This is a genomic window from Veillonella sp. CHU110, from assembly GCF_003992255.1.
Taxonomy (GTDB): domain Bacteria; phylum Bacillota; class Negativicutes; order Veillonellales; family Veillonellaceae; genus F0422.
In genome coordinates this window covers 115,344-169,680 of sequence record NZ_RQVA01000003.1, presented here as the reverse complement: position 1 = coordinate 169,680, position 54,337 = coordinate 115,344, and the positions used below count along the sequence as shown (strand labels likewise).

Annotated in this window: 42 protein-coding genes, 1 tRNA gene and 1 pseudogene (1 of these 44 running past the window's edge); 8 read left to right on the top strand and 36 right to left on the bottom strand. The window is 40.4% G+C overall.

All coding sequences use genetic code 11. From position 1 onward, the window contains the following. Nucleotides 1-162 precede the first annotated feature (162 nt). Together EO122_RS02355 and EO122_RS02350 are read right to left on the bottom strand one after the other, a co-directional pair. The gene (locus EO122_RS02355) at nucleotides 163-582 is read right to left on the bottom strand and encodes a Fur family transcriptional regulator (protein WP_062401787.1); all 420 of its coding nucleotides are present in this window, start codon (nucleotides 580-582) and stop codon (nucleotides 163-165) included. 133 nt (nucleotides 583-715) lie between these two features. Then, nucleotides 716-2,263 carry a DEAD/DEAH box helicase gene (locus tag EO122_RS02350; protein ID WP_127009204.1) on the bottom strand — a complete coding sequence of 516 codons (1,548 nt, stop codon included), beginning with the start codon at nucleotides 2,261-2,263 and terminating at the stop codon, nucleotides 716-718. 221 nt (nucleotides 2,264-2,484) lie between these two features. Here EO122_RS02350 and EO122_RS02345 point away from each other — a divergent pair. Further along, nucleotides 2,485-2,559: transfer RNA gene (locus EO122_RS02345), tRNA-Arg, on the top strand. Between the two features lie 146 nt (nucleotides 2,560-2,705). Here EO122_RS02345 and EO122_RS02340 read toward each other — a convergent pair. Both EO122_RS02340 and EO122_RS02335 read right to left on the bottom strand, forming a co-directional pair. Further along, entirely contained in the window at nucleotides 2,706-3,161 is a 456-nt protein-coding gene (locus tag EO122_RS02340) for a low molecular weight protein-tyrosine-phosphatase (RefSeq protein WP_127009203.1), read from the bottom strand. Between the two features lie 80 nt (nucleotides 3,162-3,241). Then, a pseudogene (locus EO122_RS02335) lies at nucleotides 3,242-3,460 on the bottom strand (hypothetical protein); the annotation flags it as partial. Nucleotides 3,461-3,780: 320 nt separating this feature from the next. On the opposite strand from EO122_RS02335, the gene EO122_RS02330 reads away from it, so the two are divergent. From EO122_RS02330 to EO122_RS02300, 7 genes are all read left to right on the top strand, one after another. Further along, nucleotides 3,781-4,350 (top strand): hypothetical protein, encoded by a 570-nt coding sequence (locus EO122_RS02330; protein ID WP_127009202.1) that lies wholly within the window; start codon nucleotides 3,781-3,783, stop codon nucleotides 4,348-4,350. A gap of 314 nt (nucleotides 4,351-4,664) precedes the next feature. Then, entirely contained in the window at nucleotides 4,665-5,672 is a 1,008-nt protein-coding gene (aroF, locus tag EO122_RS02325) for a 3-deoxy-7-phosphoheptulonate synthase (protein WP_127009201.1), read from the top strand. A gap of 9 nt (nucleotides 5,673-5,681) precedes the next feature. Next, entirely contained in the window at nucleotides 5,682-6,737 is a 1,056-nt protein-coding gene (gene aroB / locus EO122_RS02320) for a 3-dehydroquinate synthase (protein WP_127009200.1), read from the top strand. Between the two features lie 185 nt (nucleotides 6,738-6,922). After that, nucleotides 6,923-8,188, top strand: coding sequence for a 3-phosphoshikimate 1-carboxyvinyltransferase (gene aroA, locus EO122_RS02315; RefSeq protein WP_127009199.1), 1,266 nt, complete (start codon nucleotides 6,923-6,925; stop codon nucleotides 8,186-8,188). A 26-nt stretch (nucleotides 8,189-8,214) separates the two neighbouring features. After that, entirely contained in the window at nucleotides 8,215-9,339 is a 1,125-nt protein-coding gene (gene aroC / locus EO122_RS02310; RefSeq protein WP_127009198.1) for a chorismate synthase, read from the top strand. Next, the gene (locus EO122_RS02305) at nucleotides 9,340-10,575 is read left to right on the top strand and encodes a shikimate kinase (protein ID WP_127009197.1); all 1,236 of its coding nucleotides are present in this window, start codon (nucleotides 9,340-9,342) and stop codon (nucleotides 10,573-10,575) included. 266 nt (nucleotides 10,576-10,841) lie between these two features. After that, nucleotides 10,842-12,215: an amino acid permease gene (locus EO122_RS02300; RefSeq protein ID WP_127009196.1), complete on the top strand. Its 1,374-nt coding sequence runs from the start codon at nucleotides 10,842-10,844 to the stop codon at nucleotides 12,213-12,215. Nucleotides 12,216-13,293: 1,078 nt separating this feature from the next. Here EO122_RS02300 and uvrC read toward each other — a convergent pair. From uvrC to hypD, 32 genes are all read right to left on the bottom strand, one after another. Continuing rightward, complete coding sequence (gene uvrC, locus EO122_RS02295; RefSeq protein WP_127009210.1) at nucleotides 13,294-15,111, bottom strand: excinuclease ABC subunit UvrC; 1,818 nt, start codon at nucleotides 15,109-15,111, stop codon at nucleotides 13,294-13,296. Nucleotides 15,112-15,179: 68 nt separating this feature from the next. Then, nucleotides 15,180-18,044 carry an excinuclease ABC subunit UvrA gene (gene uvrA, locus EO122_RS02290; protein WP_127009195.1) on the bottom strand — a complete coding sequence of 955 codons (2,865 nt, stop codon included), beginning with the start codon at nucleotides 18,042-18,044 and terminating at the stop codon, nucleotides 15,180-15,182. A gap of 8 nt (nucleotides 18,045-18,052) precedes the next feature. Beyond that, nucleotides 18,053-20,161: an excinuclease ABC subunit UvrB gene (gene uvrB, locus EO122_RS02285; RefSeq protein WP_127009194.1), complete on the bottom strand. Its 2,109-nt coding sequence runs from the start codon at nucleotides 20,159-20,161 to the stop codon at nucleotides 18,053-18,055. A gap of 208 nt (nucleotides 20,162-20,369) precedes the next feature. Beyond that, complete coding sequence (locus tag EO122_RS02280) at nucleotides 20,370-20,768, bottom strand: hypothetical protein (protein ID WP_127009193.1); 399 nt, start codon at nucleotides 20,766-20,768, stop codon at nucleotides 20,370-20,372. A 6-nt stretch (nucleotides 20,769-20,774) separates the two neighbouring features. Then, nucleotides 20,775-21,695 carry a signal recognition particle-docking protein FtsY gene (gene ftsY / locus EO122_RS02275; RefSeq protein WP_126938139.1) on the bottom strand — a complete coding sequence of 307 codons (921 nt, stop codon included), beginning with the start codon at nucleotides 21,693-21,695 and terminating at the stop codon, nucleotides 20,775-20,777. After that, nucleotides 21,685-25,248: a chromosome segregation protein SMC gene (gene smc / locus EO122_RS02270; RefSeq protein WP_127009192.1), complete on the bottom strand. Its 3,564-nt coding sequence runs from the start codon at nucleotides 25,246-25,248 to the stop codon at nucleotides 21,685-21,687. The genes ftsY and smc overlap by 11 nt, the downstream gene beginning before the upstream one ends. A gap of 93 nt (nucleotides 25,249-25,341) precedes the next feature. Then, on the bottom strand, nucleotides 25,342-26,409 hold the full coding sequence (locus tag EO122_RS02265) for an elongator complex protein 3 (RefSeq protein ID WP_127009191.1): 1,068 nt from the start codon (nucleotides 26,407-26,409) through the stop codon (nucleotides 25,342-25,344). Between the two features lie 115 nt (nucleotides 26,410-26,524). Next, complete coding sequence (gene rnc / locus EO122_RS02260; protein WP_371413171.1) at nucleotides 26,525-27,259, bottom strand: ribonuclease III; 735 nt, start codon at nucleotides 27,257-27,259, stop codon at nucleotides 26,525-26,527. Further along, nucleotides 27,259-28,503: a beta-ketoacyl-ACP synthase II gene (gene fabF, locus EO122_RS02255; RefSeq protein ID WP_127009208.1), complete on the bottom strand. Its 1,245-nt coding sequence runs from the start codon at nucleotides 28,501-28,503 to the stop codon at nucleotides 27,259-27,261. Before fabF ends, rnc begins: the two co-directional genes overlap by 1 nt. 24 nt (nucleotides 28,504-28,527) lie before the next feature. Continuing rightward, a complete protein-coding gene (locus tag EO122_RS02250) occupies nucleotides 28,528-29,484 on the bottom strand; it encodes a nitronate monooxygenase family protein (RefSeq protein ID WP_126938136.1) in 957 nt (318 codons plus the stop codon). Between the two features lie 70 nt (nucleotides 29,485-29,554). Further along, complete coding sequence (locus EO122_RS02245) at nucleotides 29,555-29,785, bottom strand: acyl carrier protein (protein WP_009353552.1); 231 nt, start codon at nucleotides 29,783-29,785, stop codon at nucleotides 29,555-29,557. 44 nt (nucleotides 29,786-29,829) lie between these two features. After that, nucleotides 29,830-30,573, bottom strand: coding sequence for a 3-oxoacyl-[acyl-carrier-protein] reductase (gene fabG, locus EO122_RS02240; protein WP_127009190.1), 744 nt, complete (start codon nucleotides 30,571-30,573; stop codon nucleotides 29,830-29,832). 1 nt (nucleotide 30,574) lies between these two features. Further along, a complete protein-coding gene (gene fabD / locus EO122_RS02235) occupies nucleotides 30,575-31,513 on the bottom strand; it encodes an ACP S-malonyltransferase (RefSeq protein WP_127009189.1) in 939 nt (312 codons plus the stop codon). 15 nt (nucleotides 31,514-31,528) lie between these two features. Beyond that, entirely contained in the window at nucleotides 31,529-32,473 is a 945-nt protein-coding gene (fabK, locus tag EO122_RS02230; protein WP_127009188.1) for an enoyl-[acyl-carrier-protein] reductase FabK, read from the bottom strand. A 10-nt stretch (nucleotides 32,474-32,483) separates the two neighbouring features. Next, a complete protein-coding gene (locus EO122_RS02225) occupies nucleotides 32,484-33,479 on the bottom strand; it encodes a beta-ketoacyl-ACP synthase III (RefSeq protein ID WP_127009187.1) in 996 nt (331 codons plus the stop codon). Then, on the bottom strand, nucleotides 33,463-34,491 hold the full coding sequence (gene plsX, locus EO122_RS02220) for a phosphate acyltransferase PlsX (RefSeq protein ID WP_127009186.1): 1,029 nt from the start codon (nucleotides 34,489-34,491) through the stop codon (nucleotides 33,463-33,465). Before plsX ends, EO122_RS02225 begins: the two co-directional genes overlap by 17 nt. 9 nt (nucleotides 34,492-34,500) lie before the next feature. Continuing rightward, nucleotides 34,501-35,055: a transcription factor FapR gene (fapR, locus tag EO122_RS02215; protein ID WP_127009185.1), complete on the bottom strand. Its 555-nt coding sequence runs from the start codon at nucleotides 35,053-35,055 to the stop codon at nucleotides 34,501-34,503. Between the two features lie 103 nt (nucleotides 35,056-35,158). Then, nucleotides 35,159-36,307: a hypothetical protein gene (locus EO122_RS02210; protein ID WP_127009184.1), complete on the bottom strand. Its 1,149-nt coding sequence runs from the start codon at nucleotides 36,305-36,307 to the stop codon at nucleotides 35,159-35,161. 183 nt (nucleotides 36,308-36,490) lie between these two features. Beyond that, nucleotides 36,491-38,734: a TonB-dependent receptor gene (locus tag EO122_RS02205; RefSeq protein WP_127009183.1), complete on the bottom strand. Its 2,244-nt coding sequence runs from the start codon at nucleotides 38,732-38,734 to the stop codon at nucleotides 36,491-36,493. Nucleotides 38,735-38,958: 224 nt separating this feature from the next. Continuing rightward, on the bottom strand, nucleotides 38,959-41,250 hold the full coding sequence (locus EO122_RS02200; protein ID WP_240632632.1) for a TonB-dependent receptor: 2,292 nt from the start codon (nucleotides 41,248-41,250) through the stop codon (nucleotides 38,959-38,961). A 312-nt stretch (nucleotides 41,251-41,562) separates the two neighbouring features. Beyond that, nucleotides 41,563-41,829 carry a 30S ribosomal protein S15 gene (gene rpsO / locus EO122_RS02195; protein ID WP_009353572.1) on the bottom strand — a complete coding sequence of 89 codons (267 nt, stop codon included), beginning with the start codon at nucleotides 41,827-41,829 and terminating at the stop codon, nucleotides 41,563-41,565. 126 nt (nucleotides 41,830-41,955) lie between these two features. Continuing rightward, a complete protein-coding gene (locus tag EO122_RS02190) occupies nucleotides 41,956-42,747 on the bottom strand; it encodes an ABC transporter ATP-binding protein (RefSeq protein ID WP_127009182.1) in 792 nt (263 codons plus the stop codon). Between the two features lie 14 nt (nucleotides 42,748-42,761). Next, entirely contained in the window at nucleotides 42,762-43,661 is a 900-nt protein-coding gene (locus EO122_RS02185; protein ID WP_127009181.1) for an ABC transporter permease, read from the bottom strand. Nucleotides 43,662-43,696: 35 nt separating this feature from the next. Further along, nucleotides 43,697-44,662, bottom strand: coding sequence for an ABC transporter substrate-binding protein (locus EO122_RS02180; protein WP_127009180.1), 966 nt, complete (start codon nucleotides 44,660-44,662; stop codon nucleotides 43,697-43,699). Nucleotides 44,663-44,966: 304 nt separating this feature from the next. After that, the gene (brnQ, locus tag EO122_RS02175) at nucleotides 44,967-46,334 is read right to left on the bottom strand and encodes a branched-chain amino acid transport system II carrier protein (RefSeq protein ID WP_127009179.1); all 1,368 of its coding nucleotides are present in this window, start codon (nucleotides 46,332-46,334) and stop codon (nucleotides 44,967-44,969) included. Between the two features lie 13 nt (nucleotides 46,335-46,347). Then, nucleotides 46,348-47,976, bottom strand: coding sequence for a phosphoenolpyruvate carboxykinase (ATP) (locus EO122_RS02170; RefSeq protein WP_127009178.1), 1,629 nt, complete (start codon nucleotides 47,974-47,976; stop codon nucleotides 46,348-46,350). A 230-nt stretch (nucleotides 47,977-48,206) separates the two neighbouring features. Further along, entirely contained in the window at nucleotides 48,207-49,094 is an 888-nt protein-coding gene (galU, locus tag EO122_RS02165) for a UTP--glucose-1-phosphate uridylyltransferase GalU (RefSeq protein WP_126938122.1), read from the bottom strand. Between the two features lie 13 nt (nucleotides 49,095-49,107). Next, the gene (locus EO122_RS02160; RefSeq protein ID WP_127009177.1) at nucleotides 49,108-50,670 is read right to left on the bottom strand and encodes an LPS-assembly protein LptD; all 1,563 of its coding nucleotides are present in this window, start codon (nucleotides 50,668-50,670) and stop codon (nucleotides 49,108-49,110) included. Between the two features lie 8 nt (nucleotides 50,671-50,678). Then, entirely contained in the window at nucleotides 50,679-51,794 is a 1,116-nt protein-coding gene (locus tag EO122_RS02155) for a hypothetical protein (protein WP_127009176.1), read from the bottom strand. A 57-nt stretch (nucleotides 51,795-51,851) separates the two neighbouring features. Next, nucleotides 51,852-52,298, bottom strand: a complete 447-nt coding sequence (locus tag EO122_RS02150) for a hypothetical protein (protein ID WP_127009175.1) — start codon at nucleotides 52,296-52,298, stop codon at nucleotides 51,852-51,854. 117 nt (nucleotides 52,299-52,415) lie between these two features. Beyond that, complete coding sequence (gene hypE / locus EO122_RS02145; protein ID WP_127009174.1) at nucleotides 52,416-53,423, bottom strand: hydrogenase expression/formation protein HypE; 1,008 nt, start codon at nucleotides 53,421-53,423, stop codon at nucleotides 52,416-52,418. Beyond that, nucleotides 53,424-54,337, bottom strand: partial view of a hydrogenase formation protein HypD gene (gene hypD / locus EO122_RS02140; protein ID WP_127009173.1) — the 3' portion only. 205 nt of this gene lie beyond the right edge of the window; the window shows 914 of its 1,119 coding nt (coding positions 206-1,119); its start codon lies off the right edge, out of view; it ends in the stop codon at nucleotides 53,424-53,426. It abuts the gene before it with no gap.

The following is a 54,337-nucleotide window of genomic DNA, read 5'->3' as shown; positions in this document are numbered from 1 at the left end:
TGCCTACTTTTTTGCATAAAAAAATATACCTTGGGGGGATGGCTTTTGCTGTCCCCCCAAGATATATTATAGAGCCAGAAAATAGGGGATAATTGTTTATCATAAGCAATTATCCCCTATTGAGCTGTTTCTAATCTAAGACTAGATGATTTACATTACGGATTAATGTGAGCTTTTACGCAAACATTCCGGACAAATGCCTTCAAAAGACACATGCAGTCCCGTAATTTCATATTCACTGTGGCGAGCCACTTCTTCTCTTAGACAGTTGACTTGTACATCATGCAAATCATTAATACGATTGCACATTGTACAACGTACATGTGGATGATTTCTTGTATCCCAATCATATCGGCTACAATCATCACCCAAGTCTAAGACACGAACTATACCAATGCGTTCAAAAATCTCCATCGTTTTATATACAGTCGCCAAGCTCATACTTGGATGGTCTTCCCGCAAACTTTGGTAGATCATTTCCGCAGTGGGATGGTTGTTTTCTGCATAAAGAACATTATAAATTGCAATACGCTGTGGCGTTACTTTATAACCTTCTTCTCGCAACTTTTGTGCAATATCCATAGAGCACATCCTTTCCACTTGGAAGCTAAACTGTGAGATTAAAACACTATTACTCTAACTATATTATATCAGAAAGTTCATTCCCAAACAATAATCAGAATTGATTAATTATATTTATTGTCACTTGACTAGATTAATCTTTAAAATATGGTTTGAAACCGCTACCTTGGTGTTTTGGTTTTTGTTGTCTTTGTCCGTCACGAGAGCGGCGTTCTCCACCATTAGAACGTTGGTTACGATCACGAGAGGAACGTCTTCTATCTCCGTCACGACGATCATCACGGCGGCGACCTTCTCTACGGCGATCATCACGGCGACGGCCATCACGACGTCCACTGTCACGGCGACGACGTACACGAAGTGGCGCTTCTTCTGTAATGCTAACAGGTGTTGTATCTGGCTCTTTTGTCAACAATTTTAATGCCGCAGCTAACAATGTAACAGAATCGATATCATTCAACAATTCTTCTGCACTAGAACGATAGCTTGCTAATTCTTCACGATTATCTGCTAAGGCAATTAATTTTTCTACTGCAATTTTTTGTTGACCTTCTAATACTTCCCCTAAGGATGGAGCTTTACGACGAGCAATCTTACGTTTTGTCAAACGTTCAATAGCGTGTAAATGTTCAATCTCACGAGGGATAACGAATGTCATCGCCACACCCGCTTTACCAGCACGGCCTGTACGACCTACACGGTGTACATAACTTTCAGGATCTTGTGGCAAGTCATAGTTATATACATGTGTAACGCCGCTAATATCTAAACCACGAGCCGCTACATCTGTAGCCACTAAGATATCGATAGTACCTTCACGGAATTGACGGATCACAGAGTCACGTTTTTGTTGAGACAAGTCACCATGAATACCTTCTGCCATATAACCACGTTTTTTCAACGCTTCCGTTACTTCATCTACACGGCGTTTTGTACGACCGAACACGATTGCCAATTCAGGAGCTTGAATGTCTAACAAACGGCACAATACATCAAATTTTTGACGATCTTGTACTTCAATATAGTATTGCTCGATTAAATCCATCGTTACTTGTGTTGGTTTCATACGAATCAATGTTGGCTCTGTTAAGTATGTTTCCGCTAATTCTTGAATCGCTTTTGGCATAGTTGCAGAGAACAATAATGTTTGACGCTCTTCTGGTACAGCTGTCAAAATTTTATTAATATCATCTACGAAGCCCATGTTTAACATTTCATCCGCTTCATCCAAGATGACAACTTTTACATGGCCAAAAGAAATAGATTTGCGTTCCATGTGGTCCATCAAACGACCAGGTGTTGCTACAATCACTTGTGGATGTTTTTTCAACATACGGAATTGACGTCCAATATCTTGACCACCATAAATTGGCAAGGCTTGAATCTTTGTATGTTGCGCCATTTTATTTAATTCTTCTGCCACTTGAATTGCTAACTCACGAGTTGGTGAAAGAATCAACACTTGTGGATCTTGGATTGTTGGATCCACTTGCTCTAACGCTGGGATGCCGAAGGCAGCTGTTTTACCAGTACCAGTTTGTGCTTGACCAATCATGTCTTGACCAGACTTCGCCGCCGGAATGGCTTCACGTTGAATCGGTGTTGGTTCTTCAAATCCCATGTCGTTTAAAGCTCGTAAAATGGGTTCGCTAATGTGTAAATCTTCAAATTTAATTTGCATATATAAAAGGGTCCTCCTTTAAAATCTTGTATATGTATCATGCGAATTAGTATATTATAACACAAGTAAGCTGTCCTTGTATATGAAAGCATGATAAGACACTATTTGTTTCAATATATTATTACAAAATATACATTTGATATTCGAGATACTCTTCTTTGAGTTATTCTTTCCCCTATTGTCCTACCTATTATTTCATGGTATACTTTAACGGTATACAAGCGCCTATAGCTCAGGGGATAGAGCGCCGGTCTCCGGAACCGGGTGCGCAGGTTCGATTCCTGCTAGGCGCACCATTGATATGACTGGATTCTCACCGTTGTTGAGAATCTATTTTTTGCATTTGAGCCAAACTTTGAGCCCAATTTGAATTTCTATAAAAATCCCCAATGTTATATCTAATTCAGATAACACTGGGGTCTTATTACATTGTATATTTTTCTTATAATTGCTCTTTGATCAACTCTAATAAGGCATCACAGCTACGACTTATATCATCATAAGTTTCGTCAAAATTCCCCGTATACCACGGGTCTTTTACATCTCGGCTTTCTCCAACAAAGGTCATAGCCTTATACACCTTATGGTCAACATCATCAATAATTAGACGTAAGTTTCGTGCATTATTTTCATCCATTATAATGAGGTAATCAAACTTACGGTAATCATCCATCGTTACTTGACGGGCCTTACGACGAGTATAGGGGATATCCATTTCATCTAATTTTTGCTTAGTTCCATAATGGGTATCATTTCCTATCTCCTCACGAGATGTAGCAGCGGATTCAATATAAATAGAATCGGTTAAACCTTGCTTGTTAACGATATGCTTCATATAAAACTCTGCCATCGTAGAACGACAAATATTTCCATGACAGATAAATAAGACTTTTACCATACTATACTCCTTACATACTAATAGCCCTTACAGCATACGCTATAAGGACTATTAATGCAAGATTTAATTAAAAGTTATATCGTATTAACCTTACTTGAGAATTCATGAGCCAATTCGAGTTTTGCAAAGATGTTGGATGTTTCTGTTTCTATGCCAATGCCAAATCCCAATCGACCTACCGCAGAGTTAACCGCATCAGCTTTCACATGCATAGATCCACCATTAACAATATTAGCATCATAGGATACGTCGTTCAAACGACCTACAATGAATTCTACACTAGGATCCATATATGATCCGACCTTTGCCAGCTTCGCTTGCTGGAACACCTGGTTTGTAATCAGCCCTTACAAAACCAGTATAGTTTTAAATCGTAATAGGGCGCGCATCGATAGGATGAATTGTCCCTGCTGCTGTTGGATTTGCACCACCTACAAGATTACGGACTTTACTTCCCTTATTTAGTATAGAATAATCTATTTACCCACCTTTCTATAAAATACATATACGTAGTATAATAAGAGTCAAGAACAGGTTCTTAAAACAACAGAATCTGTAACTCTTTTTCCTATGCTTTAAAAATATAATTATATTGAGTTATTACAATGAGGTATTGTCCATGAGCACTTCAGTATCACCTTTCAAAAGTTTTTCGATAGCCTGTATGGCATTATGCATCACACTACTTTCTTATTCACAAATCAATGCTTTTGATCCTATAAAAGAGGCCAAGGCGATTAGTGATAATCCTGAGTATATCCATACAATGTATATTGGCATGCCCAAAAGTGATCTATATCAGAATTTTACAAATGTTACTGGTTGGGAAATCAGCAATGAATCTAATTTTTTTGCTATTCAAAGAGAACAGCCCGATTATAATTTAACCCAAACTTCTTTTGCAACCTTTGATAATACAAACCATGTTCGTACTATTACTAGCCGTTTCAACTCTAAAAATAAAGAGAATGCAATTCAAATTTATGACTCTATGTATAATACTCTAGGAAATCATTATGGCTCTCCAAAAGATTCAATGAATAATTTAGACATATATAGATCCGCTAAATGGATTAATGGTAGCCATACATATTATTTAAGTATCCTTCCCATTTACAATAGAAACCATACTATAAAATATTATACAATTGACTTAATTGTTGATACATTTAATCATCTCTATATGTAAAATTTACTCTTGCCAAACTCATATAAAAAGAGTATACTAAACGCAATTATTGAAAGAAAGGAGTCACAACAATGATGAACCAAATCAATTTAGCTACAACAAATGCAAATACATTTTATTGGTTCTTTATCCACAATGCGGGTAAAGAACTATTTGAGCTACGCTAATTCAGGTATCATCACTGAGTGGCTTTAAATAGTGGTAAGGGCTACCCGTACTAGGTATAGGCGGGTAGCCCTTTTTGTTATATCTTCCTATACCACCACTCAAGATTACCTATGCAATACATGAAAGATTTATTTTAGGAGGACATTATGATTATTCGATTACACACTACAGCAACTAAAGCACAAATTGCAGAACTACGTCAACTACTAGAAGCCACTGGCGTTACATTACATCCTGTCCATGGAGAACAACAAGATATTATCGGTTTAATCGGTGATACATCCCGTGTCGACTTACGCGTTATTGAATCCCTTCCATACGTAGAAAAAGTAATGCGTATTCAGGAGCCTTTCAAAAAAGCAAATCGTAAGTTCCATCCACAAGACACTGTGGTTACGGTAGGGGATGCTAAAATCGGTGGCGGTCACTTCACTATCATCGCTGGTCCTTGTTCCGTAGAAACACCAGAACAAGTCATCGAAGTAGCCAAAGCTGTGAAAGCAGCTGGCGCTGGTATCCTTCGTGGTGGCGCTTTCAAACCTCGTACTTCTCCATACTCTTTCCAAGGTATGGGACCAAGTGGTTTAGCCTTATTAGAAGCTGCTAAGAAAGAAACTGGTCTACCTATCGTATCTGAAGTCATGGATATCTCCCAATTGGAATACTTCGATAATGTAGATATGCTACAAATCGGCGCTCGTAATATGCAAAACTTCAACTTGTTAAAAGAAGTTGGTAAATTGCGCAAACCAATCTTATTAAAACGTGGTCTATGTGCAACATACGAAGAATGGTTAATGGCTGCGGAGTATATCATGAGCGAAGGGAATGAACAAATCGTTCTTTGCGAGCGCGGTATTCGCACCTTCGAAACACGCACTCGTAATACTTTAGATGTAACTGCTATTCCAATGATGCACGAGTTATCCCACTTACCAATCATCATGGACCCAAGTCATGCAGCTGGTATGAGCCGTATGGTTCCGTCCCTGTCCTTAGCCTCTGTTGGTGGCGGTGCTGATGGTTTAATGATTGAAGTTCACAACAATCCAGAAAAAGCATTATGCGATGGTCCGCAATCCTTACGCCCAGAGCAATTCGCTACTTTGGCAAACCAAGTGTTGACATTACGTGACGCATTAGGTCATAAATAGGTCACTCCTATGGATACGATTCATATTCAAGCCTCCACTGCTTACGATGTCATTATCGAACGGAATAGCTTGTCTCGTATAGCTGAGTACTTGCAACCTATCAAACCCACTTGTTCCGTCATGATTGTCACCGATGACAATGTGGGCCCTCTCTATGCATCTACAGTTTCTAAATCTCTAGAAGCAGCAGGCTACACCATTCATACTTACACCTTCCCTCACGGTGAAAGTGAAAAGAACGGCCATCGTCTCATAGATCTAATAGAAACATTAGGAAACGCAAAATTGACTCGTAAAGACCTCATCATCGCGTTAGGTGGTGGCGTCGTCGGCGACCTTGCTGGGTTCGCTGCTGCTACCTACTTACGAGGTATCGATTATGTACAAGTACCTACCTCTTTATTAGCAGCCGTCGATTCCTCTGTAGGTGGTAAAACAGCAGTTAACCTAGGGTGCGGTAAAAATTTATGGGGTGCTTTCAAACAACCTATCCTTGTTCTCTGCGATCCAGAAACACTCTCCACTTTACCTAAAGAAGAATGGATTAATGGATGTGGGGAAATCATCAAATATGGTTTCTTAGGACATCCCGAATTGTTAGATCAACTTCGTGAACGACCGCTCTTACAGTATCCTGAAGATGTGGACTCCATCATCTCGCAATGTGTGCGTATCAAAGCCCATGTGGTGGAAGTAGATGAAAAAGAAAGTGGCCTTCGTGCCACCTTGAACTTAGGTCATACCTTTGGACATGGCATCGAACACGGTAGTGCTTTCACCATCCCTCACGGTAATGCTGTTGCATTGGGATTGCTTATCATGGCAAAAGGTGCTATAGTACACAAGGAGCTCGAGCCTACCATAATTCCTATGATTGAAAACTTATTACTTTCCCACCAATTACCAACCACAACGACGATTCCAAAAGATGTAATTTTAGAAGAAGCCAGTCATGACAAAAAAGCATCTGGTTCTTCTATTACCATCGTGGTTCCTACAGGGTATGGCACATCGGTACTAAAACAAGTAACCTTCCAAGAACTTGCTACCTACTGCCATATATAAGTATAGTACTCAATATTTTATTGTTAGTATCCATAACAAAACTAATTAGGATAGACACACATTCTAGCGTTGGTATGTATCATATACTAAACAAATTACATTTTACGTTTTACGTTTTACCTTTTATCGTTATCTTGTAATCATCATCCCATGGTGATAGCACAACCATAACAGAAAGGATTCCTATGCAACATGTTTCCAATGTGCTCTTACGTGGCACAATTCCATCAATTCCTGCGAAAGCACACGCCCATCGGGCACTTATCGCAGCCTCTTTAGCAACGAGTCCTAGCACTATTTTAATTTCCCATTCTTCTAAGGACATTGATGCTACTATGGATTCACTACGATCCCTTGGCGCAACGATCACCTATGAAAATGGTGTGGCTCATGTCACTCCGGGCTCTGTTCCTACTATGGGACATGTATTGCCACACGAATCAGGCACGACCTTGCGCTTGCTCTTACCTGTGTCCACTTCTATTTGCGACACTGTGGAGGTCGATGCCAAAGGGCGTCTACCAGAACGACCTTTAGAACCATTGCTCAGTGAAATGAAATCTCATGGAGTATCCTTTTCGCAAGAGGCCCCACCTTTCACTATGACAGGACGATTACAAGGTGGTACCTTCTCCATGACGGGGTCCGTAAGCTCTCAATTCTTCTCCGGTCTTCTTCTGGCGGCTCCACAACTAGAACATACCACCGTAAATTGCACGAGTTCCTTACAATCAAAAGACTATGTAACATTAACCATAGAAACGATGAAAGACTTTGGTGTACACGTAACAGAAGGCTCCACCAAAGAGGGGCATCCACGTTTTACCATCGAAGAGAATCAGTACTTCCACGGCAACGAACAATACCCTATTGAAGGAGATTGGTCCAATGGTGCTATTTGGTTAGTGGCGGCCGCTATGACAGGTCAATCTATCACTGTCACAGGCTTGCGTCCAAATTCTGTACAGGCAGATAAACGGATTCTTTCCATTCTGGAAAGTGCTGGTGTCACTTGTACTTGGGATAGCACTGCTATAACAGTCAGTGGCAAAGCGCATGAGCCAATCCATGTAAATTTAGAACAAATGCCAGATTTATTACCTATTCTTTCTAGCTTAGCTTGCTCCATAGAAGGCGAATCTTCTTTCATCAATGGGGCTCGACTTCGATTAAAGGAATCAGATCGTTTAGAAGCGGTGGCACAATTAGTCCGTGATTCTGGAGGCACCGTTCGTATCGAAGGAGATAATCTATACATCACTGGAACAGGTACTCTTATGGGAGGCACCGTGGACTGTGTCAACGACCATCGCCTCGTCATGGCTGGTGCATTAAACGCCCTCATCGCTACATCCCCTATGATTCTAAAGGACAGCGAAGCCATCAGTAAATCATACCCTCATTTCTTTACAGATTGGAAACGATTGGGTGGCGAAACGCATAGCATATAAACGTATTTAACAAGTAAGGAGTAATTATGGCATCCTATTTCGGTCGTACTGTGAAAGTCTCCACCTTTGGAGCTTCTCACGGTCAAGCTATTGGCGGAGTTGTGGACGGACTTCCTTGTGGGTTTCCAGTCAATCTAGAAACCTTGCAAGATTTCCTAAAACGACGGGCTCCCGGTCAACATCAATTACAAACTCAACGAAAAGAAGCAGATATCCCTGAGTTTCAAGCTGGTATCGTACAAGGCAGACTGAGCGGATCTCCTTTGGCTTTTACCATTCAAAATACATCACAACAAAGTGGTGATTACGATAATTTGCGAGATGTACCACGCCCATCCCATGCGGATTACACAGCACGCATGCGCTATGGCGACTATGTGGATATGCGTGGGGGCGGCCATTTTTCTGCTCGCATTACAGCTCCTGTGTGCGTAGCTGGTGGCATTGCTATACAACTATTAGAATCCATTGGCATTCACGTACGAGCCCGCTTAGCACAAGTGGGCCCTGTCCAAGATGTACCTGTCGATTATACCAATCCACCTATGGATAAACTCGCTAGTATCAGCACAGAAGCCATTCCTATGTTAGATCGTGTACAACGCCATGCAGCAGAGCAACTCGTGCTAGAACTAAAAACATCTGGCGATTCCACTGGTGGTATCGTAGAAGTATTTGCTACCGGTTTACCTGTTGGCATGGGGAATCCCAATTATGATGGCATAGAAAATCGCTTAGGGGCTACACTCTTTGGTATGCCTGCGGTGAAAGGCATCTCCTTCGGGTCTGGTTTCCCTGGTTGTTCCTCTCGTGGCAGTGAGCAAAATGATCCGTTTATCATCACTGACGAAGGGATTCGTACAGAGAAAAATAACAGCGGTGGTATCCAAGGTGGTATTACTAATGGTATGCCTCTCGTCATGCAGGTTGGTATCAAACCTACGCCATCCATTTACCATGAGCAATCTTCCGTCTCACTAAGCAAGCATAGCCCTGAACTGTTGCAGATTAAAGGCCGTCATGATCCTTGTGTAGCACTACGTGCCGTTCCTGTGGTAGAAGCCTTAACGGCTCTTGTGCTCTTAGATTTTGTACTGGAGCATGATCCACATGCATTCCGTCATTTCAGTCATCGTACGTTGGAGGTGTAAATGTTTGGATTATTAGGTCGCACCCTTGGTCATACCTACTCCCCCATGATTCATAAAGCCTTAGGAAATACATCCTATGACATATTTGAAATGGAACCAGACCAACTACAAGATTTTTTTAATCGTTCTGACTTACAAGGCTTGAATATTACTATTCCCTATAAAATCAATGCCATGCAAGCTTGTCAACGCATTAGTGATATAGCAGAGTCCATTGGTTGTGTAAATACTATGGTAAGACAAAAAAATGGTTCCTGGTATGGAACTAACACGGATTATGATGGATTCTTGGCTACGCTATCTTGGTCTAATATTGTCGTCAAAGGAAAACATTGCCTCATCCTAGGTGATGGGGCTTCTTCAAATACAGTTCATGTTGCCTTAGAGCGTCTAGGCGCAGCATCCATTACCCATATCAGCCGTCATCAATTCCCTAAATATGAGCACATCGCACAGTTTTACGAGCGAGCACAAATTATCATCAACTGTACACCTGTGGGCATGTATCCCCACTGTCCTAATCAAAGTATTCAGTTAGCCCCATTCACACGATTGGAAGGGGTGATAGACTTAGTATACAATCCACATCGCACAGGGATTTTATTAGAAGCCGAAACATTGGGTATCCCTCATGTGAATGGCCTCATCTTCTTATTAGCCCAAGCCATTGCCGCTAGCGCTCTATTTTTAGGTCGTACCTATGATGAAAGTATCCTTGTAGATCTATACAAACAGTTTCGACAAGTCCAAGAAAACATCGTCTTAATCGGCATGCCTGGATCTGGTAAGAGTACCATTGGCGAAGCTTTAGCAAAGCTAACAGGGCGAACACTAGTAGACATAGACAATCGTATTACAGAGGAAGTCGGTTCCATAAGCGATTATATTTTGACTCACGGTGAGCCTGCATTCCGCACTATAGAAGCAAAGATTATTGCCGATGTAGGCAAACAAACAGGTCTCCTCATCTCTACAGGTGGCGGTGCTGTTACCATACCAGAAAACTTTGCTCCTCTACGGCAAAATGGACGTATCTACGAAATTTATCGTCCCTTAGAAGAACTGGATACAACAGGCCGCGTTCTCTCTTCTGGTGGCATAGAACGATTACAACAATTGTACAATGAACGAGCAGCACTGTATGCAACATTCCGACAAGTACAAGTTTTAAATAATGGAACTCCAGAAACGGTGGCGCAATGCATCCTAGATGACTTATATAAAAACTTAGTGTAACTTAGCATCTATACTTTATATATACCTTACGTGCATGTAAATATGTATTAGCCGCTAATTTTTATTCCTATATTGACATACATATAGAAAAGTAACATACAAAAGAACGACATCTATCGTATTAACCACTAATCTAGTAAGTGCATACATTTTGTCGTTCTTTTTTATCTAACCATAGTAATTCACTAGTATTAATTGACATTCTATAGAAAATAGTTTACTATTATCAAATATAAAAGTTTATATTGTATTAAGGAGGTTTTACTATGACGGACTCGCAACAAGAGTTAAAGCGTGGTCTTAAAAATCGCCACGTTCAATTATTAGCCATTGGTGGTGCCATCGGTACCGGTTTATTCCTTGGCTCTGGGCGATCTATTAGTTTAGCGGGCCCTTCCATCCTCCTCACGTATATGATTACAGGTATTATTTGCTTCTTCATCATGCGTGCATTGGGCGAGTTATTGCTTTCCAACTTAAATCACCATTCTTTCATCGACTTTGTAGAGGAATATTTAGGTGATCGAGCCGCCTTTATTACTGGTTGGACCTATTGGTTCTGCTGGCTTTCACTAGCCATGGCGGATTTAACAGCCGTCGGCTTGTACATGCAATACTGGCTCCCTTGGATGCCACAGTGGATTCCGGCCCTCGTTGTACTGGCAGTCTTACTCGTTATGAATCTGACAGCGGTAAAACACTTCGGTGAAATGGAGTTCTGGTTTGCTTTAATAAAAGTAATTGCCATTGTATCACTCATCATTATTGGTCTTATCATGATCCTCACAGGATTCACTACCAATGCAGGAGCAGCTGCCTTTGATAACCTTTGGAATTACGGTGGTTGGTTCCCAAATGGGCCGATGGGCTTCATCTTATCTTTCCAAATGGTAGTATTTGCTTTCACAGGCATTGAACTCGTAGGCCTCACAGCTGGGGAAACGGAAAATCCGAAAAAAGTTATCCCTATGGCTATCAATAACATTCCATTGCGAATTATTCTATTCTATATTGGATCTCTTGCAATCATCATGAGTATCTATCCATGGATTGCAGTAGACCCAAATTCTAGCCCATTTGTGGCTGTATTTAATGCGGTGGGAATCCTAGCTGCTGCTAGTATCGTGAACTTTGTAGTCCTCACATCAGCAGCCTCTGCTACCAACTCTGGTATCTTCTCCACAAGCCGTATGATCTACGCATTATCTAAACGTGGACATGCCCCTAGTCGAATGCGCCGATTGACAAATCATTCCGTGCCGTATCAGGCAACACTATTCTCTGCTGCAGCCTTATTGTTTACTGTAGTTTTGAACTATGTTATGCCTGAAAGCGTATTCATTATGATTACGTCCATCTCTACATTCTGTTTTATTTATATTTGGGCCATCATTGTTGTATGTCACCTCAAATATCGTAAAACGAATCCAGAATTGGCAAAACAATCCACCTTTAAAATGCCACTGTACCCGTTCATGAATTACTTGATCCTAGCATTTTTTGTATTCATCTTGGTGGTACTAGCATTACAAAGCGATACACGTATCGCCCTCATGTTTACACCATTCTGGTTCCTCTTACTATGGGCCTTCTACTCCATGTTGGCACCTAACGAAGACGATGAAAGAGATACTAACTAACACCCAAACATAAAAGAAGATCACGATGTATCCCAAACACAACGACTTACCATTTGTGAGGAGAATATCGTGATCTTTTTTATTGTACTATGCTTTGACAAATTCATTTATGTGTACACTATGACAATATCATATGTCGTTCATAGCAACAGAGAGTTATAGGTAACAATTTTTGTAATTTATATAAAAATATGGTATACTATGTGTAATAAAAGAAGAGCCACCAACGTGTCTGAGGCGTTAGGCTCATCTCTAAACACAAAAATAGATGCGCCTAACGTATTAAGGTCTAGGAAACCTTATGTCGTTAGGCGTTGTCATTACTTATATAAAGCAATTATATTAACTACTAATGTTAAAATAGAAATAATTAAGCTAATTTTTTCATATTTTTTCATAGTACCACCTCCTCCTATAGTAGGAAGAGATGAGCCCAACTCACGTCGGTAGTCCTTCTGTATTTTCATTATAGCATAAAATATGCAAAACGTTATCTTTTGAAAGATAATTTTTACAAATGAGACAAGCTATCCACTAAGAAACGCCGCACTAGCGTGGAATATCTTGTGGCATTATCATTGACTAAATCAAACAACACTAAAAACGAGCAATCCATCATAAGGAACGCAGCGCTAGCGTAGAACATCTTGTGGCAATTTCATTGCCAAAATAAAACATAACCAAAAGAGCACAACATATTCCGGAACAAACCTACCGTAGGATCAGTTTGTGAAGGAATGTGTCGTGCTCTTTCCTTTGCACATTCTAGATAAATCGCCACAAGATTTCATAACAAACCAAGTAACGCTCTTTCCCTCGGCGCCCCACCTGTGGAAGAGTTCATTCCGAGAGCATCAAAATTAATCTAAACAAAAAACGAGCAACAATTCCTTAAGATATACTACCAATGATAGCGCCTTTGTGGCGTTTCTGTATTACCTGAATGACACAAATACAAAAAGAGCACGACATATTCCGGAGCAAACCTACCGTAGGATCAGTTTGTGAAGGAATGTGTCGTGCTCTTTCCTTTATACAATTCATACAAAACGCCACAAACCACTGTTGCTCGTTTCCCTTAACGTGAGTTTCGCCGAAAGAACTCATATACAGCCAAAGCCGCTTTTTTGTTCATTCCCTCCACACTCTCCAATTCTTCCAACTCCGCTACTCGCATGGCATCTAAGTTCCCAAAATGCTTATACAGCGCTTTTCTTCGTTTTGGTCCTATACCCTCTACATGATCCAGAACAGATTCTAAGTTTCGCTTTCCACGTAATCTGCGATGGTAAGTAATGGCAAATCGATGCGCTTCATCACGAATTTGCTGCAGTAGTTGTAATTCAGGCGTATGGTGTTCTAGAATAATACTTTCCGACTCCCCTTCGACGAACACTTCTTCGATTCGTTTTGCCAAGGATATGACCGGCACATCAGTAACACCCATAGCACGGATGACTGGTAATGCTGCATTTAACTGACCTTTACCACCATCGATGATAATCAAATCTGGCATAGGCCAATCTTTTTCATTGCCGTAGCGTCGTTCCATAATCTCCGCCATGGATGCAAAATCGTCAGGCTTCCCTTGTACTGTTTTTAGCTTGAATCTTCGATACTCTCGTTTCGCCGGCTTTCCACCTTCAAAGACGACCATGGATGCCACCGTTTCCGCCCCTTGCATATGAGAAATATCATAACATTCCATGCGCTCTGGCAATCGTGGCAAGTCGAGCACTTCTGCTAATTTTTTTACGGCACCACCGGATTTATCTATCGTGTATTGCCATTGACGACGACGTTCTGCTAAAAAATTCTGCGCATTTTCCTCCGCCATCTTGATGAGGTCTTTTTTATAGCCCCGTTGAGGTACAGATACGTCCACCTGTTGCCCTTTCATAGAGGTGAACCATTCACTAAATAGCTCACGATCCACACTATCCATAGGCAATAGCAATTCTTTAGGTATGAACGTAGACCCTCCATAATACTGTTTAATGAACTCCGTCATCACTAGCTCTGGGCTATCCCCTTCATGTTGGACAAAGTAATTTTCTCGCCCCAACAAACGGCCGCTGCGAATGAAAAACAGTTGAATACACGCCATAGGGCCATCGATAGCCATACCTAATACATCCATATCACCTCGCTGTGTGACCATGCGTTGTTTTTCTTGTACCTTTTGGATACTCAATAAATCATCACGATACTTGGCTGCTAGTTCAAACTCCAAGTCCTCTGAAGCTTGCTCCATCTTGGACGTAATCTCTTGGATAACCTGTACTTGTTTCCCTTCAAAGAGAGCTACAATATCATCGATATATTTACGATAGGCCTCCACCGTTACATACTGCATGCAAGGCCCTTCGCAATAATGCATATGATATTGCAAACAAGGTCTTTCTACTTTCATACTTTTACAAGTGCGCAGTGGATAATAGGACCGCAAGATACGCAGCACATGGTGCACTGCTGTCACATCTGTGAAAGGTCCAAAATACTTCGCTCCATCACGTTCTAAACGACGAGTCATAAAGAGGCGTGGAAAGTCTTCTTGCACAGTGACTTTTACGTAAGGATATGTCTTATCATCTCGAAGCATAATATTATATTTTGGATGGTGTTCCTTAATTAACGTTGCCTCTAGGATAAGAGCTTCCATTTCTGTTTTTGTTTGGATCGTTTCCACATCCCAAGCACGACGCATCATGGCGGTCACTTTCACGGATCGGTTCACATCTTGTTGCACATAGGACCGCACTCGATTGCGCAGGTTGATGGCCTTTCCAACATAGATAATGCGCTGGTACTTGTCACGCCACAAATAAACCCCCGGCGTGGTCGGCAGATGACTCACCTTTTCCAAAATATAGGCTTGCTGTTCCGCATCACCCATCATCATATCCTGTTGACGAGATGGCTGGAAATTAACTTCTTCTGCTTGTAGTTGTCTGTCGATAGGATTCATGGTGTGTCCTCAGTAGGCAACGGATGTTGTTCCATATAATTCCTAGTTTTCTCTAACACAGGACCTAAGAATTTGCCTGTGTAACTGTCAGGTAAAGCAGCAATCTCCTCAGGTGTGCCAGTACCCACAATCGTACCACCACGGAAACCACCTTCTGGACCTAAGTCAATAATATGGTCCGCCGTTTTGATGACATCTAAATTATGCTCGATGACCACCACTGTATCGCCACCATCGGTAAGCTTTTGCAATACTTCTAGCAATTTCCGGATATCTTCTACATGTAATCCAGTAGTCGGCTCATCTAGGATATATAAGGTTTTCCCTGTACTACGACGAGCCAGCTCAGTGGCTAGTTTAACCCGTTGTGCTTCCCCACCAGACAAGGTAGTTGCCGCTTGTCCTAATCGAATATAGCCTAGACCTACTTCTTGTAAAGTCACCAATTTGCGGTGAATTTTTGGAATAGCACTAAAGAAGTCTACCGCTTCATCCACGACCATGTCCAATACATCGGCAATGCTTTTACCTTTATATTTCACTTCCATGGTCTCTCGATTGTATCGAGCTCCTTTACATACCTCACACGGTATATACACATCTGGCAAGAAATGCATTTCGATTTTGATGATACCATCACCACGACACGCTTCACAACGACCGCCTTTGACGTTAAAGCTAAATCGCCCTGCTTTATAGCCACGAATCTTCGCTTCATTGGTTTGACTATATAACTCACGAATAGCATCGAAGACCCCTGTATAGGTGGCAGGATTAGAACGTGGTGTTCGACCGATTGGACTTTGGTCAATATTGATGATTTTATCTACGTACTCTAAGCCACGAATCTCCTTGTGCGCTCCCACCTTGTGATGATTTCTGTACAGTGCATTGGCTACGCCTTTATATAAGATTTCGTTAATCAGTGTAGATTTACCAGATCCACTGACGCCTGTTACGACAGTGAATAATCCGATAGGGAATTTCACATTCACTTGTTTTAGGTTGTTCTCTTTGGCCCCTCGGATTTCTAAGCAGGCTTTCGTAGGCTTTCTACGTTCTTTTGGTAATGGAATATATTTTTGACCACTTAAATATTGACCAGTAATGGATTCTTTTACAGCCATCACCTCTGGTACTGTACCTTGCGCCACGATTTGACCACCATGTTCACCTGCCGCAGGTCCAATATCTACCAAATAATCCGCCGCTAACATCGTATCTTCATCGTGTTCTACTACGAGTAAGGTATTTCCTAAGTCACGCAAGCCTTTCAGTGTTTCGATTAAGCGATCGTTATCACGTTGGTGTAAACCGATAGACGGTTCATCTAAAATATATAAGACCCCAACGAGTCCCGAACCAATTTGTGTGGCCAAACGAATGCGCTGTGCTTCCCCACCAGATAAGGTGCCGGCACTGCGGTTCATCGTCAAATAATCTAAGCCCACATTGTTCAGGAATCCTAGGCGAGCATTGATTTCTTTCAAAATTTGTGCCCCTATGAAAGCCTCTCGGTCCGTCAACTGGAGATTGCCAAAATAGTCAACCGCTTCACTAATCGTGAGCTGTGTCACTTCATCTATATTTTTTTCCCCTACACGGATGGCAAGGGATTCTGGTTTCAAACGAGCTCCCTTACAAGCTGTACATGGTTTAATAGACATATAGGATTCGAACTCTTCCCGCATGCTATCCGTAGTAGCCTCTGCATGACGGCGTTTCACCATTGGCAAAATACCTTCATATTCGGTATGGAATGTTTTCACCTCTCCACGCATATTTTCGTAGTCGAAAGTCACTTTCTCAGTACTACCATACATGACTTCTTTTTGTAAGTCCTTAGGAAGTTCTTCGAAATTAGCCTCTAATGTATATCCATGCGCTTTCAACAAACCTTCTAATTGTCTCATGAACCACGCATTAGGATTGGAGCTCAACGGTGCTACTCCACCATCTATAAAGGATACCGTTGGATCTGGAATCACCCTGTCCTCATCTACCTCCATCGTGCTACCTAAACCCAAACAGGATGGGCAAGCCCCAAAAGGACTGTTGAAAGAAAACATACGAGGTTCAATTTCCGGCAATGAAATATGACCATTAGGACAGGTAAAATGAACACTAAATTGGTGGGCTGGGCCATCTACCTCCTGAATGATGACAAAGCCTTCTCCATGATGAATGGCAGTTTCCAAAGAGTCCGTTAAGCGGCTTTCTAACCCTTCCTTGATCACAAGACGGTCTACGACGATCTCAATGGTATGCTTTTTATTTTTATCTAAGTTGATTTCATCCTCAAAGGTATGTATCTCTCCATTGATGCGAACACGAGCAAATCCATTTTTACGAATTTGTTCCAACACTTTTTCATGGCGCCCTTTTTTACCCCGTACCACTGGAGCCATCACCATAATTTTAGTGCGTTCTGGTAATTTCATGACCAAATCTGTAATCTGCTCAATCGTCTGTTGCGCAATCTCTTCTCCACAAGTAGGGCAGTAAGCTCGACCAATACGAGCAAATAATAAGCGCAAGTAGTCATAAATTTCTGTCACCGTTCCCACCGTAGAGCGAGGGTTACGGCTCGTTGTCTTTTGGTCAATGGATATAGCTGGTGAAAGCCCCTCAATGTAATCTACATCTGGTTTATCCATTTGTCCTAAAAACTGGCGCGCATAGGCAGATAAAGACTCCACATATCTGCGTTGTCCTTCTGCGTAAATTGTATCAAAGGCTAGGGATGACTTACCTGATCCGCTTAATCCTGTTAATACGATGAATTGATTTCTTGGTAGAGCCACATCAATGTTCTTCAAATTATGTTGACGGGCTCCTTTTATAATTAATTGATCTTTCAAAATAACTCCTATTCCTCATTCATATCTGACCAAATTTGGCGCAATCTGCCCAATTCATCACGCAACTCTGCAGCTCGTTCAAATTCTAATTGTTTTGCTGCTGCTTTCATGAGACGTGTGGTCTCTTCAATAGCATTGAACACATCTTCTTTCGTTTCGTATTGTGACTTCGTTGAAAGTGACTGCACCGTTTCTGCCACCACCTCTGTCGGCGCTGTACTATCATACACCACAGAGCTATCTGTTCTTGGTTTGCGACCTTTTTTAGGTGCAGCAACTTCCCCTTCAACTTTAGTCAATTCAATTAAATCTTTCACTTCCTTACGCACTGTGCGTGGTGTAATACCATGCTCTGTGTTGTAGGACTCTTGCAAAGCACGACGACGTTCGGTTTCATCCATAGCACGTTGCATAGAACCCGTAATGCGGTCCGCATACATAATAACTTTCCCTTTTTCATTACGAGCCGCACGGCCTATGGTCTGAATCAAAGATGTATCACTGCGCAAGAAACCTTCCTTATCTGCATCTAGGATAGCCACTAAGGATACTTCTGGCATATCTAAACCTTCCCGTAATAAGTTGATCCCTACAAGGACGTCAAAAACACCAGCCCGCAAATCACGAATGATATCGGCACGCTCAATGGTGGCAATGTCGGAGTGTAAATAGCGTACTCGAATCCCCATCTCTTTTAGGTAATTCGTTAAGTCTTCTGCCATTTTTTTCGTCAATGTAGTAACTAGGACCCGTTCATCCGACTTCGCACGGTCTTTAATTTCTCCTAATAGATCATCCATCTGCCCCTTAATAGGTCGGATTTCGATAATAGGATCTAGCAAACCTGTTGGACGAATGATTTGTTCTGCTACATTGGTTTGTACTTCCATTTCATAGGGCCCTGGTGTCGCAGATACATAGACAATTTGGTTGATTCTCTCTACAAACTCTTCAAATTTTAAGGGTCGATTATCCGCTGCCGATGGCAAGCGGAATCCATAGTCGATCAAATTATGTTTCCGAGCTTGGTCACCATTATACATGGCACGAATTTGTGGCAAGGTCACATGGGATTCATCAATGATGATAAGGAAATCATCTGTAAAATAGTCGATAAGGGTCATTGGCGCTTCTCCCGGTTGACGGTTAGACAACAGACGGGAGTAGTTTTCAATGCCCGAGCAATAGCCCATTTCCTGCATCATTTCAATGTCATATCGTGTTCGTTGCTCCAATCGTTGCGCTTCTAAGAGACGGCCATTTTCATTAAAGTATGCCAAACGTTCAGCCAACTCTGTTTCGATACGACCGATAGCAAGGTCTAATTTTTCCTTCGTCGTTACATAGTGAGAGGCTGGATAGATGGCTACGTGTTTACGCTCTACAATCACATCCCCTGTGAGCACATCGATTTCTACTAAGCGATCGATTTCATCGCCAAACATTTCTACTCGAATAGCTCTTTCACTGGTGCCAGCTGGAAAAATTTCCAACGTATCCCCTTGTACACGGAAGGTACCTCGTACAAAGTTCATATCATTTCGGGTATATTGGATAGATACTAATTTACGAAGAATATCGTCTCGACTATATTCCTGACCTTGTCGCAAAGATACACAGAGCGTGCTATAGTCCTCTGGGTCCCCTAAGCCGTAGATGCAGCTGACGGATGCGACGATGATCACATCTTTACGTTCAAATAAATTCATTGTCGCCGAGTGACGCAGTTTATCAATTTCTTCATTGATGGATGCATCTTTTTCAATGTATGTATCGGTAGAGGCAATGTACGCCTCTGGTTGGTAATAATCGTAATAAGACACGAAATATTCCACTGCATTCTTAGGGAAAAAGCTTTTGAACTCACTGGCCAATTGGGCTGCTAATGTCTTATTGTGGGCGATGATCAAAGTCGGCTTTTGTACGGCTTCGATGAGTTTGGCCATGGTATATGTTTTTCCTGTACCTGTAGCACCTAGTAATACCTGTGCCCATTCCCCTCGTTCAATTCCCTCTGCCAAGGACTGGATGGCCTTTGGTTGGTCACCCATCGGTGAATAGGGGGCCTCTACTTGAAAAGGAATCCCTTCCTCAGGAAAATGATGCAATCCGCTCATAGTCCCTCCTTACATGTCTATCTCTATAAACGTAAATATTCACTGTTAATTCTATATCTAGTAACTTCTATATTATATCATGAATAGACTGAGTATTGTACTATATGTTCGATACAAATCAGATACAACAATCACTCTGTGAGACTATACTATATACAAAAAGAAAAGCTGAACCGAAGGTCCAACTTTTCTCTATTGCTTATATAGTTTACCCTTTACCACGGATACGCCGCAATTCTTCTTCTGTGATAGGCGTATCTCCTTGCAATGTTTGTGTAGTAGTATCTTCGCCTTCTAACATTTCCAAAAAGATCGCGATACCTTGGTCTGATAAATGATGCCTTTCATCACTATGCTCAGATTCTAATGTATGTTGGATATTAGCCGCAATGGAATGTACATAGTCCCATTGTTCTTGTGTATACTGTTCAATACGTTGCGCAATTTCCTTCCAATTGCTCAATAGCAATCTTGTAAGCGGTCGGTATAAATCACCACCTACAAATTCCATAATATCTACAGCACATTCAATGCCATCTGCATCGACACCATAGCCATTCATATCATTTTGATCAACCACATACTCATATAACTTCTTTCTTGTCATGGTCATTTATTCTCCCTTATCGAATAGGGCATTAGCAAATTCTTTCGCATTGAAAGGACGTAAATCATCCATTTTTTCACCGACACCGATCCAACGCACTGGAACACCTAACTCTTCTTTGATAGAGATAACGACACCACCTTTGGCTGTGCCATCTAATTTTGTCACCACAATACCCGTTACAGGGACTGCTTCACCAAATAGCTTCGCTTGGTTAACAGCATTTTGTCCTGTTGTGCCATCTAAGACTAATAAAGTTTGATGTGGGGCACCAGGAATTTGTTTGTCCGCTACCCGACCAATTTTTTTCAATTCTTCCATCAGGTTAATTTTCGTATGCAAGCGACCAGCTGTGTCTACAATCACTAGATCAGCTTCTTTCGCAATAGCCGACGCACACGCATCGAACACAACTGCTGCTGGGTCTGCCCCTTCTTTATGCTTTACAATGGATACACCTACACGATCTGCCCAAATAGATAATTGTTCAGAGGCTGCTGCACGGAATGTATCACCTGCTGCAATAATTACTTTTTTACCTTGCTCAGCATAGTAATGAGCTAGTTTTGCGATTGTCGTCGTTTTACCAACACCATTCACGCCTACAACCAAAATCACTTCTGGTTTATGTAGTTCCAAAGCTTCTTCTTGCGCACCTAGCATTTCCGTAATACGCTCTTCCATGAAAGGCATAACTTCCTTAGTATTGTTAATAATCCCTTCTGTGACACCACGACGAATTTCTTTCATCAAGTATGTTGTCGTTTTAGGGCCCAAGTCACCAGTCAACATAGTAGCTTCTAAATCATCTAAAAAGTCATCATCAATTTCAGCATATCCAATGACGATAGTTTCCACTTTTTTTACAAAGTTATTTTTTGTCTTTTCTAAGCCCGCTTTCACACGGTCAAAAAAACTAAATGCCATAATCGCTATTCTCCTTTACATCATCAAATGCTACTGTTAATAAACGAGATACGCCACGTTCTACCATAGTTATCCCTTGTAACACATGGGCCGATTCCATCGTTCGTTTTCGATGGGTTACTACGATGAATTGCGTAGCATCTCCTAAATTTTGCAAGTACTGACTAAATCGTTCCACATTCGCATCATCTAATGCGGCATCTACTTCGTCTAGCACGCAGAATGGAGCCGGTCGATAATCTAACAATGCAAAAAGCAAAGCAATTACCGTCAACGCTCGTTCTCCACCTGACAATAAGCTCAATTGTTGTCGCTTCTTTCCTGGTGGCTGAATATAAAAGTCAATGCCACTTTCTAAAATTGATTCTGGATTGGATACTACAATTTGTGCAGTACCACCACCAAATAATTGAGAGAACACATGTTGGAATTTCTCTCGAATGTCTGCAAGTACACCTTGCAATTGTTCAGACATAGCCCCATCAATTTCAGCAATAACCCCTTCTAATTGTTCTTTCGCAGTCACTAAATCATCTTTTTGCGCATGGTAGAACGTTAACTTTTCTACTGCTTCTTCATATTCGATAATAGCGTTTGGATTGACAGCTCCTAAGCTGTCTATACGTTGCAATAAGGTTATCTGTTGTTGTTTCCATTCATTAACAGATCCAGAAACTTCCAATGTCTGCGCCTCTTGTTTAGTATACCCTAAAGCTCCCAATTGTTCCAATGCTTGTTCGCCTTGTAATTGATATTTTGTTAAGCCTTCTTGTAAGTCTACTAATTTCTTTTGTACAATTCGTTGACGCTGCTCTTTTTGATTTCGTTCATCCTGTAATTTAGATAATTGTAATTCCCATGCACGTACTTTTTCTTGTCCACCTTTGCGAGATTCTGTAATAGTGGCTACGCGTTTTTCTAAAGCTTGTTTCTCTGATTCTAATTCTAATGCAGGGTCACCCCCTAATCGTACTACGTCTTCTTTTAATTGTGTAAGGCGTCGTTCCAAGCCAACAATAGCTTGTAACTTCTCCTGTATATGTTGCTCTAATAGAGATAGTTCTTTTCTACTTTGTTCTAAGACCAGTCTAGCTTGCTCCCATCGCAATCGTAACCCTTGTACTACTTCACTTTGGGAGCGATCTTGTTCCTCCAAGCTTTTCTCTTGTGCAACTAAAGCATTGACTTGCTCTTGATATCCTTCACGATTCTCCAACTGTGAAAGCTCCTCAGACAATACTTTGATATTCTCCGTTAATGTAGCCTGTGTTTCTTTAGCTTCCTGTAGTTCCTTGTTATAGGTCTGTACCATTCCATTCAAGCTAAGTTGTTCACCTTCTGTACGCTGTTGCTCCTGTTGTAAACTGCGCAATTGTAGAGCTTCCTGTTCATAGGTTTCTCGCAACTCTTTACCTATCGTAGCCAGTGCTTCGCTCTCTTGTTCAAACGTTTCCAACTGTGAACTTAATTCTTGAAGTGTTTGTCGCAATATATGAATATCTTTTTCTAGCGTCTCTTGCTCTTCTTTACGAGATAAAATAGAAGCTTTTTTACGTTTAGTCGCACCACCCGTTAAAGCACCACCTGGCTGTAATTGCTCTCCTGTTAGAGTTACAATACGCAATTGTTGATAGTATTCTTTTTGTAATGCTAATCCGTGCTCCAAGGTATCTACAATTAAAGTACGACCTAATAGTTGGTTAAATACACCCGTATATTGTGAATCAAAGTGAATACAGTCAACACCTAACCCTAATACATGTGGAGATTGTAACGCCTTATGATCGAGGCGCTTTCCTTTCACCATATCCATAGGCAAAAACGTAACACGACCGCCTTGAGTACGTTTTAAATATTGTACTGCTTCAGAGGCAATCTTCGCTGTATCCGTAATGACTTGATGAATGGCCCCCCCTAAGGCTGTTTCAATAGCCACTAAAAACTTTTCTTCCACTGTGAATACATCGCCTATAGCTCCACGAATGTGAAAAGACCATTGCTCTTTTGCCTGTAGAACATGTTTTGTTCCCTCTAAATAGCCTTCGTGTAGTTCTTCCCAACTATGAAGTAGTTCCAAGCGACCTTCTTTAGATTGCAATACTCGTTGCGTTTCCACTAACTTTTGATTTGTCTGGCGGCGACTAGTTTCCAAGTCCAGTAAAGATTGTCGAGTGTTTTCTAATTGCTCTTGTGCTTTCTGTACAATCGTTTCTTGGTCTTTCATAGCACTTTGTGCTACTTCTAGCCCCTGTGCTATATCTTGTAAGGTCTCCTGTAAACGCTGTGTATCTGCTTGTTTTTGTTGCTCTCTATCTTGTGCTCTTGTCAGCTGATGACGAGCTTCCTCTACTTCACGAACAATAGCAATGTGTCGTTCATGAGCATGCTGCTCTGCAGAACGCATAGTATCTAAATTGGCTTTTACTTCGCCCAGAGACTCTCGTATAGTTTGTAGGTTAGATTCGGCACTAGTTAGATCTAGACCAATCGCTTCTAGTTCACCTTCCTGTTCTTTCACAGATACTAGATCCCGTTCACGATGTTCCTCTTTCTCTGCAACTTCTTCTTTCCAAGCGCTCAGTTGAGCTTCTCCCTCCTGCAATTCAGCAGTCATATTTGCCTCTTTGAGTCGTGCGACCTCAATTTGACCCGTTAGTTCTCCTAACTTACCTTGTAAGGTAGCATATTCCTCGTCCATACCTTGTTGGGTGTCACGGAATTTTTGCAATTCCTCCTGTGTTACAGAATAACTACTTTGGATAGATTCTAAACTAGCCTCTAACTCTTCTTGCTCACGTAGATAGGATAGGTTTTCATTCTCTTGCCTAGTAAATAACCGATCTGCCGTTTTATACTCATGAAAAGCAATAGCTCCATCATACTTACGTTTCTCTTGCGATAGTTGATTATATTCCCGTGTTGTATTGGCTTTTACTTCTAAATCTACTAATTGATCTCCCAGGGTACTCATCACATCATTCAAACGTTCCATATTACGTTCTGTACTATGGATACGGCGGATAGCATCTTCTTTATTCATTTTAAAGCGAGATATACCTGCCACATCTTCAAATATGAGACGCCGTTCTTCTGGCTTACTGTTTAAAATAGCATCAATGCGATTCTGACCTATAATAGCCATAGAATCTTTTCCTAAGCCTGTATCTGCCAATAATAAATGGATATCTTTTAAACGACAATTTCTTTTATTAATTTGAAATTCACTTTCCCCATTTCGATACATACGACGGGTAATAACAATTTCTGCTAACTCTTGACCTAATGTGCCATCGCTATTATCAAAAATTAAGTTTACCTCTGCTGTATTATGCGGTCGTCTAGCTTCCGTACCTGAAAAGATAATATCTTCTGCTTTTTGGCCACGCAAATGACGTACATTCGATTCGCCTAATACCCACCGAATGGCATCAGTGATATTACTTTTACCACTGCCATTAGGTCCCACAATCCCAGTCATGCCCGGAGAAAATGACACTACAGTTTTATCCGCAAAGGATTTAAATCCCTTCATCTCTAATCGTATTAATTGCATGACTGCTTCCTTTCTATCAACATTGTACCACTATACTGACGTATAAAGATTATATCTATATATTTGTAAAATATTCTACTTCTATGTCGTAATTTATAGAGTAATACTATACGTGATACCATCGATGGTCATATGTATTGCCTCTGTGGTACAACCTTCCTTATATTGCTTCCATTCCCAACGAGTATAACCATACTGTTCGATAAAATACAAAATGTTACTATTTTTTAATCCCCGCACTTTGGATGTAAGTGCTCTCGCATATTCCACCTTTATAGAGACAGGGTCTTCAAATACTTCTCGGTGTTCTTCTATAGTCTGTTGTAAATGCTGTCGGACTTGATAGTTAACAACTAGCTCACCAAAGGCAGGCGCATAAGGACCACCTACAATCCCTCGTCCTGCATCAAAATCTTCTGTACTTTGTAATCCCACACGGATTACTTTTGTGCCCTGCTTCTCTAGATATGTTTTCAAGAAAGCACTATATGCTACAGCTTCTTCTATTGTTAGCGGTGTATAACTCCCCTGTCGCACCCGATCTGCTAATTCTGTATCTTCAATGACAAGAACAGGGTAAATACGACATATATCTGCTTGCAAACGACCAGCCCGTACTGCAGTTTCTACTAAAGTCTGCCATGTTTCACCGGGCAATCCTGGCAAGAGTTGTATTCCTAATGTAATTCCTTGTTGCCGTATATGAGCACAGGCCAACTCCACATCTTCTACTGTATGACCTCGTTTAGCATCGATTAACATTGAACCATTAAGGGTTTGCACCCCTAATTCTATAGTTCTTACACCTGCTGCATAGAGTTCTTGAAGCCGTTCTATACAAATAGCATCTGGTCTCGTCGAAATACGAATGCCTCGAATCCACCCTTTACGGTATGCATCCGTGGCTGGAGCTAATAATGTATCTTGTAGTTTTCTGGGTATAGCTGTAAAACTCCCCCCAAAATAAGCTACTTCCCACTGCCCCATTTGACCTTGTTCCGCTATGGCTTTCTCTATTGCTCTCTCTATGATTGTTGGCGTTACCATCTCTTGATGTCCAGATATACGTGGTTGATTACAAAATACACAAATATAGGGGCATCCAATATGAGGGATAAAAAATGGAAGTAATCTAGTTTTCTCTTTATTTACTTTCCTCATACATGCCTCCTCTACCAAGTGTAGTATATATATACCTATCTATTGTACCATGAGAATACATTCTATCCTACCAGTAGAATAGAAAAAGGAGTGGTTTCCCACCCCTCAATCCTTATTATTGTATACGCTTTTCATAGGCTTCACGCGCTGCTGCTTGAGCCGCTGTTTTCTTATTGCGTCCAGAACCTATGCCGGATGGAACTCCATCAATAACAACTTCCATAGTAAAGAATTTATCGTGGTCTGGTCCCGTTTCCTCAATCACTCGATACTGGATGACAGATTCACCCTTTTGTTGCACCAGCTCTTGAAGCATCGTTTTAAAATCTTTACCTACTTTTCCTGAAAGCGCCATTTGAATATATCCATGCAAATGACTCAACACGAACTGTTTTCCCACTTTATATCCACACTCTAAATAGATGGCCCCCAAGACTGCCTCAAAGGTATCCGCTAAGATAGAGTCACGATTCGCACCTCCACAGTGAAATTCTCCTTTACCTAAGCGTAAATAGGAGCCTAGTTGCAAGGTACGACTGCAATCTGCTAGTGATCCTTCACATACGGTGCAAGCTTTTAAACGGGTCAGTTCACCCTCAGTCATTTCTGGATATGTAACAAATAAATACTCTCCAATGATAAGATCCAATACAGCATCCCCTAAAAACTCTAATCGTTCATTATGATGCTCATGAGATAGCTTATGCTCATTGGCATACGAAGAATGTGTCAATGCTCGATTCAACACATCCATATTTTGTAATGGTAAATGTAAATTCGCAACAAGCTCGTGAAGTAATTCTTCACGAGCCTGGCGAGATACTTTGTTATGCATAGAAGCTTTCACAATTATGCCTCATAACGGCGAACAACGATAGTACCGTTGTGACCACCAAAGCCAAAGGAGTTAGAAAGTGCTACATCCACTTTCATATCACGTGCTCCATCAGATACATAATCTAAGTCTAATTCTGGATCTGGATTGTCCAAGTTAATTGTTGGATGTACCTTACCAGTTTCAATAGCCATTGCCATAACAATTGCTTCGATGGCTCCAGCAGCCCCTAATAAGTGACCTGTCATAGATTTTGTAGAGTTGACAACTAATTTTTTAGCATGATCACCAAATAATTGTTTAATCGCCAATGTTTCATTCGCATCGTTAATGGATGTAGATGTACCATGAGCGTTGATATAATCTACTTGTTCAGGAGCAATACCTGCATCGTTCAATGCTAATTCCATACATTTACGAGCTTGTGTACCGCCTGGTGCTGGAGAAGAAATATGATATGCATCACCATTAGTGCCATAACCAACTACTTCTGCATAGATATGTGCACCACGTGCTTTTGCATGTTCTAGCTCTTCTAATACAATGATACCAGAACCTTCACCCATTACGAATCCATCACGATCCGCAGCAAATGGACGAGATGCTTTTGTTGGCTCATCATTACGAGTAGACATAGCTTTCATAGATGCAAAGCCAGCTACTGCTGCAGGAGATACAGCTGCTTCTGTACCACCAGCGAACATCACATCTGCTTGACCATGAGCAATCATACGGAATGCTTCACCAATTGCATTAGTACCAGATGTACATGCAGTCACGACAGTTTCAACTGGTCCACGTAATCCCAATTGAATAGATACACGACCAGATACCATGTTAGCAATCATCATTGGTACTGCAAATGGACTAACACGACCTGGGCCTTTTTCAAATAATGTAACATATACATCGTGGATAGAGTCAATACCGCCAATACCAGTACCAACCACTGTTCCGCAACGATCTAAATCTTCTTTATCTAAATCTAAATCTGCATCTTTTTGTGCTAAGAATGCTGCTGCAATAGCAAATGCAGAAGAACGGTCCATACGGCGAGCTTCTTTTTTATCGATACCAAATTGTGTAGGGTCAAAATCTTTGATTTCACCAGCAATTCGAGTTGCATAATCACTTGCATCGAATCGAGTGATAGGCCCGATACCAGATTCTCCACGTAATAAAGCATTGTAAAAGTCATCTTTACCGATTCCTACAGGTGTTACTGCACCTAAACCAGTAATAACAACACGTCTTTCCATCATTACACCTCTTTATAATCTCGTTTAATCAATGGATGCCGCTTCAGAAATGAGGCGCGCAAAAATGTCTTTAACAGGTAATATGGAATCTACTTTACGCATATTATTACCTGAGAATACCAAACCTGTTTCTACGTCACCTTGTTGGGCACGTGAAAGGGCTTTTATAATACAGAATTTGTGTGAACAATGCTTAAGGCATCGATGACATTCTGTTGGTGGCGGCACTGTGCCGTCTAATACTGTTTCTGCAAACTTATTGCGCAAGGCTTGTCCTGGAAGTCCTACTGGACTTTGGATTAAAACGATATCTTCTGGCGCGTCTGCACGGACGTACATTTTTTTCAACTCATCCGAAGCGTTACACTCTACACTAGCTGCAAAACGGCTTCCCATTTGTACGCCACTAGCACCTAATTTAATCATTTCAACAATATCTGCTCCATCAAGAACACCACCAGCCCCAATGACTGGAATATTCTTAACAGCCGCTACCACCTCTGGTACTAATTCACGAGAAGACCGATCTGTACCTAAATGGCCACCTGCTTCACAGCCTTCTACAATGACTGCAGAAGCTCCCAATCCTTCAGAAATACGCGCTAATTTAGGCGTAGATACGATAGGTACAATCGGAGTCCCTGATTCGCGACCTAAAGCAAACATATCTCTAGAGAATCCAGCGCCAGCTACTACGAGGTCAATCCCCTCTTCAATGGCCGTTTTTACAAGGCCTAAAAATTCTGTAGCGGCTACCATTGCATTTATACCAATAATGCCCGTAGGCGATAATTTTCTTGCTAATTGTATTTCGTATCGTAATTCATCAAAAGGCATGCCAGATGCTGCAATCAGGCCGATACCACCTTCATTTGCAACGGCTGCAGCCAAGCGAGCTGTAGACAATCGGATTGCCATTCCACCTTGAATTACTGGTACTTTGGCTACCAATTTCCCTATTCTAAGTTCAGGGAGTTTCACTATAATTCCTCCTATGTGCAAAGCCACCAAGGGGGCGTAGCCCCCTAGAGTGGTGCATAAGTGCTAAGACTTATTTTGTAGAATCGATGTAATCAACTGTATCTTTTACAGTTTTGATTTTTTCAGCAACATCATCAGGGATTTCAATATTGAATTCCTCTTCAAATGCCATGATCAATTCAACGATGTCAAGAGAGTCAGCGCCCAAATCATCGATGAAAGTGGAATCGATAGCCACTTCGGATTCGTCAACGCCCAATTGTTCAACAACAATAGCTTTTACTTTGTCAAATGTGCTCATTACGTACACCTCCTTTCACGTAATCTATGTATAGAATCTTGCTTTTACATCACCATTCCGCCGTCTACATTGAGAACTTGGCCAGTAATATAACTTGCAAAGTCAGACGCTAAAAATGTTACCACACCAGCAATTTCTTCTGGTTGACCCATACGGCCTAGTGGCACAGTTGCTGCAATACCTTCTTTGATTTTTTCAGGTAATACATCTGTCATAGCTGTTTCAATAAATCCTGGTGCTATTGCATTCACAGTAATACCACGAGCAGCTAATTCTTTAGCACATGTTTTAGTGAAGCCAATCACCCCTGCTTTTGCAGCGGCGTAATTGACCTGACCCACATTACCTGTCACACCAGATACAGATGTCATATTGATAATGCGACCAGCACGTTGTTTTACCATTAATTTAGCCACAGCTTTAGTCACTAAGTACACGCCTTTTAAGTTGATGTTAAGTACTTCATCCCAATCAGAATCTTTCATGCGAATTAAAAGACCATCACGAGTGATACCTGCATTGTTTACGAGGATGTCGATATGACCGAATGTAGCATGTGCTTCATCTACCATAGCTTGTACATCATCTGCATCGCCTACATTCGCTTTAATTTTAATCGCTTTACGGCCTAATGCTTCAATGGCTTCCACAGTTTCTTGTGCCACTGCTTCATTTCCAATAAAGTTAACGATAATATCAGCGCCAGCTTTTGCTAATTCAATAGCAGCCGCTTGACCAATACCACGAGATGCGCCTGTTACTAAGGCTACTTTACCTGTTAAATTCATCTTATTCTCCTTGTAAGAATGCAATCGCTGCTGCTAAGGATGCTTCATCTTCAACATTTGCCAATTCCATTGCTTTGTTAATTTTTTTAGTAAAACCTGTCAATACTTTGCCAGGGCCTACTTCTACAAATCGAGTTACACCAAAGTCTACCATTGTAGCTACACAATCTTCCCAAAGTACTGGCGCTGCCGCCTGTGTTACTAATGCTTCTTTAATAGCAGCACCCTCTTTTAGGATTTCTCCTGTAATATTTGCTACTACCGGAATTTGTGCATCTTTCACTTCAATCTTATCTAACTCTTCTTGTAAGCGTTTTGCAGCTGGTTCCATTAAACGGCTGTGGAAAGGAGCACTTACTGGTAACATAACAGCACGCTTAGCACCAGCTTCTTTCATTTTTTCAGCTGCCACTTCTACGGCTTTTGTAGCACCAGCAATTACAATTTGTCCTGGGCAGTTAAAGTTAACTGCTTGTACAGATCCTACCGTATCATTCACTTCTCCGCAGATGCGGACCACTTCTTCACGAGGCAATGCTAGAATCGCAGCCATAGCACCTTCTCCCAATGGCACAGCTTCTTGCATGTATTCACCACGTTTATGTACTACGTAAACAGCATCTTTAAAATCAAGAACGCCTGCTGCTACTAAAGCACTGTATTCACCAAGACTATGACCACCTACGATATCAGGTGTAAAGCCCTTCTCTTTTAAAATTTCATAGCATGCCACACTAGCTGTTAAAATTGCGGGTTGTGTATTTGCTGTTTTTACTAATTCCGTATCTGGACCTTCAAAACATAATTGTGAAATGGAATATCCCAATGCTTCATCTGCTTGTGCAAAACGCTCTCTTACGATAGGATACACTTCATACAAATCTTTTAACATACCAACTTTTTGAGACCCTTGACCAGGGAATACAAATGCTGTTTTCATAAGGTTTCCTCCTGCTTATCGGATAACAGATTTTAAGTTCAACATCACTTCTTCTGCTTCACGAACAATATCTTGAATGATTGTTGCGCAAGGTTTAATGTCAGTCAACATACCTGCAATTTGTCCAATCATAACGGAACCGTTTTTAGTTTCCCCTTCAATAGCCGCTTTTCTAAGTGTACCAGCACCTAAATTTTCAAGAGCTTCTTTTGGTGCTCCGCTGAACTCAAGGGATTGATATTTACGAGCTAATAAGTTCTCAATAATACGAACTGGATGACCTGTCGTTAAACCAGTCATAACAGTGGAGCGATCTTTTGCTTTCAATACAGCTTCTTTGTAATTTTCATGAGCAATACATTCTTCAGACACAACGAAACGAGAACCCATTTGAACTGCACTAGCGCCCAAGGCTAAGGCTGCCGCCATACCGCGACCATCAGCAATACCACCAGCGGCAATAACAGGTACGTCCACTGCATCAACGATTTGAGGAATCAAACACATAGTAGTAATATCTCCTACGTGACCACCAGATTCAGTACCTTCTGCAATGACTGCATCAATACCACCACGAAGCAAACGTTTTGCTAATAATACAGATGCCACTACAGGAATTACTCTAGTACCGATTTCTTTGAAAGCTGGTACCCATGTAGATGGATTACCTGCCCCAGTTGTAATCACCGGTACACGTTCTTCTAAAGCAACTTCCATAACTTCATTCACAAATGGAGACATCAACATAATGTTACATCCATATGGTTTGCTTGTGCGTTCTTTCAATTTATGAATTTCTGCACGGAATACATCTGGAGGCATATGACCTGCTCCGATAATTCCCAAACCACCTGCTTCAGATACAGCTGCTGCTAATTCAGCTGTACCCAACCAAGCCATACCACCTTGAAGCACGGGATACTCTATCCCTAATAAATCACAAATATCAGTCTTAATCATCTTGTCCTCCTTAGCACCATTTCATTACTAGACTTGCCCAAGTTAATCCTGCACCAAATCCAGCAACGGCAAGATTATCACCCTTTTGTAATTTTCCTGCACGCACTGCTTCATCTAAAGCAATCGCAATGGATGCTGCTGATGTGTTTCCATACTTAGGTAAATTAATAAATACTTTATCTTCTGTCAGATGCAAACGATCTGCTGCAGATTTGATAATACGAGTATTCGCTTGATGTGGAATAAAGAAATCTAATTCTTCCACTTCCATATTTGCCATTTCTAGAGCTTTCAATACAGTTTTGCCCATTGTTTTTACAGCAAATTTATATACTTCTTGCCCATTCATATGAATGAAAGTTAACCCTTCTTCACGACGTTCCGTAGTCGGTGGCAATGCGGTACCTCCAGATGGAATACATAAATGCATTCCGCCACTTCCGTCAGCCCCCATATCCATACCAAGCATACCATAGCCTTCTTCTACTGAAGATACTACAGCGGCTCCAGCACCGTCACCGAAAAGAACACATGTATTGCGATCTTCCCAGTTTACCACACGAGATAATACTTCAACGCCTACTACGAGGACATTTTTAAACAATCCCGCATTGATATAAGAACTAGCTGTAATCAAAGAGTATACATATCCTGAACAAGCTGCAGATAAATCAAAGGCTGCTGCTTTCGTAGCTCCTAGATTCGCTTGTACTAAACATGCCGTAGATGGAATTGCCATATCTCCGGTCAATGTAGCTACGATGATGCAATCTAAATCTTCTGCTGTTAAGTTAGCTGCTTCTAAGGCTTTTTTTGCTGCTTCTGTAGCCATATCTGAAGCATTTACGCCTTCGGGAGCAATACGGCGTTCTTTAATACCTGTACGTTCTTGAATCCAAGCATCACTGGTATCCACCATTTTTTCTAAATCGGCATTTGTTAATACTTTTTCTGGCACATAACTACCGGTACCAATAATTCCGACTGGCTTATTCAGCATTGTCATAAGTTAGGGTCCCTTCTTCTTGAATACTTGAGGAAATATGATCAATCAATTTCCGTTCCACTAAATCACCAGCAATTTTGATAGCTGTCATAATTTCTTTAGACTTTGAACTACCGTGGCAAATGATAAACACACCATTTACCCCTAATAGTGGAGCTCCACCATTTTCCGTGTGATCTAGACGTTTTTTTATTTTTTTAAACACTGGAACAATTAATAGTGCCCCCAATTTAGATATAATACTACTTTGCTTGATACCTGCTTTCAGGATTTCTTGTACTACAGACACAAGTCCCTCTGCAAATTTAAGCACAACATTGCCCACAAAGCCGTCACATACTACAACATCCACCGTCCCTTTCGGAATATCACGGCCTTCCACATTTCCTTTGAAAGGAATTGTTTTTAACTGTTGCAATAGTGAATATGTTTCTAGAACAACTTCATTGCCTTTCGTAGACTCTTCTCCTATGTTGAGTAGGCCTACCGTAGGATTTGCTTTTCCCAACAACAATTGTGCGTAATTATATCCCATAATGGCACCTTGTACCAAATGTTTTGGTTTACTGTTTGCATTCGCGCCAGAATCTAGCATAATGGTTACACCATTCGCTGTTGGTAATGGTGTAGCAATACACGGTCTTTCGATTCCTTTGATGCGTCCCAACCCTAGCAAAGCTGCTGCTACTGCTGCTCCTGTACTGCCAGGTGCAATGACTGCATCACAAATCTTGTCACGAACTAATTTTGTTGCCACTGCAATAGAAGCATCTTTCTTTTTGCGCAATGCAATACTTGGATGCTCATGCATTTCGATTACTTCACTAGCGTGATGTATAGCAATTCTAGGATTATCCAATTCACCAGTATCTTCTAATATTTCTTTTATTTTACTTTCATCACCGACAAGCACGACTTCCATATGTTTATATTCGTGCACAGCGGCAATAGAGCCTAATACTATTTCCAGAGGGGCAAAGTCGCCGCCCATAGCATCTACTGCAATCTTCATGGTTCACCTTTATTCTATCACAGATTCCATAATGAATTTAGCGCGAAACACTTCTTTTATGTTATCTTTGATTGTTACTTTAATAAAGAACTTTTCTCCGCGTTGTCGCACTAACTCAGCTTTCGCCGCCAAATTAACATCACTCTTAACGAGGCTTTTATATTTGATATTGCCTACCCCAGCAATCACCGTAGGAACTCCTACAATTGCTCTTGCCAAAGAGTTAGCTTGGGCATACAAATATTGTGCTTCCACGTAACCAGAACGATCTAACATGTCTTTTGTAGTTCTAAGAACACTAATGCCATACTGTCCTACCGATAAATCGATGACATCGCCTACAATATCTGATCGATCGATGTGCTGTCGGTCGTCTGTGTGTTCCTGTGCCATCGCCTTAATCCGTTCACGCAATTCAGGAATTCCTAAGGCCAGTCGATCCAATCGTATCGTAGGAACACTAACACTGAAAAATGTGGCCAATTCCTCATCTGTCGTGAAGGGGCTAATATTCAGTTTTTCGCGCAATAACTGTTGCCGTTCTTCCTTCTTATTACGACTCATATAACCACCTTTTATTACCAAGTACTAATACTTCCATACAATTATACTCTAGATGACTTATACTACGCAAGCTTTTCTTGATTAAAATATAATTTTATTCTTCTTATTTGAGAAAGAGAAGTTCTCCTTCGTTTCTTTTCACAACAATAAGCGGTGCCTTATTACTAGTATTTGGGCGCTTATCCACAATTTTAATATAGCCTTTTACTGTATCTACATAAATTGGATTCTCATCTTCTTGGAAAATAATGCCCGCTGTGTCCTGTGTATCACCACCAATTAAAGTTTGAATATGACTGCCTGTGAAAGTATATCCTTTTCCAGTCTTTCTTAGTAACTCTTCATGGTCCGCTCGGTGGCGTTTCGCACCTAGCCACTGGTTATGCCATGCTCCCTGATTCGCTAGTCGCAATACAACACCTGAATTATACGGATTATTTTCACTTTCAGCAAATTCATTTAAAGCTCCACCAGTCCATTTAGAATCAGCTGTTTCCAAATGCAAGTCGATGAACGACCCATGACGACCTGGATTAGGATTCAATCCATAATTTTTATTTAACACACCTAAGTTGCCGGTCACTTGTACAGTCACTGGAGTTGTGGATACCGTACCCATCCCCAAAGAGGTCGCTGTATATGTGTCAGCTAATTGTCCAGTACCAATCCCAATGCTGCCCTCTTCTACTATAGCTGCATACACATCTGCCTGTTGAAACGGAACCGTTTCTATTGTAACAGGACCATCTAATGTAACATAACTATCTTTGTTGGCCTGTACACCATTGCCAACAGCATGAATCACAGTAGGCCCGTGAACAACAACCTTTGTGTCATACTTAGGGTCATCAATCTGTTTACGCCCAAATCCTGCGTAGATGCCACTCATGTAATAATGTGCCATTTCATCCGCTTGATCATAGGGATAAGCATTACTTAGATCTACTTGCAAGCCCTTGTGGACAGTTAACTTCGTACCATCCAATACATAAATACCAGTTACATTATGGTGCTTATCCTGCACCGTGTCATACCCTACACCATTTACCTTAATATGCAGCCCCTCTGGATAGTTGAGCACCTCATGGTATTTGCGCATCGCCACAGCTCGCCCCGCTGTGCTTACCTCAATGCGCTCCGGTTGCGTCACAACCTGTTGAAAGCCTACCTCTGCCGATGCTCCATATACAAATGGTACCGTGCTCAAACATGCCATAACAAGTCCTGCTAATACATTTCGCTTATAATTCATACATACTCCCCTTACGAATCACTTAGACCTCTACTATGAATATCTTTATATCCTCTTTAGTATACCATTGGTAAGAGCCATTGCCTATGGTAGTGCTATTCCAATTGGTCATACAACATCTAGTAGACAATAAAATGAGACGCCCCTCGTCGGAACGTCTCATGCTGTTAATATTATATTGTATTAGAATTTGAATTTCATACTTGCTGAGTAAGTACGACCTGCTGTGGCTTCATCATCAAAGAAGACGCGATCAAATACATTTTGTACTCCAAGTTGGATTGTCGCTTCTTTGGATACTTTGTAATTCACAGAGAGATTCGAGATAACATAACTATCTGCTGCTCCATACTGCCCTGTCACTTCGTCTAAAGATTGACGACGGCTGATATATTGTGTATCCCATAGAGCATTCCATTTAGCACTGTTATACTCAATCCCAGCATGGAAGATATGTTTTGGAATATCAAATATAGTTTCTTCATATGCTTTCGTATTGGTTTGTGAAATCACATTATGGTTGATACGTCCTGTTTGCCACGTATAATTTCCAAACACAGACCAAGCTGGCGACAATTGATGACGAAGCTCTAGTTCCACGCCACGACGAGTTTCAGAGTCTACATTACTGTACATTTTGTAATCAACTTTTTTATTTTTATAATATGTTACAAGTTTCACTTTGTCTTTTGTTCTTACATAGAACCCTGTTATCCCTAATGTAGTCTTCGTATCCCACGCTTTTTTCAAGCCAATTTCAAAGGTATCTGATTTTTCCGGATTTAACTCTGGGTTTGCTTTCACAGTACCACTAAAACGATAGACTTGACTTAATGGCGGTGGATTAAAGGAGTGTCCATAGGATGCATATACATTTAAAGAGTCTGTTACATAATGTTCTACGCCAACTTTAGGGCTCCATTCTGTATAATTGCCTTCCCCATGATGTCGTGTCTTATATTCTTTCTTACCTGTATCAAATGTAATATGCTGACCATCAAATTTTTTGAATTGATCCACGCGAAGTCCCGTATACACAGCCCAATCATCATTTGGACGATATGTATCTTGTAAGAATAACGCTACATTCCGAGTAGCCCCTTTATTCACTTCATAAACCCCATCTGGATACGTCGTAGAATCATGAGAACTATGGTCTCGCCAATTGGTTAAGTCTCTGCGTTTTTGATCAAAACTTTCTTGTTTCCAGTTAAGACCAGCCACGATGCTATGCTTCCCAATATTTTCCCATATTTTTTGAGCATCAAAATTAATTGTTTTTCCAGGATAGAAAGAGTCATCTCCTGGTCCACTATAGTCTGATGTAGTCGGATTGGCAGGACTAGAGAATCCATCTTTCTTACGGTCTAATACACTGAAGGAAGCCTGTATTTTATTAGCGTCATTTTTATATTGTAAACCATGAGAATGATATTCTCGTAATCCATCATACCCTAAATACCTAGATGTTCTAAGTTCTACCCCTTCTTTATCATTGATTTTTACAACACCAGCAAATACAGGTTTCCCTTTTTCTGTAATTGTACTCATAGGGTTCTTATACACATATGTGTTATTAGTATATAAATAAGAATATGTTAGGGATTCCTTGTCTCTCAATTTCACAGTGGCATAAGCAGACAAGTTTTTATTATTGAAAGCTTTATCTCCACGACTACCTAACAAATAGTCACCATTCTTTGTTTGCGGAATAGGCGTATCTGGTGTAATTGTTTTATCACCTGCTTCTAACTCGTATGCACCGTCTACTATAAAGAATCCTGGAAATCCACCTGTCCTACGTTGTTCTGCAGAAACGCCTACAGATACACGATCAGATACGCGCGCATCAAATCCTAATTCATTATTCCATGTGCCATGGGAGCTATGTCCTATTTGTCCATGCCAATGAATATCTTGTACAGATTCTTTAGGTGCTACTTGTTTTGTTTGAATGCTGATAACACCGGCTACACCTCTACCTCCATAAAGTGAGGAACTAGCCCCTCGTACCAATTCAATACGATCAATCGTATGTACTGGAATAGCTTCCCAATCTACGCCATTATTAAAAGTATTATTCATTGGTACACCATTGAGCAATACTAATATATTAGTAGAATCAAAGCCACGAATTTGCAAACCACCATTCCCAACTTGACTTTTGTATACGCCTGGTAATAGTTGTAACGCATCTGCTACAGTATCCACCCGTTTGGCTTCAATATCTTTTTGTGTCACTACAGATACTGAGCTAGGTGTTTTAGCAATGTCTTCCATCGTCCGTGTAGCTGTCACTGTTACTGTTGGCAACATAACAATTTCCTCTGCTGCAGAAGTATCCACTGCCTGTACCGCTTGACTCGTCATAGCAGACAAAATCATGGACAATAACACTAATTGCGCCTTACTTGTTTTTGTTTTCATACGTACGCCCCTTTACTATAAAAATAAAATTCCCTATTTTATAGTATAGCACTGATTTGCGTCATTGAAAATCATCATATAATGAATGTTAGTTATGTTTACACTTAATATTATAATATTCACCCTTTTCTATATCTTATACTTATGAACGTATACCCTTTAAAAACTTATTATGAAAAATGAGACATTCATACAATGAACATCTCATTTTATAGATTTCTATATTAAAATTTAAATTTCATCCCTACATTGTATGTACGGCCACCTGTTGCTTCTCTAGCGTAATATTCACGATTGAATAGGTTTTGCACGCCGATTTGCAAAGTAGCTTCTTTGGATACCTTGTAATTTACAGAAGCATTTGTTAAGAAGTACGCATCTTCTGCCTCTGGCTCACCACCGGCAGTATCTTTACCTTGGCGTGCACTAACGTATTGCATATCCCATAAGGCATTCCACTTGCCACTATTGTATTCGAAACCACCATGGAATAGGTGTCTTGGAATCTCAAAGTTTTGGTCTCTTCCATCACTTTGATCTGTATTGGCCAAAGCTTTACTTTCTATATATCCCATTTGCCATGTATAGTTTCCAAAGACAGACCATTTGTTAGATAACTTGTGACGAAGTTCTAATTCTACACCACGACGTGTTTCTGATCCTACATTAATATATTTTTTATACTCATTAGTACCAGCGACTTTTTTGAAAGTTACAAGTTGAATCTTATCCTTTGTATTTACGAAAAAAGCTGCTACATTTAATTTTGTACTTTCATTCCAAGATTTTTTCAAACCAAGTTCAAAGGTATCGGAATGTTCTGGATCTAACTCTGGATTTGCATAAATAGGAGTTTTAGATGTTTGACCAAAGCGGTACACTTGGTACAATGTTGGCGGTGCAAAGGAATGGCCATAGGATGCATAGACGTTGGTAGAATCATCAAGATATCTTTCTACGGACAACTTAGGACTCAACTCCGTGTAAGATCCATCATTATGATGTACGACATCGTAAGACTTTGTTTTCTTATTGTACTCCCCGTGGGCCCCATCGTACTTTTTAAAATGATCTAAACGAAGTCCGGCATAAATAGCCCAATCATCGTTAGGGCGATACGTATCTTGTACAAAGGCTGCCATCGTGCGAGATGCCCCTGTATTGGTTTCGCTAACACCATTCGGGAACAGCGTGCTGTCCTTAGAGTTTTTATCACGCCAATGTTGCAAGGAAATTTTCTCTTGATCAAATTGCTCTTGTTTCCAGTTGAATCCCCCCACAATCTGATGTTTACCTTCTGGTTTCCATGCTTTTTGCACATCTAGATTGTACGCTTTGCCTGGATAGAAGGAGTGAGAACCTGATCCTTCATAATCTCCTGAAGTTGCTTTTGTTGGCACAGAATAGCCATCTTTCTTTTTATCTAAATAGCCCAAGGAAATCTGTAATTTGTTCGCTTCATTTTTATATTGCAAACTATGAGAATGATATTCTCGCTCTGCATCATGACCTAAGAAACTATTGCCATTAAGAGATACATATTTTTTATCACTAACCTTGATATCCCCTGTAAAAACGGTCTTTCCATTTACTGTAACCGCACTAATTGGATTGTGGTAAGAGTACTTATGATTAGCATAAGTATAGCGATAGGTTAACGTTTCTTTTTTACCTAAGTTCATCGTCACATACGCTGATAGATTTTTATTATGGAGAGATTTATCTCCACGATTCCCTAACACATATTTACCACTTTTCAATAATTCCAACGGCATATCTGGTGTAATCGCTTTTACCTTACTAGTAATTGCTTTGCTTTTGTCTGTCACAAAAAATCCTGGGAACCCATTTGTACGACGCTCTTCTGCAGATACACCTATGGCTACCTGATCAGACACACGAGCATCAAATCCAAGTTCATTATTCCATGTACCATAGGTACCACCATTCACCTTACCGTGCCAACGAATCTCCTTGCGGTCAGCTTTTGGTGCCACTTGTTTCGTTTTGATGCTGATCACACCTGCAACACCCTTACCACCATATAAAGAGGAACTAGCGCCACGCACTAATTCAATCCGTTCAATGGAGTGCACAGGAATTACTTCCCAATCCACTTTATTATTGAAAGAATTATTCATCGGCACACCATCCACAAGCACGGAGATATTTTTAGAGTCAAATCCGCGAATTTGAATATCACCCGCAGAGGCTTGACTTTTATACACCCCCGGCAATAATTGCAACGCATCTGCAACCGTATCCACTCGACGATTTTCCATATCCTTCGCTGTCACTACAGATACAGAGCTAGGTGTTTTTGAAATATCTTGTAATGTTCTCGTCGCCGTTACTGTCACATCTGGCAAGATCACCATTTCTTCCATATCTTGCGCATTCACTGCGTAGCTATTTTGCCCACTCATAGCTAATGCAATCATCGATAACAACATAGTATAGGACACCTTACTCTTAACCATATACCCTAGTATATTATTGGGTCTTACTTGTTTCATCTGTACTTCCCTTCTTACTATAAAACAAACCTTAAGATTCCTTATTAGGATATCATCAATAGTTAACATTGTAAATCATTTCTTAGTCGATGTAGCTACTATATAACTACGACTATCAATCTATACACCTTAATGACCCCCTGTGAATGCTTATATCATAACACTCAATATAAGATTACTTATTTTATACTACTGATAGACAAAACTATCCAAAAAAAACTTACATATACTATAGCCCTACAAGCTATATGTATCTGTCAGAAAGTTCTAAACAAAAAAAGCGGCCGAAGCCGCTTTTTGTTATACGTAAGATTATTTACGTAAGCCTAATTTTTCTAAGATCGCACGGTAGCGTTCGATGTCTTTACGACGAAGGTAGTCAAGCATGTTACGACGTTGACCAACTAATTTTAAAAGACCACGACGGGAATGATGATCTTTTTTGTGCTCTTTTAAATGTTCTGTTAAGTATACAATGCGGTTTGTCAAAATCGCGATTTGTACTTCTGGGGATCCAGTGTCACCTTCGTGAACAGCGAATTCTTTAATAATAGCTGCTTTAGCTTCTGTAGTTAACATGTTTCATGTCCTCCTAAAAATTACATTTCCATAGACCAAAGTAATGGGCGGAGACTCAATTACCTCGCCTAGGTTATTATACATCGCTAACTATATTACTATATTTCAGATAAAAAGTAAAGTAGTTTAACCTAGCATCATGCGATCGCTAAGGGTATTTTCACTAGCCACTTCAAAGCGTTCTAGTAAATCTTGGACGGTTAAGTTGGCTTTTTCTTCGCCTTTTACATCATAAATAATTTTGCCGTTATCCATCATGATTAAGCGATTACCAAAGCGTAAGGCATCACGCATATTGTGAGTAATCATCAAAGTTGTTAAATGATGTTCTTTCACCAGTTCATCTGTTAGTTGTAATACTTTTTCAGCAGTTTTAGGATCAAGCGCTGCTGTATGTTCATCTAACAATAATACTTCGGGCTTCAACATAGTAGCCATTAATAGTGTAATCGATTGACGTTGGCCACCACTGAGCAGTCCCATGCTAGAGGATAAACGATTTTCTAACCCTAAGCCTAGACGCGCTAATTGTTGCTTAAACAATTCTCGTTCATTCTCTTTGAAAGCCCAGGACAATCCCATTTTCTTTCCACGACGCAAGGCAAGAAGCATATTCTCCTCGATTTGCATATTCCCTGCTGTGCCCAACATAGGATCTTGGAAGACACGTCCAATGTATTTAGCTCGTTTGTATTCTGCCATATGTGTCACATCTACATCATTGATACGCAATATTCCTTCATCCACTGGAAATACTCCTGCAATAGAGTTTAACAATGTACTTTTACCGGCTCCATTACCGCCGATAACGGTAACGAAGTCACCATCTTCTAATCGCAAATCAATGCCACGAAGCGCAATTTTTTCATTCACAGTGCCTTTATGGAAGGCTTTCACAATTCCTTTTAATTCTAACATGTGCATATCCTCCCTTAACCACGACGAAATTTACCTTGCCATTTTGGTAAAGATAAAGCAAGGGCTACTAAAATAGCAGTGAATAATTTCAAATCATTTGGAGGCATACCTAGGTATAACACAGTAGCAATTACGATACGGTAAATAATAGAACCAAATACAACAGCCACTAAACTCAACACGAATGAGGAATTACCAAACAGTTTACGAACTATGGAAGAAGAGGTGAATAACACTTCTCCGATGATAACAGAGGCTAAGCCTATCACAATAGTTCCTACCCCCATACCAATATCCGCAAACCCTTGGGATTGCGCAATTAATGCACCAGACACTGCTACAAAGCCATTAGATAGCAATAGGCCAAGAACGATCATAGAATCTGTATTCACACCTTGGGCACGAATCATTTGTGGATTCACACCAGTAGCACGAATGGATGTACCTAATTCAGTGCCAAAGAACCAGAACAGGAAGAGCCCTACTACTATCGTTACCGCTACACCGATAATAGTTAATGCCACTGCATTGGATATACCCACACTATGAATAACGGAGTAGACCGTATCCATACGCAAAAGCGAAATATTAGCTTTTCCCATGATATGCAAGTTTACAGAGTACAAGGCAATCATTGTTAAAATACCGGCTAATAATGCGGGAATTTTTAACTTTGTATGAATCCATCCTGTAACAGCACCGGCAATCATACCACCAATACCTGCTACAATCACTGTCACCCATGGATTGACACCTATCGTAATTAATACTGCAGAAATAGCGGCTCCCATAGGAAAACTACCTTCTACTGTTAAATCTGCTACGTCTAATATTCTGAAAGTAATAAATACACCCAATGCCAACAACGCCCATAATAGACCTTGCGCAATGGTGCTAATAATTAAGTTTGTCATATATCCTCCTACTTAGGGTTTCCCCTACTACTATACTACTGGTGTTTCAATTCTTCTGGAATTGAGATATGTAAGCGATCCGCTTCGTCTTGATTAAACACAAATTTAATCGGTTTTTGCATTTCGATTGGCATACTGTCAGGTGTACTTTCTCCACGTAGCACACGTGCTGCCATATGACCTGTTTGAACACCTAGTTTATAAAAATCTACCGAATAGGCTGCTAATCCACCTGTTTTTAACCATGTATCATCAGATGGAAATACTGGTAAATTCGCTGTGCTGAAAATAGTGACTATATTCGCATAGGAAGAAGCAATAATATTATCCGTAGGGAAATATACTGCATCAACACCCATAATCGCTAATTGGTTCGCTGCTTGTGGCACATCATTCACATTGGATACAGTAATTTCCACTAATTCCATACCGTATTTTTCAGCTTCTTTTCGAAAACTCTCTGCTTGTAATTGTGAATTCACTTCACTTGATGAATAAATAGTGCCGATTTTTTTTGCATTCGGTAACAATTGATGCACTAGTTCTACTCGTTTTTCCATAGGCACCATGTCTGTTGTACCTGATACATTACCACCTGGATGTTCATCACTATCTACTAAACGAGCCGTTGTATAGCTAGTGACAGCCGTGCCTAACACCGGTATATCCTTCGTAGCATTCGCCATCGCCTGCACCGCAGGTGTAGCAATAGCCACTACTAAATCTGAATTCCTAGCTACAAATCGTTGCGCAATGGTGTTTAAATTTGATTGATCACCTTGAGCATTTTGATGGTCGATAATGACATTATCTACGAAACCCTCTTCACGCAAACCATCTACAAAACCTTTATTTGCAGCATCCAATGCGGGATGCTCCGCTAATTGCAAGATGCCAACCCGATACATCTTGCCTCCTCCTGGTGCTTCTAGTGAAGATTCATGCCACAGCAAGACCCCAACCAGACAGACCACCAACAGGGCCAGTCCTTTTTTCCACATAAAAATCTCCTTTCTACTATACTACATGGTAGCATCGCGCCACCTCCTACAGTCTTTCTATGGGAAAGATATACAGATTATACCATATACGCATGTATTCGCAAATAGTCAAATTCCACTTTCTATAGAATTTAAAATTCAGTCTATTATGAAATGAAAGTAATCCTAATATGTGGAACTCATCACTTGTAATATCACTCATTAACAGGTATTACTCCTCTTAGGCACACTACACAAAAAGCGACTAGATCAACATGACCTAGTCGCTAACAGTTATCAAACTATATTCTGTTTGCTATCTTAATTATTTAGCAAACATATCACTATCTGTTTTATTCGGAACAATCGCAATGTATACTAAACCAAGTACAAAGCCGATGATAGATGGTACAATCCATCCCATACCGATAGAAGCAAACGGAAGCATACCATAGTATGGTAACGCCCATTGTACAAATCCAGATGTATTAATAACTTCTGGAGCTGTAGCCATGGCATCTCCTAATGCCGCAAATAAAGCAAACGCTGTTGTCCAAGCATATACTGCTCGTCTTCCTTTGAACATAGGTGCTGCAAAGGATAACAATATGATAGTAATAGACAATGGATATAAGAACATCAACACAGGGATTGCCAATTCGATGATTTTTGTCAAACCTACATTAGCAATTAAGAAACCAACTGCAGTTGTAAGATACGCATATCCACGGTAGCCCAATGTATTAGGGAACATTTCGTCAAATGTTTCCCCACAAGCACCAATCAAACCTACGCAGGTTTTCAAACAGGCTAAGGTAACAATAATAGCCAATAAGATAGCCCCAGTATTACCAAAATAGTAAGCATTCATTTGTGCCATGGTAATACCACCATTTTTAGCAACACCCAATGTTGTCACACTAGTAGCACCACTGTAAGCCAAGAAACCATAAATTACAGCCATAATAGAACAAGCTACGAAACCAGCTTTTACAAGACCAATCGCAATATCTTTTGGTTCTGTTACACCTACACCTTGTAAGGCACGAATTACGATGATACCAAATGCTAAAGATGCCAATACATCAAGAGTATTATAGCCTTCTGTGAAGCCTTTGAAGAAAGCATGTGTTGCATATTCTCCTTGTGGTACAACCGCACTGTAATCTCCCATTGGCATAATCACTACTGTCAGCAATAAAATGCTTAAGAACACCAAGAATAAAGGTGTTAACACTTTACCGATGTAGGTCATTAATTTACCAGGGTTCAAGGAGAATAAGATTGCTACAATAAAAAATACGGCAGAAAACACACCTAGTGCAAGATCGGGATTTATACCGCCAAGGAATGGCTCAAATCCTATGGTATAGGATACCGTACTTGTTCTTGGGATTGCGAATGCAGGACCAATCGTAATATACAATAATAACGTAAAAATTTTACCATATGTTGGATGTACACGACTTACTAAGTCTTGCAAACCATTACTACGAGATACACCCATGGCTACAATACCTAGGAATGGTAATCCTATAGCTGTAGCTAAAAAGCCTAATGTTGCAGGCCACAATGCATTACCTGCCTCTTGTCCTAAATGAACTGGAAAAATTAAGTTCCCAGCTCCAAAGAACATACCGAATAACATGGTTCCGATAAAGACTACGGACCCCCAAGACAATTTTTGATTCATAACTACTCTCCCATTACATAAGAATTTTCAGTACATCTAGTACTTCATTTGGCAATTCATCTTTTGTTCCTTTTAATTTTTCAATGTAATCATAGCGGAACTCGAATGCTTTATGCAAAATATGATGGTACTCACGAACTGTAAAGTCTGGTTCAAACCCTTCTACTTTTACATATTCTAAGTTTTCATATTTATAGAAAGGTTCAAAGTTAAGGCTACCCTCAACTAATCCCTCTAGCAAGCCTAATGTAACTTCTTTTGGAATCTTTTTATCCAAGAAGAATCCTGTATTCATGATGTAACAATCTACGCCAGATTGAGTAAATAGTTTTTTATAACTTTCATAATCTGTACGCAAAGAGTAGGTACGGAATGGGTTTGCATAGGGTTCAATAACCAATGCATTCGGATCTACATGATCATCTAATTTTTCTGCTGTTGAACGACGTGTTGCTAATGTAGCCCCCATAGTCGCCGCTAAAATTGGATCATCAACCTTTAAAATTGGCGGCAATGTTTTATCTTTCATCAACCATACGATAGCATTCACTGGATCTTTCACAAAGTTCACACGATTATCAGTCCAGAATTGAGATTTGATGGCACGACCATTGTTATTACGCACATCTTCTGCCAATACAACTTTATTACCGTCTTCATCTAATGTAACACCCACGTTTTGTAATGTTAACAAATATTTGTTAGCGGGATGTTCCACTGGATAATCTTGCATTTTATCAAAGTAGGTTGGTTCTAATGCAATAGAAGATAAATCTTCTGTATGAATGATATACGCATCATCATGCAACACAGAAATATCGTAGCGCCCTTCATGTTGTTCATGAGTCAACGTAGATTTACCAGATCCAGATAAACCAAACACGCCAATCGTATAGGATGAACCATCTTTTAAATTATATCGTTTCATACCGCCGTGGCATGCCACATAGCCATAGCGATTTGCCAAGGACCATCCCAATGTAAGAGTTCCCTTTTTATGCTCTCCAAAGTAGCGCATCCCTAAAATCATGGCACAATTATGAGCTGGATCAAAAATAGCCAATCCACCTGGGTGTCCTTCTACCACATAATCTGGATCAGAATAAATAAAAATATCACCCTCTGGCAACTGTTTACTGTCTTTATAGAAAGCTTTTACTTCTTCATTAAAGAACTGAAAGTTAATAGCCCAAGAGTATAAAATAGAAGCATGTTCTTTGGGAATCATTAAATGTGCACGTGCTGTAAAAGCTTCATCTAATCCTACAATGGCCTGTGCAGAAATCCATTCCTTATGACGGCTATCATACACTGCTTCACGAGCAATATCGCACAATTCAACTTCATTAATACCTTCATCACCTATGATACGACGAGCTTTCGCATAACGCCCAGTGGTTTTACCATTATTTGTGACTAACACTTTTGCATCTTGTGGTAACCCTTGCTCTTCCGCTCGATATACAGGCATATCTAATACAATGACACCTGGTTCCTTAGCAGCCAACTCATAGGCTTGAGCAATCGTCGTTATAGGTGTTACATTATTTCCATAAAAAGCAGTTTCAATGGTACTTCTTAACTTAGAAAATAGTGGATTCTCTTTAATTTCGGAATGTTTCCAGTTTAATCTTGTTGACATATGTAGTCCTCATCAGTTCTAACTTAATATACTTATGTTTATTCCTATATTCTAACATTTAATTAAATATTTCACAATATGAGGTCAATTATATACCTCCTAACAATCCAGTAAATATAAGTACTTATGATATTTATCACAATAAACTCTTAACATGTGCTGAATAGTTATGCAAAAACGGATGTCATAAGGTTCTCACCTCATAACATCCGTTCAGAAAACGCATCCATCTATGATGTATGATTCATAATAAAATCAATATCTAAATCTTCTAAATAGCTTTTGAAAGCCTCGGCCAACTGCGGATTTCGCAACCCATATTCTACAGTTGCTTTTAAATAGCCTAGCCGATCTCCTATATCATAGCGTACTCCTTCATAGGAATAGGCTAGCACTCTAGAGGAAAGTCTTGCAATCGCATCGGTCAGTTGAATTTCATTGCCTGCACCTTGCGGTGTCTTCTCTAACTCATCAAAAATTTCTGGCGTTAATATATAGCGCCCTAACACGGCTAAGTTAGATGGAGCATATTCAAAAGATGGCTTTTCTACAAGACCAGCTACTTCATACACATTAGATTCAATTTCCTGCCCCGATACAATCCCATAGGAACTCACCTTTTCTGGTGCTACAAACTGTGTACCTAAAATTGTCACACCATCATGTGCATAGTGACAATCGATGAGTTGTTGTAAACAAGGTCGCTGTGGATTATATACCACATCATCGCCTAATAACACTGCAAACGGTTCATCTCCAATGAAAGTTTTGGCGCAATAAATCGCGTCACCTAAACCACGAGCTGTTTTTTGACGAATGTAATGAACTTTTATATTCGCCAAATTACGTACCATTTCTAAATGTTGTTGCTTCCCTTGCTGTTGCAATAACTGTTCTAATTCTACGCTAGTATCAAAATGATCTTCTATCGCTCGTTTGTTACGACCTGTAATAATCAGGATATCTTCAATACCCGAATCTATGGCTTCTTGCACAATGTATTGAATCGTAGGTGTATCTACGATAGGCAACATCTCTTTGGGCTGTGCCTTTGTAGCAGGTAAAAAACGCGTACCAAATCCTGCTGCAGGAATAACCGCTTTTCTAACCTTTTTCATAGTATCCTCTCACTTAAAAGTCCTTAGCTACTAATGTATACTCCCATTTCTTTTGTTTCGTTCTATATGTTAAAGAACCTTCAAAAGAATGTAAGTCTCTATGCCAAGATATATCTACATATCGTAATTGATGGGTGAGCAAATCTTGTTGTACATTGATGCTGAAGCGATCTAATTTCGTCGCCTGTACACTAACACCATAATAAAAATCATGTTTTACATCTACTTTATCAAAGGAGTATGGGGAATCCAATGTTTCCGATGTATTATTTTGATGATATCCAGCCCAAGCTTTCACTCGATCATTGATGGTAGTTTTTGCTCCGATTCCCCAATATGGCATCGTTCTTGTCAGTCCGTTATAGCCATAATAATCTCGTTGATATCCTACAAATGCAGTTACATCTGTGGATGGTAAAACATGCCATGGATCATGAGATACTTCTCCATATATTTTATGATGGGATCCTTTAATATCACCTTCATACCATCGTCCCATACTCAATCCGCCACGTATTGTCAACGGCGAATGACCAATGTGGTACGCATGCGTATCAATAGATAACTCAGGTTTTTTCTCAACCCAAACTTTTTCTGCATTCAATGTAGATGACTCACGAGTATAGGCCAAGCTCACCTCACCCCAAGGGAGCGCCTTTTCATATCCAAAGGATGGTTTAAATCCTACTTTAGAACCTACCGTATACCCCAAAAATACGTCAGACGTATTTGATAGAGGGTATTCAATATTGCCTTTTAAGACGAATCCATCGGTAGAGTTATAGCTTGGTCTTGGAATGATAGAGAATACATTCAATTGACCTTTTTTGTCTTTTCGCAAAGAAACTTTATATCGTTTCAAAGATAAAATTTTGGTATTTTTAATATACAAAGCTGCATTATGTATAATGGCTTTATCTTCTGGGTAGATATCAATAGAGTCACCCTCTACACGATAATCTGGAGCCCCTTTAAAGGCAATGGCATGTTTAGTTGTAATCCAACCTTTTTCAATGTGACCATGTGTCCCATCAAACTCCGCTGCCTTCGCTTTCACCCAATAGGGTTCTGCATAGCCAAATACATCTGTTGTCTGTGCCTGTCCGTTGCTTGCATTATAAGAAATAAAGGCCCCTTGCAAATCTTTTTTCAAGCCTTTTTCTTCTAAGAAATGATACCCTTCTTTACTTTCGTATCGTTGAGTTTGCACATTCCCTTCAACCTTTGGAGTCAGCAACTGCTGAGTACCACGCTCTACTTCTACAGTTCCTTTAGCCCATACTTTTCCTGTCGTTCCATTATAATACATTTTATCAGCATCAATGCGTACAGGCTGAGAGCTTTCCTCCACTGGCATTACGGTCTCGCCTTTTTTTGCAGGCTTTATTTGCAAAACAGGAGTTAATTTTGTATCGGTACTAGCTTGTACACCCCCTGTGATAGAAGGTACTACATAAGATATTTCCTTATTCTGAGATGATACCTCTGGTAGCGGCATCGTATTAGTTTGGGCATACCCATGTGTACAGGCCAGAACTGCTAATACGGTCATAGCCGTTACTGAATATTGTTTCATAGTATCTCCTAATCCTTTTCGCGTTTCACAATAACGACAGGTTTTTCTATCAATGAATCATCTGGCACTACTTGTGTCGCTTCTTCTTTTGCTGGTTTCACTGTCTCTTTTGTTTTCTTTGCTTCTTCTGTAGTAGTCGTCTTTGCAACACTGCTAGTTGCTTCTTCAGTAGATTTAGGCTGTGCCACTGATACTGGTTGTACCGCTGCACTTGTATCTACACCACGCACTTCAATGCCAGAAATAGTCACTGTAGATTCCGGTTGTACGTACACAAGTGTTCCTTCTGGTAAATCGATAGACTTACCTTTTACAAAGAATCCTCCTACAAGTCCTACTGGTCCCAATACAACAGCACCAGCAACAGAAGCACCTGCCGCTTTCAGTTCATCTTTCGTTTTTGCTTTGGCTTCTTCCCCTTGAAGAGCTGTAAAGATAGTACCATCAATTCCTTGTAACTGATCAAACACAATATTTAACTTAGCATTGCGTCCAAAAGAACGAGCTTTTGTAATCTCTGTAATATGGCCAGTACCAGGAGTTCCTTTCGGAACCAATAACACTTCACCATCCATAATATCTTCCGCTAATTTAACGTGTACAATATCATCTTTTGCATTTTTCTTAGAAGAAATTGGTTCTGTCAATGTCAAGGTAAATACTTGGTCCGCAGCGATAGTCCCTTGTTTAGTCGCCAATGTAACTTGACTGCCAAAAATAGACTGTTTTAATTTTTGGACACGACTTTGCAAGGAACCTTTATTTTCCATACCGCTCACACTTCGTTCCATTTGTCCGATACGTTCTACTAAGGATCCATTGTGAACTTCATCATAGTACATCCACTCTAACGCGTTAACTTCTTGGTGTAATGTAACTTGTTTACCTTGTCCTTCTACAGCATTGAACAAATGGTCCACTTGGCCTGTAATGCTACCTTGTTGTTTCGTTCCATACACAGTGTCTTGCAATTGATGCACACGATCTGTCAAAGCCCCCAATTGTACTTTACCATACACTGTCGTCTCCAAAGTTTCTGTTTTTTCTAAAACTGTGTCTGGTGCTGCCCATACACTAGTTGTCAAAAGAGCCAACATAGCTCCCAATACAGCAGAACGTTTCATAGTATCTCCTCATCTCTAATAACACATAGATAGCACGGGATACCCCGTGCTAACATATTAAATCTTCAAATCTATAATCGCTGATACCCCAACGCCTTGAATACGATTTGCACCTAACGGGTTTTTGCTATCAATTGGTACCAAACCCTTTACTCGAGCAACAGATTTAAAGCTAGCTTCCATTTGAGCTACTGCTTCTACTCTCTCTACTTCACTACTAGGGCCTGTGACTTGTGCCGCGCCAATATGAGCTCCTTGACCAAGACTCACAATAGGTACTACCTTAGTTGAATATGTAGTACTCAAATTATTTTGTTTTAAAAGAGTATTTAAATACCCGTCAATAGAACTACCATAACGATCAACTACAAATCCAGTTCCACCAGCTTTTAATACTGTGCCTAATACTTTACCAAAATTAAATGCCTGTGCTTGTTGCACGCCAACTACGCCTACAGAGGCAAATGAGAATGCTACCATAGCAGCTACGATTTGTTTTTTCATCGCAATATCCTCCTTTTACTTTTCATTGTATCAAAAAATAAATTTTTATTCCATATAAGTATATCTCATGACTATGATTTTTTCATGAAATATCCAAGGATATGATACAAAAGTATATTAACAGATTCTAGGAACTTGATCTTCACCTAGCATATCTAGCAGTCGAATACCACCTACAGCTGTTTGCAGTCCTACTTTTCCAGCATTGCCATTCACCACATCTCCGATGATCACTGCCTCACGTCCTTCTGTGAAAGTCTGCATCATCTGCACTACCTCATCAGCTACGTCGGCACTTACAATAGCAATCATCTTTCCTTCATTCGCTAAGTATAGTGGGTCGTATCCTAACACTTGACATACGGCTTGCACTTCCTCGCGAATAGGAATGGCCGATTCTTGTAAACGAATTCCTTTTTGAGCAGAGTTTGCAATCTCTTGTAGTGTAGTAGCCAAGCCGCCACGCGTAGGATCTCTAAAGAAAGCAATATCTTTACCAAAGGTTTCTAACAACTTATGAGCCATTTTATGTAAAGGCGCACAATCTGTTTGTATCGTATCAGGCAGATCTAATCCATACCGAGTTCCCATGACAGCAATCGCATGGTCACCCAAGGTACCTGAAATGATGACTTTCATACCACTTTCAATATAGGACGTACCTAACTGTACATAGTCAGGCACTAGACCGACCCCAGCGGTATTAATATAGATGCCATCCACGGAACCTTTTTCTACCACCTTTGTATCACCTGTAACAATAGAAACACCAGATAGTTGTGCCATCTCCGACATGGTTTTTAGCACTGTTTCTAGCGTAGAAATAGGCAATCCTTCTTCTAAGATGAGCCCGCACGACAAATACTGAGGCACTGCACCCATCATGGCTAAGTCATTCACTGTACCGCACACAGCTAATTTCCCAATGTTGCCACCCGGGAAAATATGTGGTGTTACTACATAGGAATCTGTACTCATAGCCATACGTCCCGTTGTAACTGGAAATACAGCGCCATCATGTAATTCATTTAATATTGGATTAGAAAAATATTTCACAATATATTGATCCACCAATTCATGGCTAAACTTACCGCCATTGCCGTGGACTAATCGAATCCGTTCCATTTATTCCTCCCAGGTCATTCCACCGCTGGAAAAACCGTATTTATACCAAGCTGAACAACTACCTTCTACGGAAACCATACAAGCTCCTACTGGATGGTCAGGCGTGCACAATTTACCAAATAAAGGACATGCATCAGGATGAATCATCCCTTGGATAACAGACCCACATTGGCAGCCTTTCGGTCCATCACTAGTTGTAAATGTTCCCAAAGGTAGTTGTACCAATGCATCATAGGCGGACCATTCTCCACGCAATTTCAAACCCGATGCTGGCAATACACCGATACCACGCCAACCATCATCGGAGGGCTCGTACAAGGTATCCATCAACTGTTGTGCCACTGAGTTTCCCTTCTTTGCCACCACAGACCGGTAGGTGTTTCCTACATAAAATTTCTGTTCATTACGTTGTTCTAAGAGATTTACAATAGCCGCTAAAATTTCCACACCATCAAAGCCAGCAATACAGCTTGGCATATGATATTCATCTGCTAAAAATTGATACGGCTGTTCTCCAATGATAACGCTCACATGACCTGGCAATAAGAAGCCCTCAATTTGATGGTCTGGATTACTTAATAAAGCACGTAATGCAGGTGGCACCAATTTATGAGAAATCAAGAAAAATACATTCTTTACTCCCTTAGCATGCACCGCCTGAATAGTAGCTGCAATAACAGCAATAGTCGTTTCAAAGCCGATACCCAAGAAAATAATCTTTTTATCTGGATATTGTTCACTCAATCCAAGTACTTCCATAGGGCTATAAATAATTTCAATATGAGCCCCATTTTCTTTCGACTGCCATAAATTACCTGTTGTACCAGGAATCTTCAGCATATCTCCAAAGGTAGCGATGACTACATCCTCTCTAGCCGCATACGCTAAGGCTTGATCCATATATTGTTGGTCTG

Bases quoted from the DNA above. Each gene is read 5' to 3' on its own strand.
- EO122_RS02200 (WP_240632632.1), bottom strand. From the start codon at position 41,250: ATGAAACAAGTAAGACCCAATAATATACTAGGGTATATGGTTAAGAGT.
- fabG (WP_127009190.1), bottom strand. From the start codon at position 30,573: ATGAATTTAACAGGTAAAGTAGCCTTAGTAACAGGCGCATCTCGTGGT.
- aroB (WP_127009200.1), top strand. From the start codon at position 5,682: ATGGATACGATTCATATTCAAGCCTCCACTGCTTACGATGTCATTATC.
- EO122_RS02205 (WP_127009183.1), bottom strand. From the start codon at position 38,734: ATGAAAACAAAAACAAGTAAGGCGCAATTAGTGTTATTGTCCATGATT.
- brnQ (WP_127009179.1), bottom strand. From the start codon at position 46,334: ATGAATCAAAAATTGTCTTGGGGGTCCGTAGTCTTTATCGGAACCATG.
- fapR (WP_127009185.1), bottom strand. From the start codon at position 35,055: ATGAGTCGTAATAAGAAGGAAGAACGGCAACAGTTATTGCGCGAAAAA.
- ftsY (WP_126938139.1), bottom strand. From the start codon at position 21,695: ATGGCATTTAGTTTTTTTGACCGTGTGAAAGCGGGCTTAGAAAAGACA.
- EO122_RS02170 (WP_127009178.1), bottom strand. From the start codon at position 47,976: ATGTCAACAAGATTAAACTGGAAACATTCCGAAATTAAAGAGAATCCA.
- fabD (WP_127009189.1), bottom strand. From the start codon at position 31,513: ATGAAAACAGCATTTGTATTCCCTGGTCAAGGGTCTCAAAAAGTTGGT.
- plsX (WP_127009186.1), bottom strand. From the start codon at position 34,491: ATGAAGATTGCAGTAGATGCTATGGGCGGCGACTTTGCCCCTCTGGAA.
- EO122_RS02280 (WP_127009193.1), bottom strand. From the start codon at position 20,768: ATGACAAGAAAGAAGTTATATGAGTATGTGGTTGATCAAAATGATATG.
- EO122_RS02160 (WP_127009177.1), bottom strand. From the start codon at position 50,670: ATGAAACAATATTCAGTAACGGCTATGACCGTATTAGCAGTTCTGGCC.
- EO122_RS02300 (WP_127009196.1), top strand. From the start codon at position 10,842: ATGACGGACTCGCAACAAGAGTTAAAGCGTGGTCTTAAAAATCGCCAC.
- EO122_RS02210 (WP_127009184.1), bottom strand. From the start codon at position 36,307: ATGAATTATAAGCGAAATGTATTAGCAGGACTTGTTATGGCATGTTTG.
- smc (WP_127009192.1), bottom strand. From the start codon at position 25,248: ATGCAATTAATACGATTAGAGATGAAGGGATTTAAATCCTTTGCGGAT.
- EO122_RS02245 (WP_009353552.1), bottom strand. From the start codon at position 29,785: ATGAGCACATTTGACAAAGTAAAAGCTATTGTTGTTGAACAATTGGGC.
- galU (WP_126938122.1), bottom strand. From the start codon at position 49,094: ATGAAAAAGGTTAGAAAAGCGGTTATTCCTGCAGCAGGATTTGGTACG.
- EO122_RS02190 (WP_127009182.1), bottom strand. From the start codon at position 42,747: ATGTTAGAATTAAAAGGAATTGTGAAAGCCTTCCATAAAGGCACTGTG.
- EO122_RS02265 (WP_127009191.1), bottom strand. From the start codon at position 26,409: ATGAGGAAAGTAAATAAAGAGAAAACTAGATTACTTCCATTTTTTATC.
- EO122_RS02350 (WP_127009204.1), bottom strand. From the start codon at position 2,263: ATGCAAATTAAATTTGAAGATTTACACATTAGCGAACCCATTTTACGA.
- EO122_RS02155 (WP_127009176.1), bottom strand. From the start codon at position 51,794: ATGAAACGTTCTGCTGTATTGGGAGCTATGTTGGCTCTTTTGACAACT.
- aroF (WP_127009201.1), top strand. From the start codon at position 4,665: ATGATTATTCGATTACACACTACAGCAACTAAAGCACAAATTGCAGAA.
- EO122_RS02150 (WP_127009175.1), bottom strand. From the start codon at position 52,298: ATGAAAAAACAAATCGTAGCTGCTATGGTAGCATTCTCATTTGCCTCT.
- uvrC (WP_127009210.1), bottom strand. From the start codon at position 15,111: ATGGGTGATGCGGAACAGCAAGCCTATATTTTGGAAAAGGTGAGTCAT.
- uvrB (WP_127009194.1), bottom strand. From the start codon at position 20,161: ATGAGCGGATTGCATCATTTTCCTGAGGAAGGGATTCCTTTTCAAGTA.
- EO122_RS02180 (WP_127009180.1), bottom strand. From the start codon at position 44,662: ATGTGGAAAAAAGGACTGGCCCTGTTGGTGGTCTGTCTGGTTGGGGTC.
- EO122_RS02330 (WP_127009202.1), top strand. From the start codon at position 3,781: ATGAGCACTTCAGTATCACCTTTCAAAAGTTTTTCGATAGCCTGTATG.
- EO122_RS02305 (WP_127009197.1), top strand. From the start codon at position 9,340: ATGTTTGGATTATTAGGTCGCACCCTTGGTCATACCTACTCCCCCATG.
- fabK (WP_127009188.1), bottom strand. From the start codon at position 32,473: ATGATTAAGACTGATATTTGTGATTTATTAGGGATAGAGTATCCCGTG.
- hypE (WP_127009174.1), bottom strand. From the start codon at position 53,423: ATGGAACGGATTCGATTAGTCCACGGCAATGGCGGTAAGTTTAGCCAT.
- aroC (WP_127009198.1), top strand. From the start codon at position 8,215: ATGGCATCCTATTTCGGTCGTACTGTGAAAGTCTCCACCTTTGGAGCT.
- aroA (WP_127009199.1), top strand. From the start codon at position 6,923: ATGCAACATGTTTCCAATGTGCTCTTACGTGGCACAATTCCATCAATT.
- fabF (WP_127009208.1), bottom strand. From the start codon at position 28,503: ATGGAAAGACGTGTTGTTATTACTGGTTTAGGTGCAGTAACACCTGTA.
- EO122_RS02225 (WP_127009187.1), bottom strand. From the start codon at position 33,479: ATGACAATGCTGAATAAGCCAGTCGGAATTATTGGTACCGGTAGTTAT.
- EO122_RS02355 (WP_062401787.1), bottom strand. From the start codon at position 582: ATGGATATTGCACAAAAGTTGCGAGAAGAAGGTTATAAAGTAACGCCA.
- EO122_RS02185 (WP_127009181.1), bottom strand. From the start codon at position 43,661: ATGACAAACTTAATTATTAGCACCATTGCGCAAGGTCTATTATGGGCG.
- EO122_RS02340 (WP_127009203.1), bottom strand. From the start codon at position 3,161: ATGGTAAAAGTCTTATTTATCTGTCATGGAAATATTTGTCGTTCTACG.
- rpsO (WP_009353572.1), bottom strand. From the start codon at position 41,829: ATGTTAACTACAGAAGCTAAAGCAGCTATTATTAAAGAATTCGCTGTT.